Origin of the sequence: Mucilaginibacter myungsuensis (assembly GCF_015222005.1) — a bacterium.
GTDB classification, from domain to species: domain Bacteria; phylum Bacteroidota; class Bacteroidia; order Sphingobacteriales; family Sphingobacteriaceae; genus Mucilaginibacter; species Mucilaginibacter myungsuensis.
In genome coordinates this window covers 1-57,204 of sequence record NZ_JADFFL010000004.1, presented here as the reverse complement: position 1 = coordinate 57,204, position 57,204 = coordinate 1, and the positions used below count along the sequence as shown (strand labels likewise).

At 45.3% G+C, this 57,204-nt stretch carries 59 protein-coding genes (1 of these 59 only partly in view); 23 read left to right on the top strand and 36 right to left on the bottom strand.

Annotated elements, in window-relative coordinates:
* The 3 genes in view from IRJ16_RS11480 to IRJ16_RS11470 are tightly spaced (at most 11 nt apart) and all read left to right on the top strand, a layout consistent with a single transcriptional unit that may run on beyond the window.
* Window positions 1-384, top strand: partial view of an MBL fold metallo-hydrolase gene (locus IRJ16_RS11480; protein ID WP_194111725.1) — the final stretch only. It extends 555 nt beyond the left edge of the window; the window shows 384 of its 939 coding nt (coding positions 556-939); its start codon lies beyond the left edge, outside the window; it ends in the stop codon at window positions 382-384.
* Between the two features lie 2 nt (window positions 385-386).
* A complete protein-coding gene (locus tag IRJ16_RS11475; RefSeq protein WP_194111724.1) occupies window positions 387-554 on the top strand; it encodes a DUF5522 domain-containing protein in 168 nt (55 codons plus the stop codon).
* Between the two features lie 11 nt (window positions 555-565).
* The gene (locus tag IRJ16_RS11470; RefSeq protein ID WP_194111723.1) at window positions 566-1,015 is read left to right on the top strand and encodes a MarR family winged helix-turn-helix transcriptional regulator; all 450 of its coding nucleotides are present in this window, start codon (window positions 566-568) and stop codon (window positions 1,013-1,015) included.
* An 89-nt stretch (window positions 1,016-1,104) separates the two neighbouring features.
* On the opposite strand, the gene IRJ16_RS11465 is transcribed toward IRJ16_RS11470, so the two are convergent.
* Both IRJ16_RS11465 and IRJ16_RS11460 read right to left on the bottom strand, forming a co-directional pair.
* Window positions 1,105-1,827, bottom strand: coding sequence for a ZIP family metal transporter (locus tag IRJ16_RS11465; protein ID WP_194111722.1), 723 nt, complete (start codon window positions 1,825-1,827; stop codon window positions 1,105-1,107).
* The gene (locus IRJ16_RS11460) at window positions 1,828-2,403 is read right to left on the bottom strand and encodes a phosphatase PAP2 family protein (RefSeq protein ID WP_194111721.1); all 576 of its coding nucleotides are present in this window, start codon (window positions 2,401-2,403) and stop codon (window positions 1,828-1,830) included.
* 286 nt (window positions 2,404-2,689) lie between these two features.
* On the opposite strand from IRJ16_RS11460, the gene glmM reads away from it, so the two are divergent.
* Together glmM and IRJ16_RS11450 are read left to right on the top strand one after the other, a co-directional pair.
* On the top strand, window positions 2,690-4,078 hold the full coding sequence (gene glmM, locus IRJ16_RS11455) for a phosphoglucosamine mutase (protein ID WP_194111720.1): 1,389 nt from the start codon (window positions 2,690-2,692) through the stop codon (window positions 4,076-4,078).
* A gap of 217 nt (window positions 4,079-4,295) precedes the next feature.
* Window positions 4,296-5,432: a cysteine desulfurase family protein gene (locus tag IRJ16_RS11450; protein ID WP_194111719.1), complete on the top strand. Its 1,137-nt coding sequence runs from the start codon at window positions 4,296-4,298 to the stop codon at window positions 5,430-5,432.
* 81 nt (window positions 5,433-5,513) lie between these two features.
* Here the strand turns inward: IRJ16_RS11450 and IRJ16_RS11445 are convergent, their stop codons facing one another.
* From IRJ16_RS11445 to IRJ16_RS11415, 7 genes are all read right to left on the bottom strand, one after another.
* A complete protein-coding gene (locus IRJ16_RS11445; protein ID WP_194111718.1) occupies window positions 5,514-6,365 on the bottom strand; it encodes a hydroxymethylglutaryl-CoA lyase in 852 nt (283 codons plus the stop codon).
* A gap of 1 nt (window position 6,366) precedes the next feature.
* A complete protein-coding gene (locus tag IRJ16_RS11440; RefSeq protein WP_194111717.1) occupies window positions 6,367-7,683 on the bottom strand; it encodes an NAD(P)/FAD-dependent oxidoreductase in 1,317 nt (438 codons plus the stop codon).
* 202 nt (window positions 7,684-7,885) lie between these two features.
* A complete protein-coding gene (gene secDF, locus IRJ16_RS11435; RefSeq protein WP_194111716.1) occupies window positions 7,886-10,855 on the bottom strand; it encodes a protein translocase subunit SecDF in 2,970 nt (989 codons plus the stop codon).
* A 115-nt stretch (window positions 10,856-10,970) separates the two neighbouring features.
* On the bottom strand, window positions 10,971-11,456 hold the full coding sequence (locus tag IRJ16_RS11430) for a dihydrofolate reductase (protein ID WP_194111715.1): 486 nt from the start codon (window positions 11,454-11,456) through the stop codon (window positions 10,971-10,973).
* Entirely contained in the window at window positions 11,453-11,830 is a 378-nt protein-coding gene (locus IRJ16_RS11425) for a type II toxin-antitoxin system death-on-curing family toxin (protein WP_194111714.1), read from the bottom strand. The genes IRJ16_RS11430 and IRJ16_RS11425 overlap by 4 nt, the downstream gene beginning before the upstream one ends.
* Window positions 11,827-12,012 carry a hypothetical protein gene (locus tag IRJ16_RS11420; protein ID WP_194111713.1) on the bottom strand — a complete coding sequence of 62 codons (186 nt, stop codon included), beginning with the start codon at window positions 12,010-12,012 and terminating at the stop codon, window positions 11,827-11,829. The genes IRJ16_RS11425 and IRJ16_RS11420 overlap by 4 nt, the downstream gene beginning before the upstream one ends.
* A gap of 47 nt (window positions 12,013-12,059) precedes the next feature.
* A complete protein-coding gene (locus IRJ16_RS11415) occupies window positions 12,060-12,881 on the bottom strand; it encodes a thymidylate synthase (protein ID WP_194111712.1) in 822 nt (273 codons plus the stop codon).
* 178 nt (window positions 12,882-13,059) lie between these two features.
* On the opposite strand from IRJ16_RS11415, the gene ispE reads away from it, so the two are divergent.
* A complete protein-coding gene (gene ispE, locus IRJ16_RS11410; RefSeq protein ID WP_194111711.1) occupies window positions 13,060-13,863 on the top strand; it encodes a 4-(cytidine 5'-diphospho)-2-C-methyl-D-erythritol kinase in 804 nt (267 codons plus the stop codon).
* Between the two features lie 154 nt (window positions 13,864-14,017).
* Here the strand turns inward: ispE and IRJ16_RS11405 are convergent, their stop codons facing one another.
* The 5 genes from IRJ16_RS11405 to efp all read right to left on the bottom strand — a co-directional run bounded on the left by IRJ16_RS11405 (window position 14,018) and on the right by efp (window position 19,302).
* Complete coding sequence (locus tag IRJ16_RS11405) at window positions 14,018-14,329, bottom strand: hypothetical protein (protein WP_194111710.1); 312 nt, start codon at window positions 14,327-14,329, stop codon at window positions 14,018-14,020.
* A 735-nt stretch (window positions 14,330-15,064) separates the two neighbouring features.
* The gene (locus IRJ16_RS11400; protein ID WP_194111709.1) at window positions 15,065-15,967 is read right to left on the bottom strand and encodes a DMT family transporter; all 903 of its coding nucleotides are present in this window, start codon (window positions 15,965-15,967) and stop codon (window positions 15,065-15,067) included.
* Window positions 15,968-17,074 carry an LptF/LptG family permease gene (locus IRJ16_RS11395; protein WP_194111708.1) on the bottom strand — a complete coding sequence of 369 codons (1,107 nt, stop codon included), beginning with the start codon at window positions 17,072-17,074 and terminating at the stop codon, window positions 15,968-15,970. It lies immediately after the preceding gene.
* 1 nt (window position 17,075) lies between these two features.
* The gene (gene tgt / locus IRJ16_RS11390; RefSeq protein WP_194111707.1) at window positions 17,076-18,206 is read right to left on the bottom strand and encodes a tRNA guanosine(34) transglycosylase Tgt; all 1,131 of its coding nucleotides are present in this window, start codon (window positions 18,204-18,206) and stop codon (window positions 17,076-17,078) included.
* A 535-nt stretch (window positions 18,207-18,741) separates the two neighbouring features.
* A complete protein-coding gene (gene efp / locus IRJ16_RS11385) occupies window positions 18,742-19,302 on the bottom strand; it encodes an elongation factor P (protein WP_194111706.1) in 561 nt (186 codons plus the stop codon).
* Window positions 19,303-19,791: 489 nt separating this feature from the next.
* Here efp and IRJ16_RS11380 point away from each other — a divergent pair, with 489 nt between their 5' ends.
* Window positions 19,792-20,367 (top strand): cupin domain-containing protein, encoded by a 576-nt coding sequence (locus IRJ16_RS11380; RefSeq protein ID WP_194111705.1) that lies wholly within the window; start codon window positions 19,792-19,794, stop codon window positions 20,365-20,367.
* Between the two features lie 200 nt (window positions 20,368-20,567).
* Here the strand turns inward: IRJ16_RS11380 and IRJ16_RS11375 are convergent, their stop codons facing one another.
* From IRJ16_RS11375 to IRJ16_RS11355, 4 genes are all read right to left on the bottom strand, one after another.
* Entirely contained in the window at window positions 20,568-20,906 is a 339-nt protein-coding gene (locus IRJ16_RS11375; RefSeq protein ID WP_194111704.1) for a hypothetical protein, read from the bottom strand.
* A 403-nt stretch (window positions 20,907-21,309) separates the two neighbouring features.
* Complete coding sequence (locus tag IRJ16_RS11365) at window positions 21,310-21,504, bottom strand: hypothetical protein (RefSeq protein ID WP_194111702.1); 195 nt, start codon at window positions 21,502-21,504, stop codon at window positions 21,310-21,312.
* 993 nt (window positions 21,505-22,497) lie between these two features.
* Window positions 22,498-23,121, bottom strand: a complete 624-nt coding sequence (locus IRJ16_RS11360) for a response regulator transcription factor (RefSeq protein ID WP_228080065.1) — start codon at window positions 23,119-23,121, stop codon at window positions 22,498-22,500.
* Window positions 23,096-24,364, bottom strand: a complete 1,269-nt coding sequence (locus IRJ16_RS11355; RefSeq protein WP_194111701.1) for a sensor histidine kinase — start codon at window positions 24,362-24,364, stop codon at window positions 23,096-23,098. The genes IRJ16_RS11360 and IRJ16_RS11355 overlap by 26 nt, the downstream gene beginning before the upstream one ends.
* A 118-nt stretch (window positions 24,365-24,482) precedes the next feature.
* Here IRJ16_RS11355 and IRJ16_RS11350 point away from each other — a divergent pair, with 118 nt between their 5' ends.
* Both IRJ16_RS11350 and IRJ16_RS11345 read left to right on the top strand, forming a co-directional pair.
* Entirely contained in the window at window positions 24,483-25,277 is a 795-nt protein-coding gene (locus IRJ16_RS11350) for a peptidase associated/transthyretin-like domain-containing protein (protein ID WP_194111700.1), read from the top strand.
* A gap of 159 nt (window positions 25,278-25,436) precedes the next feature.
* Entirely contained in the window at window positions 25,437-26,051 is a 615-nt protein-coding gene (locus IRJ16_RS11345; RefSeq protein ID WP_194111699.1) for a hypothetical protein, read from the top strand.
* 774 nt (window positions 26,052-26,825) lie between these two features.
* Here the strand turns inward: IRJ16_RS11345 and IRJ16_RS11340 are convergent.
* Window positions 26,826-27,179, bottom strand: coding sequence for a response regulator (locus IRJ16_RS11340; protein WP_194111698.1), 354 nt, complete (start codon window positions 27,177-27,179; stop codon window positions 26,826-26,828).
* A 144-nt stretch (window positions 27,180-27,323) separates the two neighbouring features.
* Here IRJ16_RS11340 and IRJ16_RS11335 point away from each other — a divergent pair, with 144 nt between their 5' ends.
* From IRJ16_RS11335 to IRJ16_RS11305, 7 genes are all read left to right on the top strand, one after another.
* A complete protein-coding gene (locus IRJ16_RS11335) occupies window positions 27,324-28,184 on the top strand; it encodes an STAS domain-containing protein (RefSeq protein WP_194111697.1) in 861 nt (286 codons plus the stop codon).
* Window positions 28,185-28,190: 6 nt separating this feature from the next.
* On the top strand, window positions 28,191-28,601 hold the full coding sequence (locus tag IRJ16_RS11330) for an STAS domain-containing protein (protein ID WP_194111696.1): 411 nt from the start codon (window positions 28,191-28,193) through the stop codon (window positions 28,599-28,601).
* The gene (locus IRJ16_RS11325) at window positions 28,582-28,995 is read left to right on the top strand and encodes an anti-sigma regulatory factor (protein WP_194111695.1); all 414 of its coding nucleotides are present in this window, start codon (window positions 28,582-28,584) and stop codon (window positions 28,993-28,995) included. The genes IRJ16_RS11330 and IRJ16_RS11325 overlap by 20 nt, the downstream gene beginning before the upstream one ends.
* The gene (locus tag IRJ16_RS11320) at window positions 28,988-30,001 is read left to right on the top strand and encodes an ATP-binding protein (RefSeq protein ID WP_194111694.1); all 1,014 of its coding nucleotides are present in this window, start codon (window positions 28,988-28,990) and stop codon (window positions 29,999-30,001) included. Before IRJ16_RS11325 ends, IRJ16_RS11320 begins: the two co-directional genes overlap by 8 nt.
* Window position 30,002: 1 nt before the next feature.
* Window positions 30,003-31,196: a sensor histidine kinase gene (locus tag IRJ16_RS11315; protein ID WP_194111693.1), complete on the top strand. Its 1,194-nt coding sequence runs from the start codon at window positions 30,003-30,005 to the stop codon at window positions 31,194-31,196.
* Between the two features lie 194 nt (window positions 31,197-31,390).
* Window positions 31,391-31,582, top strand: a complete 192-nt coding sequence (locus IRJ16_RS11310) for a cold-shock protein (protein ID WP_194112112.1) — start codon at window positions 31,391-31,393, stop codon at window positions 31,580-31,582.
* Window positions 31,583-31,693: 111 nt separating this feature from the next.
* Window positions 31,694-33,241, top strand: a complete 1,548-nt coding sequence (locus IRJ16_RS11305; protein WP_194111692.1) for a bifunctional GNAT family N-acetyltransferase/carbon-nitrogen hydrolase family protein — start codon at window positions 31,694-31,696, stop codon at window positions 33,239-33,241.
* Window positions 33,242-33,350: 109 nt separating this feature from the next.
* Here the strand turns inward: IRJ16_RS11305 and IRJ16_RS11300 are convergent, their stop codons facing one another.
* The 4 genes from IRJ16_RS11300 to IRJ16_RS11285 form a co-directional block, all read right to left on the bottom strand.
* Window positions 33,351-33,686, bottom strand: a complete 336-nt coding sequence (locus IRJ16_RS11300) for an Hsp20/alpha crystallin family protein (protein WP_317174008.1) — start codon at window positions 33,684-33,686, stop codon at window positions 33,351-33,353.
* A gap of 347 nt (window positions 33,687-34,033) precedes the next feature.
* Window positions 34,034-35,383 (bottom strand): paraquat-inducible protein A, encoded by a 1,350-nt coding sequence (locus IRJ16_RS11295; protein ID WP_194111690.1) that lies wholly within the window; start codon window positions 35,381-35,383, stop codon window positions 34,034-34,036.
* A gap of 32 nt (window positions 35,384-35,415) precedes the next feature.
* On the bottom strand, window positions 35,416-36,741 hold the full coding sequence (locus IRJ16_RS11290) for a paraquat-inducible protein A (protein WP_228080063.1): 1,326 nt from the start codon (window positions 36,739-36,741) through the stop codon (window positions 35,416-35,418).
* Between the two features lie 230 nt (window positions 36,742-36,971).
* Window positions 36,972-37,553, bottom strand: a complete 582-nt coding sequence (locus IRJ16_RS11285) for a Crp/Fnr family transcriptional regulator (protein ID WP_194111688.1) — start codon at window positions 37,551-37,553, stop codon at window positions 36,972-36,974.
* Between the two features lie 167 nt (window positions 37,554-37,720).
* On the opposite strand from IRJ16_RS11285, the gene IRJ16_RS11280 reads away from it, so the two are divergent.
* Window positions 37,721-38,788, top strand: coding sequence for an SDR family oxidoreductase (locus IRJ16_RS11280; protein ID WP_194111687.1), 1,068 nt, complete (start codon window positions 37,721-37,723; stop codon window positions 38,786-38,788).
* Between the two features lie 90 nt (window positions 38,789-38,878).
* On the opposite strand, the gene IRJ16_RS11275 is transcribed toward IRJ16_RS11280, so the two are convergent.
* A complete protein-coding gene (locus IRJ16_RS11275) occupies window positions 38,879-40,528 on the bottom strand; it encodes a DUF4980 domain-containing protein (RefSeq protein ID WP_194111686.1) in 1,650 nt (549 codons plus the stop codon).
* 749 nt (window positions 40,529-41,277) lie between these two features.
* On the opposite strand from IRJ16_RS11275, the gene IRJ16_RS11270 reads away from it, so the two are divergent.
* Genes IRJ16_RS11270 through rsmG form a run of 3 tightly spaced genes read left to right on the top strand, consistent with a single transcriptional unit; the run spans window position 41,278 to window position 43,622 of the window.
* Window positions 41,278-42,396 (top strand): glycosyltransferase, encoded by a 1,119-nt coding sequence (locus tag IRJ16_RS11270; RefSeq protein ID WP_194111685.1) that lies wholly within the window; start codon window positions 41,278-41,280, stop codon window positions 42,394-42,396.
* Window positions 42,387-42,992: an RNA polymerase sigma factor gene (locus IRJ16_RS11265; RefSeq protein WP_194111684.1), complete on the top strand. Its 606-nt coding sequence runs from the start codon at window positions 42,387-42,389 to the stop codon at window positions 42,990-42,992. The genes IRJ16_RS11270 and IRJ16_RS11265 overlap by 10 nt, the downstream gene beginning before the upstream one ends.
* 9 nt (window positions 42,993-43,001) lie before the next feature.
* A complete protein-coding gene (gene rsmG / locus IRJ16_RS11260; protein ID WP_194111683.1) occupies window positions 43,002-43,622 on the top strand; it encodes a 16S rRNA (guanine(527)-N(7))-methyltransferase RsmG in 621 nt (206 codons plus the stop codon).
* A 1-nt stretch (window position 43,623) separates the two neighbouring features.
* On the opposite strand, the gene IRJ16_RS11255 is transcribed toward rsmG, so the two are convergent.
* From IRJ16_RS11255 to IRJ16_RS11225, 7 genes are all read right to left on the bottom strand, one after another.
* Window positions 43,624-44,100, bottom strand: a complete 477-nt coding sequence (locus tag IRJ16_RS11255) for a TonB family protein (RefSeq protein WP_194111682.1) — start codon at window positions 44,098-44,100, stop codon at window positions 43,624-43,626.
* An 11-nt stretch (window positions 44,101-44,111) separates the two neighbouring features.
* Window positions 44,112-44,627 (bottom strand): GtrA family protein, encoded by a 516-nt coding sequence (locus tag IRJ16_RS11250; RefSeq protein ID WP_290246081.1) that lies wholly within the window; start codon window positions 44,625-44,627, stop codon window positions 44,112-44,114.
* Between the two features lie 5 nt (window positions 44,628-44,632).
* Complete coding sequence (gene nhaA, locus IRJ16_RS11245) at window positions 44,633-45,778, bottom strand: Na+/H+ antiporter NhaA (RefSeq protein ID WP_194111681.1); 1,146 nt, start codon at window positions 45,776-45,778, stop codon at window positions 44,633-44,635.
* Between the two features lie 49 nt (window positions 45,779-45,827).
* Complete coding sequence (locus tag IRJ16_RS11240) at window positions 45,828-46,622, bottom strand: hypothetical protein (protein WP_194111680.1); 795 nt, start codon at window positions 46,620-46,622, stop codon at window positions 45,828-45,830.
* A gap of 152 nt (window positions 46,623-46,774) precedes the next feature.
* The gene (locus IRJ16_RS11235) at window positions 46,775-48,838 is read right to left on the bottom strand and encodes a M56 family metallopeptidase (RefSeq protein ID WP_194111679.1); all 2,064 of its coding nucleotides are present in this window, start codon (window positions 48,836-48,838) and stop codon (window positions 46,775-46,777) included.
* Complete coding sequence (locus IRJ16_RS11230) at window positions 48,835-49,215, bottom strand: BlaI/MecI/CopY family transcriptional regulator (RefSeq protein WP_194111678.1); 381 nt, start codon at window positions 49,213-49,215, stop codon at window positions 48,835-48,837. The genes IRJ16_RS11235 and IRJ16_RS11230 overlap by 4 nt, the downstream gene beginning before the upstream one ends.
* A gap of 165 nt (window positions 49,216-49,380) precedes the next feature.
* Window positions 49,381-49,761, bottom strand: a complete 381-nt coding sequence (locus IRJ16_RS11225; protein WP_194111677.1) for a hypothetical protein — start codon at window positions 49,759-49,761, stop codon at window positions 49,381-49,383.
* Between the two features lie 108 nt (window positions 49,762-49,869).
* Between IRJ16_RS11225 and dprA the strand changes: the two genes are divergently transcribed.
* Window positions 49,870-50,970 carry a DNA-processing protein DprA gene (dprA, locus tag IRJ16_RS11220; protein ID WP_194111676.1) on the top strand — a complete coding sequence of 367 codons (1,101 nt, stop codon included), beginning with the start codon at window positions 49,870-49,872 and terminating at the stop codon, window positions 50,968-50,970.
* 126 nt (window positions 50,971-51,096) lie between these two features.
* Here the strand turns inward: dprA and IRJ16_RS11215 are convergent, their stop codons facing one another.
* The 5 genes from IRJ16_RS11215 to IRJ16_RS11195 form a co-directional block, all read right to left on the bottom strand.
* Window positions 51,097-51,573 carry a SixA phosphatase family protein gene (locus IRJ16_RS11215; RefSeq protein WP_194111675.1) on the bottom strand — a complete coding sequence of 159 codons (477 nt, stop codon included), beginning with the start codon at window positions 51,571-51,573 and terminating at the stop codon, window positions 51,097-51,099.
* Window positions 51,574-51,588: 15 nt separating this feature from the next.
* Window positions 51,589-52,227, bottom strand: coding sequence for an outer membrane beta-barrel protein (locus IRJ16_RS11210; RefSeq protein ID WP_194111674.1), 639 nt, complete (start codon window positions 52,225-52,227; stop codon window positions 51,589-51,591).
* Window positions 52,228-52,262: 35 nt separating this feature from the next.
* Window positions 52,263-53,225: a glycosyltransferase family 9 protein gene (locus tag IRJ16_RS11205; protein WP_194111673.1), complete on the bottom strand. Its 963-nt coding sequence runs from the start codon at window positions 53,223-53,225 to the stop codon at window positions 52,263-52,265.
* Window positions 53,226-53,726, bottom strand: coding sequence for a D-glycero-beta-D-manno-heptose 1-phosphate adenylyltransferase (gene rfaE2 / locus IRJ16_RS11200; RefSeq protein ID WP_194111672.1), 501 nt, complete (start codon window positions 53,724-53,726; stop codon window positions 53,226-53,228). It abuts the gene before it with no gap.
* Window positions 53,727-53,864: 138 nt separating this feature from the next.
* The gene (locus IRJ16_RS11195; protein WP_194111671.1) at window positions 53,865-55,538 is read right to left on the bottom strand and encodes a DNA polymerase/3'-5' exonuclease PolX; all 1,674 of its coding nucleotides are present in this window, start codon (window positions 55,536-55,538) and stop codon (window positions 53,865-53,867) included.
* A 15-nt stretch (window positions 55,539-55,553) separates the two neighbouring features.
* Here IRJ16_RS11195 and IRJ16_RS11190 point away from each other — a divergent pair, with 15 nt between their 5' ends.
* Window positions 55,554-56,276, top strand: a complete 723-nt coding sequence (locus IRJ16_RS11190) for a hypothetical protein (RefSeq protein WP_194111670.1) — start codon at window positions 55,554-55,556, stop codon at window positions 56,274-56,276.
* Between the two features lie 46 nt (window positions 56,277-56,322).
* Complete coding sequence (locus IRJ16_RS11185; RefSeq protein ID WP_194111669.1) at window positions 56,323-56,979, top strand: flavodoxin family protein; 657 nt, start codon at window positions 56,323-56,325, stop codon at window positions 56,977-56,979.
* Window positions 56,980-57,204 lie beyond the last annotated feature (225 nt).

Below are 57,204 nucleotides of genomic sequence, written 5' to 3'. Positions count from 1 at the left end.
GTGCCACGCAAAAAGATATTGGTGCATCATAAGGTGATGCCGCTTTGTCAGATCTATGAAAAGAACGGTTTCCCGCTGGGGAAATACGAGTTGTATAACCGTAAATCGATGAAGACGCAGGACGAGTTCGTTTACATCGTCCCGCCGTTCACGTTCGATAGTTATAGCCGCGCCACGGGAGTGAAGCGTTTATTTGCATCCGGCTGGAAGAATTTGCAGGTGAATGATCAGGATACACTGATGATATCAGATCATGTGGACTGGCAAGACATCCTTAACGTTATAGAACAAACCCGACCCCAACAGATCTGGACTCTACACGGCGATGGTAAGCATTTGGCAGCAAACTTTAGTAACACTATTTTTGTTAAAATGCTATCCTAAGGATGCAGGAAAACATCGACTACTACATCAATAAGGATGGAAATTTTGTTTTTACTAAGGAATATCATTTAAAAAGAGGATATTGCTGTAAAAATAAGTGCTTGCATTGCCCATGGGACTACGGCAAACCAAAGCAGGATGACCAAACCAATGATAAACAATTGCGGTAACCGTACGCACAATGGAAATAGATAAAGAGATCAAGATATCAAAGTTTGAGGATAACTATCACAAACTGACCGTCAACCTAACATACACTTCAGGTTGGCTGACCAACATCTCGCGCGAAAAATTTGAAGAATATAACCTGACAGGGCAGCAGTTCAATATCCTGCGTATCCTGCGTGGCCAATACCCGAACGCTTGCACGGTGAACCTGCTTAAAGAGCGTATGCTGGATAAAATGTCCGACGCATCCCGTATCGTCGATCGTCTCATCCAAAAAGGAATGGTATCTCGCTGCACCAACAAAGCCGACCGCCGTGCCGTAGATATCCGAATTAGCGAACACGGTTTGGAAACACTTTCAAAACTGGATAACGCTTTTAAACCTAAAGATTTTTTATCAGCCAATTTGACCGAGGAAGAAGCCGGGCAGTTGAGTGATCTGTTGGATAAGATGAGGGGGTGAAGCCCCGGCCCCCTAAAGGGGGAGCGATGTCGACGAGAGTATTTTATTTAGCCCGCAAAATTCTATTCCCCCTTCAGGGGGGTAGGGGGCTAAAGTTCTAAAAGGAACATGCTCAACGCTATCCCCATCCCCAACAACACCGCCACCATCTTCCGCATATTGAATTTATGATCCGCGCTCGATTCAAAGAGGATCACGGTAGAGATATGTAAAAAGATACCGATCACCACACCCATAATGCGGTTAAAATATTGCTGCAGATTGCCTATGCCGCCGGTACTGATGGCATTGCTGAAATAATAACCGGCAGGTGCCATAATGGCAAACAGGAAAAGAAAAAATATCGTCGAGCTTTTCTTTTGATTGCCTGATAGTAACACGCTACCCAAAGCAAAAGCCGCCGGGATGTGGTGCAAAGCGATACCGAATATCAATTCATTCTGCTGACCTTCGGCCAAGGGCATGCCCTCTAAAAAACCATGCAGACATAAGCTGATCATGATGCCTAAAGGAAATACCACCTTGTTTTCCGGGTGGGCATGGGCGTGGATATGGCCGTGTTCGATGCCGTCAGAAAATTGTTCTAACACGATCTGGAACAGGAAACCGATGAGGATGAACACACCAACCAGGTTATCGTTACCATGATAAGCATCCGGGATAAGGTGAAGCACCGTTATGCCGAACAGGTAAGCGCCGCTAAAGGACAGCACCAGCTTCAATTGTTTATGATTGCCCCCTTTAAATAAGAACACCGATATACCACCGCCAAAAGCGGCCAAGAAAAGAACAAGGATCTTCCAGAATGCCATTTAATACAGATCAGGGATGAATTTTTTTACCAACACCGCGCCAAACAAATACCCAACGATCGTGCCATAGATTGCGCCCGCCAAAATGTCAATAGGATAGTGTACGCCCACATACATTTGGGCCAAACAGACCGACGTGGCCCACAATATCGCCCAAAGCCATATCCAGCGCCAAAGCCGGGCAAAAACACAGATCAAAAATACAGATATGGCAAAGTGGTTGCTGGCGTGCGATGACGGGAAACTGAAGCCTGTGCCGCAATTAACACTTTCGACATGAACGATGGTAGTTGCCAATACCGGGTCATTGCAAGGGCGTACCCGCTTCACCAATGGTTTTATGATACTCGCACTACCAAAATCGGATAAGGCGAAGGTGGCTATCAGTAACAAGATCAAGATGATGCCTCGCTTTTTATATTGAGAAATACAAAAGATCAGGATGAAAGCATACACCGGGATCCAGAACGCAGGCTTCCGCAAATACGGCATCACCAGATCGAAGAACGAATTGGATAGCGTGTGGTTGAAGAAGTAGAAGAGCTCGCGATCGAGGTGTAATAAAAATTCGGGCATGCGATCTTGTAATGCGGCAAAGATACGAAAGTTCGGTTTGCGAAAATATTGGCGATGGTCATTGGTGTGCCATCAAAGTTTGTCGTCTTTCTCTAAATCCCTCCTTGGGGAGGGGCGGGTAAGCTTTGTGTTGAAATGGCAGGGAGGGGTTGGTCAGCTTTGCATCGTGGCTAACCCCTCCCTGCTCCCGCTCATCCCCACCGCACCCTTCCCCAAGGAGGGAATGAAAGATCATCGCCCGACTGAAAAATATTCTCTATTTTTACCGCCCTAAAGCATATATATTTTGACACTCATAAAATCGATATCAGGAATTCGCGGAACGATAGGCGGTGCTGTAGGCGACGGTTTGACGCCGCTGGATATTGTTAAATTCACTTCGGCTTATGGTAGCTGGGCGGTTAAACGTTCAGGTATTAAAAAGATCGTTGTAGGCAGGGATGCGCGTATCTCGGGATCTATGGTGAATAACCTGGTGGTCGGGACGTTGCAGGGCTTGGGTATCGACGTGATCGACCTTGGTCTGTCTACCACGCCAACCGTAGAGGTGGCTGTTCCTTTAGAGCAAGCTGGCGGTGGTATCATCCTTACCGCAAGCCATAATCCAAAACAATGGAATGCCCTAAAATTGCTTAATGCTGATGGCGAATTCATTAGTGATTCCGATGGTAAAGAAGTATTAGATATAGCTGAACGCAGTGATTTTATCTACGCTGATGTGAACGACTTAGGCACCGTTACGCAAGACGACAGCTACCTGCAAAAACACATCGACCAGATATTGGCCCTGCCATTGGTTGATGTGGACGCTATAGCTAAAGCCGATTTTAAGGTGGTGATAGATTGCGTTAACTCTACAGGTGGCATATTCGTTCCGGCTTTGTTGAAGGCATTGGGCGTGAATACCGTGCACGAGTTGTATTGCGAGCCGGATGGCAAGTTTCCGCATAACCCCGAGCCATTGCCTGAGAACTTGGTCGATCTATCGAAAGAGGTACTCAGCAAACGTGCTGATCTGGGCATTGCTGTGGACCCTGACGTAGACCGCCTTTGCTTCGTTTGCGAGGACGGTAACGTATTTGGCGAGGAATATACCTTGGTAGCTGTGGCCGACTATGTGTTGAAGAATATGCCGGGCGACACGGTATCTAACCTGTCATCTACCCGTGCCCTGCGCGACGTGACCGAAAAAGCAGGTGGCGAATATCATGCCGCCGCGGTAGGAGAGGTGAACGTAGTGAACCAGATGAAAGCCGTTAACGCCATCATCGGTGGCGAAGGTAATGGCGGGGTGATCTATCCTGAATTGCATTACGGCCGTGATGCTTTGGCCGGTATCGCCTTATTTTTGACGCATTTGGCTAAATTTGGCAAGTCGATATCCTTATTGAAAAGTACTTATCCTAACTACCATATCTCCAAAAACAAGATCACGCTGACACCTGAAATGGATATAGACGCGTTATTGTTGAAGGTGGAAGAGAAGTACAAAAGTCAGCCTTATACCACTATTGATGGTTTAAAGATAGAATTTGATAAAGAATGGGTACATTTGCGCAGGTCTAATACTGAGCCGATTATCAGAATTTATTCTGAAGCTGACTCGGAGGCCGTTGCAAATAACCTTGCCAATAAGATCATTAACGATATCAAGGAAATTCTAAAGCTCAGTTAAGGCTCGATGGATGATCGGAAATTGTGGCAGGAACTATAAAATTGTCTTAAATAAAAATTAAATATTAACAAGAGTTTTGGATGAGTAGATCGCATCCATTCATCCAAAACTCATTCATTCAAATTTAAAAATTCGGTTAGTCAGAAAGTCCGGACCGCAAATCCGAAGCGAATATGCTTAAGACCTATGGAATGCTAACTACAAACCCTTAGAAACCATGCGCGTTTACTTAGATAACGCTGCCACGACCCCGATGGATCCCGCAGTGTTAAAAGAAATTTACAAAGTGATGGAAAGCCACTTTGGTAATCCATCATCCATCCACGCGCACGGTCGCGAAGCCCGCTCGCTTTTAGAAAAAGCCCGTAAAACCGTAGCCAACTTGCTGCATACCTCGCCTGCCGAGATATTCTTCACCTCGGGCGGTACCGAAGCTGATAACACTGCCATCCGCTGCAGCATTATTGATCTCGGCCTAAAATTCGCTATCACCAGTAAGTTAGAGCACCATGCAGTATTGCATACGCTTGAGGCGATGCAAAAGTCCGGCTTGATCGATCTGAAATTTGTCGACGTTGACGATAAAGGCCGTATCAATCATGATCAGTTGGACGAAATGTTAGCAGGTCAGGGTCGTACTTTGGTATCATTAATGCATGCCAATAACGAATTAGGTACCCTAACCGACATTGAACGTGTAGGCGATATTTGCGAAAAATACGATGCCATCTTCCATTGCGATACCGTGCAGACCATGGGACACTACCCGCACGATCTGAGCAAATTGAAAGTTCATTTTGTAGCCTGTGCAGCCCACAAATTCCACGGACCAAAGGGTGTTGGCTTTTTGTACGTTAACCATAAAGTAAAGATCAAACCGATGATATACGGTGGCGCGCAAGAACGCAACATGCGTGGCGGTACCGAAAATATCTACGGCATTGTAGGCTTGGCTAAAGCTTTAGAGCTTTGCTACACCGAAATGGATATCCATAAAGACCACATCCAGGGCCTTAAATCGTACATGAAAAAGCAACTGGAGGATAGCATCCCCGGCATCCAATTCAACGGCGAGACCGATGAAGATAAAAGCTTATACACTGTACTAAATGTGTCCTTCCCTGAGATGGATATGGGCGATATGCTGCTGTTCAACCTGGATATTGCAGGTATATCAGCCTCAGGCGGTAGCGCTTGCAGCTCGGGCAGTAATATCGGCTCTCACGTGCTGACCGCTATCGGCGCAAGTCCGGATAGACCTTCAGTAAGGTTCTCTTTTTCTAAGTACACTACTAAAGAGGAGATAGATTACGCTGTGGCTAAGGTGAAGGACGTTTGCCTGGTGAACGCTTAGCCCCAGCCCCTAAAGGGGCTACAAAAACAGAAAAGCCATTTCGAGCGGTAGCAAGAAATGGCTTTTCTGTTTTAGGATATTTTACGCAAACACTTCACCAGCATAAGCCATCGCATTCGCGAAACGCTCCATGTCGACCCCTGTATCCAGTTTTCTTTCCTGAAGATATCCTAGGACGTTCTCGGTAGCGATGTTGCCTGTAAGCACATCTTTAGCCATCGGACAACCACCGTATCCTTTAATGGCACTATCAAATGAGCGGCAACCGGCTTGATAAGCGGCATCTATTTTATCATACCAGGTATCGGGAGTGGAGTGGAGATGTGCGCCAAAGGCGACATCATCATTGCTTTTTAGTTTGTTGAACACCTCGCTGATCTGTTGAGACGTAGCGATGCCGACCGTATCAGAAAGATAGATATCTCTTACGCCTGTCGCGCTGATCTTATTGGCCCAATGTTGCAGGATATCAATACTCCAGTCGTCGCCATAAGGGTTACCGAAGCCCATGGACAGGTAAACACGTAGTTTTTTACCCCTTTGCTCGCATAGGTTCTGTATCTTGTCTACGGTGATAAACGAGTCCTCGATGCTTGAGTTTGTATTACGCATTTGGAACGTCTCAGATATCGAGAACGGGAAGCCAAGGTAAGTGATGCCGTTATGCTGCACGGCTTCCTCAGCGCCTCTTAAATTGGCTATAATGGCCAATAGTTTGGATGAGGTAGCCGCGAGGTCAAGTTTGTCCAACACGGATGCCGTGTCTTGCATTTGGGGTATGGCTTTGGGCGATACAAAACTGCCGAAGTCCACCGTATCGAAACCGCATCTCAGGATGCGGTTGATGTATTCGGCCTTTACGTCGGTCGGCACAAAGTTGTGCAAGCCTTGCATGGCGTCTCGGGGGCATTCGGTCAGTCGTATCTTTTTCATTTTAAGATTCTGTATTCGGTAAGTTTTCGGCGTCTTTAGGGACGTCCTCGCGTACAAAGCGCCGTAGTATCAACCGGGTCCCACCGTTGTTGTTCACGTAGCTGCTTATCCAGTTCACAAATACTACAACTTTGTTGCGGAAACCTAATAAAGATATCAAGTGTACGAACATCCACACCAACCATGCAAAAAATCCCTGGAATTTGATCTTGCCCAGATCGGCCACGGCTTTGTTACGGCCGATAGTGGCTAATGAACCCTTATCGTTGTACTTGAATGGCTTTGTTGGCGCGCCGTTCATGATATTGATGATGTTCTTAGCTACCAAATCCCCTTGCTGGATAGCTACTTGCGCTACACCCGGGTGGCCTTTTGGCGTTTCCTCATCGATCACCGCGGCAACGTCCCCAATAGCAAAAACGTTGTCCAATCCAGCTATGCGACTGATATTATCGGTCTTGATCTTATTGCCACGTAATATCTCGGTCTCGGGCACACCCTTAGGCACTACACCCATTACACCGGCCGACCAGATCACGTTGCGGGTAATGATCGTGCGGCCATCCTCAAATTTGATCACCTCGCCATCGTAACTTTCTACCTTAACGTTCAGCAATACATCCACACCCATCTTTACCAAAAAATCTTTGGCTTTGGCAGATGCCTCGTCGGACATTGGTCCTAACACCTTGGGCAGAAAATCAACAAGATAAACCCGCATATCTTCGCGTTTCAATTCCGGATAGTCGCGGGCCAGAACGTGGTTCCTTAACTCGGCCAAAGCACCTGCCAGTTCCACACCGGTAGGGCCGGCGCCTACTAATACAAAGTTCAGATATGGTTCGCGGGCTTCTTTGCTTTTTTCCAGAACAGCCGACTCTAAGTTTTGCAGTATGAGGTAACGCAGATTCAAGGCCTCAGGAATACTTTTCATCGGCATGGCAAATTTCTCGATCTGCTTGTTGCCAAAGAAATTTGTGGTCGACCCGGTGGCAATCACCAAATAATCGTATTTGATATCGCCAATGGTGGTATCCAGAGTTTGGGCTTCGGTATCAACACCTGTAACCTCGGCTATACGGAAGCGGAAGTTTTTTTGATCGGAAAAATTCTTGCGGATAGAGAAGGCGATAGACTCAGCCTCTAAACTTCCTGTTGCTACCTGGTAAAGTAGGGGCTGGAATACGTGGTAATTATGCTTATCCAGCATCAACACGTCTACAGGTTGATCCTCTAAACCTTTGGCAACCCTAAGGCCACCAAAGCCTGCACCAATAATAACTACTAAGGGGAATTTTGTTTGGGTAGATGATTCCATTTTATTTAGCTAAGCTTATTACTAAAGGCATAAAGCCCAAAGCTTTAAAATGTGGTAAATTTTAATAATGCCGACCGTCGGCTTTTCAGCCGGGGGGGCTGCCTTAAGCTATCGGTCATCGACCAAAAGCTCATGCAAATATAGTAACAAAAAAGGCCCCAAATGTTCTTTGGGGCCTTACGATATTCTTAAAAATAAGTGTTTATTTCAGGTTCTTGTTGCCAAATTCCACAATGACCGGTGATGCCACACAAATTGATGAGTAAGTACCGAAGATAACACCGATAAGCAACGCGAACGAGAAGCCGCGCAATACGTCGCCACCGAAGATGAATAACACTACCAGTACAAAGATCACAGTTAATGCAGTAATGATAGTACGGCTTAAAGTGCTATTGATAGCCTGGTTGATAACGATCTTAGGGTCATCGGTCTTAGCATTGTTATGGGTCAGGTACTCGCGGATACGGTCGAATACAACCACGGTATCGTTAATAGAGTAACCGATAACGGTCAGGATAGCCGCGATGAATTTCTGGTCGATATCCAACGAGAACGGCATTACATCCTTAAATAAAGAGAAGAACGATAATACCAGCAATGAATCATGCACAGTAGCGACCATTGCACCTAAGCTGAACTGCCATTTGCGGAAACGGATCAAAATGTAAGCCGAGATCACAATAATGGCGAATAATACTGTCAGGATAGCCGAGGTCTTTAAGTCATTAGCGATAGTTGGACCTACTTTTTGCTGACCAATGATCTCGAACTTAGGGTTAACCTTAGCCAAAGCTTTACGCAGGTCTGCTTCAACTTTAGCGTCGGTAGACTGCGACTGATCTTCGATCAGGTAGTTGGTAGTAACGCGAATCTGGTCGTCGCCACCAAAGGTCTTCACCTCGTTGCCTTCGCCCATGTCTGTATTGATCGCATCACGAACGTCCTGAGTAGATATCGCTTTATCAAAACGCACCTCGTAAGTACGGCCACCCTGAAAATCTACACCATAGTTAAAACCCTGGGTGAACATCGATACCAGACCGGCGCCGATGAAAATAGCAGAGAATGTGTAAAACTTAAAGCGGTTCTTAACGAAACCGAAGTTAGCGTTCTTAAAAGTATGTGAACTCCAAGGGTTAGAGAATTTGATATCCCAACCTTTATCCAGCATATATTCAAATATCAATCTCGAGATCAGCAACGAACAGAATAATGAGGTAGTGATACCGATCATCAACGTAGTTGCGAAACCAAGGATAGGGCCCGAACCGAATGTGAACAAGATCAAACCGGTAAGGAAAGTACTGATGTTAGCATCCAGGATAGATGGTAAGGCGTGTTTGTAACCGTCAGATACAGCAACGCGTAAAGATTTGCCATGAGCCATCTCCTCGCGGACACGCTCATAAACCAATACGTTAGCATCCACCGCAATACCCAAGATCAAAATGATACCTGCTATACCATCGAGCGTTAATACCGCGCCTAAGCTGGTCAAAACACCCATCAGGAAGAATACGTTAACAATTACCGCAACAACGGCAACAGTACCCGCACGGTTGTAGTAAGCGACCATAAAGATCAACACTACAGCCAAACCTGCAATACTTGCAGCCAAACCGTGATTGATAGACTCCTGACCTAATGACGGACCAACCACTTCTTCAGACACGATACGTGCCGGAGCCGGTAAGCGGCCTGCTTTAAGGATGTTGGCTAAGTCTTTGGTCTCTTCCTGAGAGAAGTTACCAGTGATGTTAGAGTTACCGCCTGTGATCGCGTTCTCTACACGTGGTGCAGATACCACGTTATCGTCAAGCACGATCGCGATAGCTTTGTTATCGTTAGGGTCGGCAACGTTACCTGCCGCTTCGGCTGTAACACGGCCCCAGGTCTCGGCACCTTGCGAGTTCATGTTCATGATAACCTCGTAACCGCCGTTTTGCATATTGCTTTCGGCACGTGCATCGGTGATAGCCTCGCCGGTCAATACCGGACCATTACCTGCTCCTGATAATTTCAGGGCGTGTAATTCAAATACTTTGGTTTTACCTTCAGGCTTGTTGCTCCAAACCAATTTAAGGTTTTGTGGCAGGATAGCCTTAACTTCAGGTAAACGGAAGTAAGCAGCAACAGCGGCAGTATCTTTCTCTAGCGAGCGACCGATAGACCCAGGACCCGGATTTAATTGAACCTGACCGTTAGCATCGCGGAAGACCGATAATTGCAATTTAGAGAACAACGGGTTCTCAGTATCGCTTTTTAATTTTCCAGCAGCCGAAGTATCAGCGGCGGCACCTTTTTTAACTTTGCTCAACAACGAAGCTTTAGCAGAGTCGATAGTAGCAGAGTCAACTTTAGTTACCGCTGTTTTAGCAATAGTATCTTTTTTGCTTGCTTTGTCTTTTGCAGCTAACAGGGTATTAACGTTCACCATAAATTGGTAAACTTCTGTAGTGTTGTAAGTAGCGTAGAACTCCAACTTAGCCGAACCTTGTAACAGTTTACGCACACGCTCTTTGTCGGTAACACCAGGTAACTCCACCAGGATACGGTTAGTACCGGTCTGTAATTGGATGTTTGGCTGGGTTACACCGAATTTATCGATACGGGTACGTAGGATCTGAAAGGTTTGTGATACTGCAATGCCCGACTGCTCTTTCAGGAAAGAAGTAACATCGCCATTAGATGCGTTGAACTTGATGTGATCTTGATTTTCTTTAGTAGCGAAGATCGGGGCTAACTTACCGTTAGGGCTGATCTTTTTGTACTCGGCCATAAAGATGTCGACAAAGTTTGCAGGATCTGTTTTAGAGATCTGGCTTGCCGATGATAAAGCCTTGTTAAAATCCGCATCAGGATTTTTGTTAGATAATGCCTTGATCAGATCGGCTACGTCGATCTGCATAGTAACGTTCATACCGCCTTTAAGATCCAGACCTAAGGCCAGCTCTTTGTTTTTGCAGTATTGGTAGCTGTGGCCGAATAACGGATACACCGGCTTATCTGAAACTGAATCCAGGTATGCTTTTTCTTTTGCTTCGTTACCCTTAGCGTAAATTTCGGCGTTCTTCTCTACGTTTTTGGTTACCCACGTAAATGATAGCTGATACAAGCATGAAACAGCCAGCAGAACAGCGAAAAACTTAATAACCCCTTTGCCTTGCATTGTTAATTATAAATGTGTATGTATTAGTTTATAGCGTTTTTTAATAAGACGGCAAATCTAACAAAATTTTGTTAGGCTAAAATTTTAAATTAAAACAAATTAATGACAAAAAATGTTACCGCCGCTGCAGTGTAATGAAGGTGTATGGGATAGCATGTTTCTCGTCCACGCCATGTTCTTCGCGTTCGGTCCCGGTCCACTCGGTCATGTCTAACTCGGGGAAATAGGCATCCGCATCAAAATTTTGATGAACAATGGTCAGATAGATGCGGTCGGTCTTAGGCATGGCCAGTTTATAGATCTCGGCCCCGCCTACGATGAATACCTCGTCTTCGTTGGCACATAAGGCCAATGCTTCATCCACAGAGTTTACCACTTCGCATCCTTCGATCTGAACGCCTTGTTGACGGGTCACTACTATATTCCTCCGTTTAGGCAGAGGTTTACCAACCGAGTCGAATGTTTTGCGGCCCATGATCACCGTATGCCCGCTGGTAATGGTCCTAAAGTGTTTCAGGTCATTTGGCAAATGCCATAAAAGTTGATTGTCCTTGCCGATAGCGTTATTTTCAGCAATGGCTACGATAGCGCAGATGGTCATAATTTAGTTGTGTTCGCTTCGAGCCAGGTTTTGATCTCGTTATAGCGTATCTCGCCCATGCTTGCGGCGATGACGAAAGTATATTGCTCTTCCTCGCTTACCTCTACAGTTAGTTGATAGTCGGCTAATACCAATTGCATCAGACCGTAGGCCGTGCGCTTATTTCCATCTACAAATGGATGGTTGATAATGATGCTTTCAAGTATAGAAGCTGCTTTATCAATGCCGGTGGAGTAAAGCTCTTGTTGGTCGAATGTGGCGTATGGCCTTGCTAAGGCTGCTTCCAAACTTCTGGCATCTCTAATACCAGAGGCCCCTCCGAAACCTTCGATCAAAGTGTTATGAGTCGCTAACGCGATCTTGAGTGTTATCATTGAGCAAGGCGTTGCAATAATCCACTGTTTTTAGCAATTATCTTTTCCAGGTTACGTGCATACCTTGCCTCTTCAGCCTCATCATGGTCTTTTTTCAAAATATCCAAAGCTTCAGTTAATGCATGTTCAGATGCATCGCCCATCAATTTTTGTATTTCTGTTTTTAATTCAGCTGTTGACATAATATCAAAGTTACAAAACCGAAATGTTTAATACAAGTACTTAACCACTACACGGCTACTGCTCCCTTAATGTGCGGATGCGGATCATAGTTCTCCAAAGTAAAATCCTCAAATTTAAAATCGAAGATATCTTTCACGTCCGGGTTGATCTTCATCGTCGGTAGCGGGCGTGGTTCGCGGCTCAGTTGCAGGTTGGTTTGTTCGATGTGGTTATTATACAAATGCGCGTCGCCGAAGGTGTGGATAAAATCTCCGTAGTCCAGATCGCATACCTGGGCCATCATCATGGTCAGGAGTGCGTAGGATGCGATGTTGAACGGAACGCCTAAAAAGATATCCGCGCTACGCTGATAGAGTTGACAAGACAATTTACCGCGTGTCTCACCTTTGGCCGGGTTAGCAGGCTCAACATAAAATTGAAAAAGGCTATGGCAGGGTGGGAGGGCCATGTGCTCCACATCGCCCACGTTCCAGGCTGAAACCATGATGCGGCGCGAGTCGGGATTGGTCTTTAATGTTTTTACCACCTGACTGATCTGATCGATATGTCGGCCATCCGGCGTAGGCCACGACCGCCACTGGTAACCGTAAACCGGACCAAGGTTACCATCGGCATCGGCCCATTCGTCCCATATCTTAACGCCATTGTCTTTAAGATATTTGATATTGGTATCGCCGCTCAAAAACCAGATCAACTCGTGTATGATGGATTTCAAGTGCAGCTTTTTTGTCGTCACCAGCGGGAAGCCTTCTTTTAAGTTAAAGCGCATCTGGTAGCCGAACACGCTGATAGTGCCTGTTCCTGTACGATCGTGTTTTTGCGCGCCGTTCTCCAGTACATGGCGCATCAGGTCTAAATATTGTTTCATGTTTTTGTTAGTTCATAGTTCATGGATAATAGTTCATAGTGTTTTCAGGTCTTTTAAACCATGAACTATGAACCATCAACAATGAACTGCAAGCACCGCTTGCCACCACAAAGAAAAATGATCTATTTTTGGTATCCTACGGTTGTGAGTAAATCTACCGTATGTTGACAGAATTTTTATGATCCTTTTCCCGCACGCCAAGATCAATATCGGTTTAAATATCACCCGCCGCCGTCCCGACGGTTATCATGACCTGGAGACCATTTTTTATCCAATAAAAATTAACGACGCGTTGGAGGTAATACGTGCCGACGCAATGAGTTTCGACGCATCGGGTTTGGGTATCCCGGGTAAGGCCGAAGATAACCTTTGCCTGAAAGGTTACCAGCTTTTGGCTGCCGACTTTGACCTGCCGCCGGTCAGCATCCATCTGCACAAACACATTCCTATAGGGGCCGGTTTGGGTGGTGGGTCAGCTGATGCCGCTTTTTTTATCAAGGCGATAAATACAGAGTTATCTTTAGGATTGACCGCCGAGCAAATGCGAGGTTACGCCCGCCAATTGGGTGCAGATTGTGCCTTCTTCATTGACGGTGAACCAACCTACGCATTTGGTAAAGGAGACGAGTTTGAACCGGTGGAGCTGGACTTGTCGGGGTACCATCTGGTGCTGTTGATGCCGCCTGCTCATGTCTCAACCGCCGAGGCTTATCGGGGTGTGAAACCCAAGCCGTCGGAGGCTTCTTTAAAAGACCTTATTAAACTACCGGTGGGAGAGTGGAAGCATCATATCCGCAACGATTTTGAAGAACACATTTTTATCAGCCATCCTGTGATCCGCGGATTGAAAGCGGCACTCTATGAAGCCGGCGCATTGTATGCTTGCATGAGTGGGAGCGGAGCATCGGTGTTCGGGATATTTGACAGTCGCGCTGATCTGTCGCATCTGGAAAAAGATAACCAGGTTTTTTATGGGGTATGAGGTTAGGTGATTAGTGATCAGTTAATTGGTTAACCAGTGACCAGTAACAGGTCGAGACAAGTTATGAATCATACGGTTTAAGGATCTACGACCTACCGATAACTGATAGATCGATAAACTGATCACCGATAAACCGACCACCGGTCAACCGAGATCAATCCTCACTAATGTAATCCCTGTCTTCGTCGCTTAGTGTATTTCGTCTATCCCTGTATCCGGTATCAGCATCTCCGTTGTTTTTATCGTCGGCATCATAACCCTGCTGGTCGCCGAACTTTTTGATATTGGGTCTTCCCACCAGATAACCGATCACAAATGCTGCAATAGCAACCCACAACATCATCATCAATTTTGATGTGCGGATGGTAAAGAACAAAACTTCAAAATAAACCTGGTCGGCATTTTGCATAATAACTACCGTCAGTAAAATGGTGACAACGATCAGGAAGATGGTTTTTAATCTCATGGCCTTTTTGTGAGTTAAGTTTTTGCCTAATATCGGCAATAGATCTGGCTTATGAAAACGGATAGGAGAGGGGGAGCCTATTGTGTCGAGATGTCGAAATTGATAGCTCGATGAAAGATGTTACTTTTTCGGATGTCGATCCCGCTGTCGAAAAGTGATCAGATTTGGCATTTATAACTGCGGCCGGTTTTTAAAGCGTATTCCCGATCGCTAAAAACGACCAGGACAAAATCGATTTTGGATTTTTCGGGTGTTTGTCGTAGTATTGATACACCGATATCGCGCAATTTCCTCTTCGTGTTATTAAGTTTAAGTTTTAGCTTATATATTCTGTTTAATTATCTGATTATCAGTTTTAAATTTAGAAATATCGGAGCTTAATATTGATTTTGCTAATTTTTGTAGTTTTTTATCACTTTCTATCCGAATTTTATGTGAATTTTAATTTTAGATATTATCTTTAATAGACTGATTTTTAAATTTATATTTTAATTAATTTTATTTAAGTTGGGTAATTACATACGTGTATGACCAGTCGATAATTAGCTTTTAATGATGCTTTGTCCTAGTATTTAGAAAACTCAAATTCGGGACACTAAGGTAGCTGATAAATACGTCGAAAATTCTATGAAAAGGCCGGGCGTAACGGTCATAAAGTTACCGCTCCAACGTCGGCTGGTGCTGTCAAATGGTACAGGTGGATATGTGAAATACTCCCCTACCCCGCCAACCAAATTAGCGCGAACGATACTTTGAGATACGGGTTTGAGCAACCGGGAAAAGAAAAATTGTAGATAGGATAATGCACGCGCCGATCCAAAACCCGGCGGTAAGTTTGTCGCTTTCTCCGAAGAACATGAACGCCATCAGGATGCCATACACCGGCTCGAGGTTGGTGATGAGCGCCACCTTAAAGGCCGATATCTCACGCATTACAGACACCCCGGCAACGTAGGCCAACGATGTGCAGACCGTTCCGAGTATCATTAAATAGGCGATATCTTTGGTGTTCAAGATCATGTTCTGGTCGAATCCTGAGGTCGCCAAAAGGAAGATCGTTATCCAAACCAAGGCTCCTGCCATCTCGTAAAAAGCGATCACAGGAGGAGTGGTATGCTTGACTTCTTTGGAATTGATAATGGAAAATAGACTTGCAAAGGCGGCACTCAAGAGCCCGAAAATGATGCCCATAGTGTATTGGGTCTCGAATTTAAAAATGATCAGGATACCTGATATAATGAGTAATCCGGCAACGATCTCCAGCTTTGATATCTTCTTCTTATTGAACAGTGGTTCGAACACCGCGGCGAACAAAGTCATTGATGAAAGGCACACTAATGTCACCGCTACCGTCGACGATTTGATAGCCTGAAAGAATAATATCCAATGCCCGCCAACTAATGCACCGGTCAGGAAAAGTTTGATAAAAGTCGCCCTGCTCACCTTGATATCTACCCGCCCGATCTTGAAATAAAGGAACAAACTGACCAGTGCGATAAGCACCCGGTACCATACCAATTGCACCGCAGAGATGCTGATGAGGTGGCCCAGGATACTGGTAAAGCCCCAGATAAAAACCGTGAAATGCAGGATCAGGAGGTTTCTATTGAGGCTTGTTTTAATGTTATTTGAGGACATTTATTTAGGAGCTTTTCTGAGCAAATAAAGGCCTAATATGCCAAACAGCGTATTAGACATGAGTACCGTGAGAGCGGGAGGAACACCGCCTTTTATTGAAAAAACAAAGGCGAATTTATCCACTACAATGTAGGCAAAACACAAGAAAATACCGATACCCAACGGCAATCCAATGCCCCCTCGGACCTTTCGAGACGATATCGAAACGCCGATAAGGGTCAATACGAAAGTGGAGAACGGGTACACAAAACGCTTGTAGTATTCATACTTCATATCCAATAGAACGCCCGTTCCGCGCAATTCTTCTTTAATTATATCTTTACGAAGTTGGGTTGTCGATACGGCACTGTAGACGTTATCCCGCTTCACAAAATCGTTCGGTTTCATGTCCAGTAAGGTGTCTTTAATATTGCTGCTGGTAAAGAGTTTTTCTTTTAGTCCGTCCACATAACGTACCTCGTACGGGGGCTGTATCGACCATGTGTTTTTAACCGAATCGTACTTGATCAGTTGGGCTGTCAGCTTCTCTCTCATTTGGGTGCCGCCATCAAACTTTTCGAGGATAAAATCATAGCCCGTATGGGTCACCTCATCGTACCTTTCCATATACACAAAGGTGCGCTTATCCAACTGGATGTGCACTTGGCTTTTGGTTGGGTCATAGTCCTTAAAATAAAGGTTCTCGAAGCCGTTCTTGAGGCGGTTGGTATATGGGATCAGGTACACATTAGCCAGAAATGACACGATGAACACCACCATCGACGACACAAAATATGGCCATAAGAAGCGGTTAAAGCTGGCCTTACCACTTAGGATCGGCACGATCTCGGTCTGATTAGCCATCTTGGCGGTAAAGAAGATCACCGCTAAAAAGTTGATCAGCGGCGATAGCATGTTGAGGTAGAACGGTACAAAACCCGCATAATATTCAAAGATGATATCGTGCAGTGGGGCATTATTCTTCAGGAAATTATCCAGGCGTTCTGATATATCGAACACCACGGTGATCATCGAGAAAATAGCCAGCGTAAAGGCAAATGTGCCCAGGTATTTCTTAATGATATACCTGTCGATCGTCCCGAAATATCTCCGCAATAATGTTTTCATCTTATAATTTTTGGCCTAAGCGGCCTACCATTTGTTTCTTCCACTCGTAAAACTCGCCCGATATGATCTTTTCCCGCGCTGTGTTGACCAGCCACAGGTAAAAATGCAGGTTATGCAAGCTGGCTATCTGTGCGCCTAACATCTCGCCCGATGCGATCAGGTGGCGCAAATAAGCCTTGCTATGCTGCTGATCTACCCATAGGTCGCTCGATGCATCGATAGGAGAAAAGTCGTTCTTCCACTTCTCGTTGCGCATATTCATCACCCCATCCGCGGTGAACAACATGCCATTACGGGCATTACGGGTAGGCATCACACAGTCGAACATATCAATACCTAAAGCAATGTTCTCCAGTATATTTATCGGTGTGCCTACGCCCATCAAATAACGTGGTTTTTGCTCCGGTAATATATCACAGACAATTTCTGTCATCGCGTACATCTCTTCGGCCGGCTCGCCTACTGACAAGCCACCTATGGCATTTCCCTCACGTTCGAAAGAAGCGATCACTTCGGCCGACTTCATCCTAAGGTCCTTATATACCGAACCTTGCACAATAGGGAACAGCGTTTGATCATAGCCATACTTAGGCCCGGTACTATCGAACCTGTCGCAGCAGCGTTTTAGCCAGCGGTGGGTCATGTCCAGCGATCGGCGGGCGTAGTGGTAATCGCAAGGGTAGGGGGTACACTCATCAAAGGCCATAATGATATCCGCGCCAATGATGCGCTGCGTATCCATCACATTCTCAGGTGTGAACAGGTGCTTAGACCCATCAATATGCGAGCGGAAGGTCACACCCTCCTCCTTGATCTTGCGTACATCCGTAAGCGAGTAAACCTGGTAGCCACCGCTATCCGTCAAAATGGGTTTATCCCAACCGTTGAACTTGTGCAGACCGCCGGCCTGCTCAATGGTATTCAGTCCGGGGCGCAGGTATAGGTGGTAGGTATTACCCAAAATGATCTGGGCCTCGATATCCGCCATCAGCTCGCGCTGGTGGACGGCCTTTACCGTACCCGCCGTACCGACAGGCATAAAAATGGGGGTTTGGATAGTACCATGGTCGGTCTCTAAGGTACCGGCACGCGCTTTACTAAGCTTATCCTTTGCTGTAAGAGTAAATTTCATTATTCGGACCGCAAAATTAGCAAATAAGTTGGTATTAGTCATCGGGCTGAAGATCAGCCGGTAAGTAGCTGCAACCCGCTCACAACCGTTCATGTTCACGCGTGAACACGGGGTAGGCGACTAACGTAACTATCTGGCTATCAGTATAGAAAATTTTTCCCGTGAACAAGAATTTCGTGAATTTTCCACGCAGATAAAAACGTATGTGATTGTTATTCAGACTTTTGTGCGCGTTCACGGTTGACATGTGCCGTGAACAAAAACGTGAACGATCATATTGCACCCCTCGCGGGTGTAATTGCGTCGCGATAACCCGGTCGCCATAATTATTAAAATGCAAACCAATAAGCACAAAAAAGCCCCGGGTAAAACCCGAGGCGCTTTGTATGTAGCGAGTATCAAGTATCAAGTATCAAGTATCAAGTAACAAGTATCAAGTATCGAGTATAAAGTAGTGGGTAGTGAATGATGAGTCTTACTTGTGGGACTAAACTCCCTACTTGATACTCAATACTTGCTACTCCCGACTTCAAACTTACTTCACCCGCTCCACGTATTCGCCGGTGCGTGTGTCGACTTTAATTTTATCACCCTGATTAACGAATAGAGGCACTTTCAACTCCAAACCGTTATCGGTAGTAGCGGTCTTTAACGCGCCCGATGACGTGTCGCCTTTAACGGCAGGCTCCGAATAAGTGATCTCCAGCTCCACAAAGTTAGGTGCTTGTGCCATGATCGGCTCTTCACCCTCGAAAGACACCACCACGCTCATGTTCTCTTTCAAAAACTTCACTGCGGGGCCGAATAGCGACTTAGGAATGCTGTGCTGATCATAACTAACCTCATCCATGATCACCATATTATCACCCTCCTCGTACAGGTATTGATAATTATTGGTCTCCACGCGGCAGATCTCAACCTGCTCGTCGGTACCTAAACGGGCTTCTACGATCTTACCCGTCTTAATATTGCGGAACTTATCCAGGTAGAACGCCCCGCCCTTACCCGGCGTACGGTGCAGCACCTCGGTAACGGTCACCAGTTCGCCGTTAAAACGTAATATATTCCCTACTTTAATTTCAGATGCCTTAGCCATTGCGGAAAATGTGTTTTTGTAAATTTTGCAGCCAAAGATAGACTAATTATTCAAACCCCTCGCCCCAAGCGCAAGATCATTTATGGTAGATGGTTCATAGTTCATGGTTCATGGTTCATAGTAGGGTGGTCGATGGACTTTAGACCAAAAGAACCATGCCCTTCGAGTGCTGCCGATGGCCGAATAAACTGTGTGCGAAAAGCGTGATAAAAGCATGTTTTTGATCAAAAATGTGTGCTTTTTTCGCGTTTTGAAATTTTTTGCAACACGCGCAATTAAATGGTTGCATATTGTTTTTTACCCCCGCTTCCGCAAACCTCTTGGCTTGTGGTCCGCAGGACGTTCGGATCTGTAGGTCGGTCACTTTGCAAACTTACCACAAGCCAGGAGGCTTGCGGCAGCATGTTGAGCTACCTACCCGGCAGGAATAAAAGCGGCATCCACTAATAGCCGCCTAAAAAAACCTATCTTGCCATATATCAACTCACTATGAACAGAAGACACCTGCTGCAACTCCTGGCTACCACCATGGCCGGGCCTGCTATCCTTGCTAACACCGCTTTTGCAGCGGCAGATCCGCGACCTGTCCACATACCCGCCGCCGCCGGTAAAAAGGGGAAGATAGGAGAGGGTGATATCCATTTTAAATTGAACAGTCAGCAAACGTCGGGCTTGATGGGTACTACCGAATCGGTACTGCCGCCTGGCTTGTTAGGCGCTCCTCCGCATAGCCATAAGGGGTTTGATGAAATATGCCGCGTATTAGAAGGCACGCTGACCATTATGGTGGGCGACGAAGTATTCAAAGTGAACGCCGGCGACTGGCACCTGCGCCCCCGCGGCATCGTCCATACGTTTTGGAACGACGGTAAAGTACCCGCCAAATTTATAGAGATATGTGCACCCGGCGGGCACGAAGCTTATATGAGCGAACTGTCTGAGCTGTTCGTCAACAACGCCCGCCCCAAACCCGGCGACCTGGATAAACTGGCCACCAAATACGACATCGCTTTCGACTGGCCCAAACTACCCGTAGTGATGCAGAAATATGGGGTGCATTTGTAGGTAGGACAACGTGACGGAATAGTGTCGAATGCTGTTGTTGTTCCAAGTCAGAGACTTAGAATAGTTTGGGTATGCCTGAACCGCTTGACATTCAGCTGCTCGCCCCAATGTTAGTGTAAATATGTCACGAGTACCCCAGCACTCAACCTCCCGCTGCATACTCGCGCCAGTTGGGGGCTTTGACCAACTTAAGAATACTTTCATTTGGCTTCTTTTTTATTATCGCCTTGGCTATCGCCATTATTTCTTGTCGGCTTGGCTTCGTTCAAAGCTGAGTTCATCGGTTTGTTTAGCTCGTCAAAAGTCAATCCCAAATATTTTTTTCTCAATTCACTATCTCGAAATGCCGTTGCGCTATCTTCATGTCCGTAATGACCAATTCCACCAAGAAAGTCAAAAGATGACTTAAGTTTTTCCAGTGACGAGATTGTGCCGGGGAGACCGTACATGTTTTGTAATTCCCCTAAGGTTTTCGGGCTGTTTTGATGATATAGGCCATTTAATCCAGTATTTAAAGATTTTTTCTCTTTGTCATCCACTTTCAATTTTTTGACCTGTTCTTGTAATTCCTCGATTCAGTCTTAAAAAGGTGAATTATTCTTAAACCTATTAAATCGGTCAGTTTTTCAAAGTAATTATCTTTCGTAACAATTACAGGCTCATCCAATAACTTGTACCTGATGATCTTATTGACTACGTGAGTACTATCCTTGATCCTGTATTTAACAGAGTGTACACTCCTAAATTTAAACAATATCCTGACCAAGCTACTACCGATCTCGTCCATGTTAGATATATGGCGCTTGTAGTCCTCCTCGATTGCAAGTAGTTCGTTAATATTTAGTCCAGACTTTTTAAAGTCATCCACTGACACGTCGTATATCGCGCAGAATTTGGTTATTTCCATTGTGATAAGTAAAATTGTTAAGGTTGATTATTTATTTACAGCACCGAGGTAAACCCATACTTCTTAGCCACTTTGTCGACTTCCTCATGGAAGACAAGCAAGTCATTAGGCGCTGCCTGCTCGGCTGGCCAGGTGTATTTTAAAAGCATTACTCGACCTTCAATATCTACGCCGTCTACTTCGTAAATTTTTTGCAATTCGGTTTTGCCTGTTTCTTCTTCGTATTCCATTTATGCCGGTTTTAACTTTTGTATAACTGTTCGTTATGCTCCTCTAATAGGTCTATATATTTAACTTTCCAGTAATCTACTTCTTTCGAGGCCTCCGCTAACGTAAGAGGCTTGAAATTCTCAATAGGGTTCATTTATCATATCAGTGTATCTTGACAGGTCTGGAAACTCATAGATGAAATCATACTTAATAGCCTTTGCATATTTCAATATTATCCTGGATCCAAGTCCTTGTCTTTAAAATGTTGATATAAGGTCGCCCGATCATAGCTCATCTTATCAGCTAAATCAGTCAATTTTTGTGTTTTTCCGCACCACTTGCTCGAGGATGTTTACCATCTTAACCAATAAAGTTAAAGTTCGTCCACTACACATTGCATTTTTTTTCAGACAAATGTTGGATAATCGGATTCATGACACATTTATGACACGAAAGATAGCATATTTGAGAAGAAGTATTATTATCCTCTCCACACACTCCGTCCACTAATTATATGCACTTGTTTTGTAACTATCCATTTCACTCTACTGGCGCGAGTATGCAGCGGCGGGCAAAAAGAGAGAGGTACTCGTGACTTTATAACCAAATCCAGTTCCGTGACGAGTATCCATCACACGGCCTCACGCATCATAATCGCGCCGGTTATGGCAAACTTCAATAATATATAAACCTTCTTTTTACATGATTGACATTTTTCTTTACAAGCCAAATTCCCCGGTCGGAAAAGCACTACCCTAATTTCGTCTCATCAAATTATTTGTGAGATGAAAATAAAAGAATATGTTATTAGCGGCCTGCTGATGCTGTTAGCAGGGCCGATCTGTTTAAAATGCTCCCGTAGATAGAGTCTACGAAGAGCATTTGCGGGTTGTCATCAATATTTATATATACCAAGGCGCGTTCTTTACGCAAATCGTTGCGCCACCCTCAACTGGCGCGAGTATGCAGCGGTGGCTAAAGGGGAAGGGTACTCGTGATCTATCTGACCTCCCTTAGGCCAGCCACCTATTATTCCCAGCAACTTTTATGGCCTCGGCGCGGCTATTTACAGCTAACTTCTGATAGATGTTCTTAATATGCGTGCGTACGGTCTCTTTGCTAATAAAAAGGTCTAACGCGATCTTGGTGTAGCTTTTGCCTTCAGATATACAGCGGAGTACGTCTTGTTCGCGTTGGGATAGGGGCGAGTCCTGGGCACGGGTAAAAGACTGCACTACCATCTTGGCGATATTCAAACTCATTGGCGCGCCGCCTTGAAAAGCTTCGCCAATGCTACGGACGATATCATCGGTGCCGGAATTTTTAACAATGTAGCCACCCGCCCCGGCGCAAAGCGAACGGAAAACCTTGTCGCTGTCTTCCAGTACGGTGATGATCAGGATAATACATTCTGGGTGCAACTTCTTGATGCGGGTCGTCCCCTCTATACCGTCCATGCCGGGCAGGTCAATGTCCATCAGCACCAGGTCGGGCCGTTCGGTAGATAGCTGTTTCAGGGCGTCCTCGCAATTTCCGTATTGTCCGGCTAACAGGTAGTCGGCACTGCCGGCTATAACAGATGCGAAACCGTCCCTGATCACGGTGTTGTCTTCAATGATGCTGATCTTTCTCTTCATGTTTATCATATGCCGGTACCGATATATCTATACGAGTTCCGCTTGTCTGTTTAGTAAGGCGGTACACAAAATCGTTCTTTCTGCAACGGCGTTCCATATTGCTCAGGCCGTAATGTGGCTGGTCGGTATTTGTCTCTTTCCATTGGCCGTTGTCTTGCAAACTAAAGCTGATGTGGCCCGGATGGCAGCGCATCTCAAAAAATACTTCGATAGCACCCGAATGTTTCACCACGTTCACCATCGCCTCTTTAAAGATATAGATCACATTCAGCGCTGCCGATGGGCCGAATTGCACCGGGCCACACTCCTCGGCCGTGGCCGAAAAGGCTACGTCAAATTGGTTATAGAAACGTTGCCCGTAAGCGGTAAGATAGTCGAACAATTCTTGCGGGTCGTCGCTGTCGTGGTTCAGGTGCCATAAAAAGTCCTTGCTGCTGGCGTAAAGCTGATCGCTGTTCTTAATAATACTTTCTACCAGTGGGCGTGCCTTAAGATCGTCCTTTAGTTGTGATCTTAACACGGATGCCTGCCGCGTGATCGCCGAAAGCATATTGCCCGTCTCGTCGTGAAAATCGGTGGCTATACTTTCGCGCATGGTATTTAACTGGTCGGTACGTTTTTTAACGGCCTCGTCTAACTGGTCTATCTTTTGGTCTTGCAGTTTTTTGATCTTTAATCGATCGCGTTCCTGGTCAAATTGCAGGTAAGCCAAAAAACCGCCAAAAAAAGTGGTGATCAGCGCGTTCATGGCAAAGGCGTATGATGCACTGCCCAGGCTTTGGTGCATTTGCATGTTGGTGCCGGTATGCAGCGTTTGATAATAAATAAACCCGAACACAGCCAGATTACTAATGATAGCCCAGCCGCCGTAGCGTTTATCGGCCCAGATAGCGCATAGCAGGTACATGTGCAGCAAAGTAACGTTGGACGAATAGATAAGGCCTGTATCCTTTATCCATCCGTATATAATAAAGTAAGTGATCAGTGCCGTTATGCTGAGTGGTACGCGGTAGTTGCCCAATAGTTTGCTGCAGAATAGGGTTATGATAACCAACACGTTGTTAACGAGGTAGCCTAAAACAGGCTTATTCATAAGATAAAGCGGTATAGGGAAAAGCAGCATTAAAGGCAGACCGATGAGGCAGGTACTTACTACTACACGGAACTCGGCATACTGCGGGTGCGATGTGTTTCCCCGCAAATGAGCGGGCATAAAGTAAGTAACTATCCGGTCGAACTGCATGTGCCGACTAAATTACAGGTTTTACATGGGCGGCCGGAGGCCTATTGTAAAAATCACCCAATTTGCGGTATTGTGCATGCCTGATGCCCGGGCTAATTTTGTGACAAGCAAATACATTATGAAAAAACAGTTACTTGGACTTGTATTTTTAAGCAGCGCTATCGTTGGGTGCAAAAAAGACAGCGGACCAACTCCGTCGCCTACACCCATCGTAACTACCCCAAATACACCTGTTGTGGTGGTAACGGCTAAGGGCAGTCTTTCGGGGACGGTCAGTCCGGCGGGATCAGTGAAAGCGGTATCGGTAAAAGCAAAACAGAGTGGTGCTTTTTATTATGGCAGCATTGACCCTGTTACAGGCGTGTTCAGCATACCCGATGTACCCGAAGGCGATCACGAGCTTAACTTTACTGTAAACGAGTTCCACCAAAGCCTTGCAAGTAAAGATGTAACAGTGGCCGGCGGGAAAAACACCGCGGCCGGTACTTTTAGCCCTATAGAAAGGAGTTTCATGATGTCGTGCTATGTGAACGGACAATACCAGGGCTGGGTGTTTAAAGGATATTATACGTCAGCATTGATGCAACTGGTATCCATGAGCGGTGGCGGCACCGTTAACCAATCGGAAGAACGTTATAACCTGGGTATTTCGTTGGGTAATGTGGCCGGGCCGGGTACTTATGTTTGTAACAGCACCACAGGCAATACTTTACGCTACACGATCAGCCGGAGCTTACCTACAAGTATACAAAGCACCGAAACCGAGGGCAGCAGTGCCATAGTTGAGATAACAGCTATAGACCCGGTAGCGCGTACCATTAAAGGTACGTTCAGCGGAACTTTGGTAGCCCGAAATCCTACCAGCAATGACGCTAAGGTGATCACCAAAGGAATAATCAATGCCACTTATTAACCAATACCACAAACCTTATCGCAATGAGAACATCAGCTAAGATATTTCCCGCCTGCTATTGATGCCCCGCTGCATACTCGCCAGTTGGGAGAATCGATGGGTATTTGGTTAAATGTCTTGTTGCTCCGGGATCATCTTTGTTTTTCTTACTTTTGAAAAATGGAAAATAGATCGATCATCGGGTCGGATTTTAATGCGGAATTGAAATTAAAAGGCTTTAAGGTTTACAAAACCGATAGTAATTCTGCCGGTCATGCATACAGCCGTAAAGATTTCTTTAAGATCAATATAACTTTTGGCGATTTTATTTTCCATTATGCGGAACGAAGTTTTGAGACAGCCCCCATCTTTTTATTCTTTGGCAATCCCCATATCCCTTACTCATGTGAGGCCATTTCTGAACAGCATAGCGGTTACACTTGTCTTTTCTCTGAAGATTTTTTAAAGCCCAACGAGCGTTCCGAAAGCCTATTACAGTCGCCACTATTTAAGATCGGCGGCAACCCGATATTCAATTTGACCGAAGACCAGGCGGATGTTTTTATACCGCTTTTTCAAAAAATGTTACTGGAGCAGGATGCGGATTACGCTTACAAAGACGAAATGATCCGCAATTACATCAGCCTTTTGATACATGAGGCATTAAAGATCCAACCCGCAGGTAATAACTACAAATACAATAACGCTTCTTCTCGCATTACATCGGTATTTTTGGAGTTACTGGAGCGGCAATTTCCAATTGAAAGCGCCGACCAGTCTTTGAACAGAAGTTGAGCAATTCGGCATCAAAACCACTATAGTTAACCCGGGCTTTTTCCGCACCGAGTTACTGACCGAAGGATCAACCCGATATAGTACGAACGAGATCGACGATTACGACGAGGGCAGGAAAGAGCAATTAAAATTTTGGAAGGGTGCCGATGGGCAACAAGGTGGTGATCCGGCTAAACTTGCGCAGGCTTTAATAAAAGTTATTGATCGGTCCGACCCGCCTAAACGATTTTTAGCTGGTGCAGATGCGGTAGGTACTGCTGAACAAGTGATCAAAATACTTACAGAGCAAACAGAGGCTTATCGTGAACTTTCATCAGCATTAGCTTATAACAACAAATGATCTAACTCGCCCCAACAGGCGCGAGTATGTAGCGGTGGGCAAAAGAGTAGGAATACTCATTATTAAGCACATCCAGTACCGTCACGAGTTCCGTCCCCCAATAGGCGCGAGTATGCAGCGGTGGGCTAAAGGGGAGGGGTACTCGTGACTTTAATGATCGTCACGAGGTTCCATCACACGGTCTCGCGCTTCGTGCTTGAGCCAGTTATTAGCCAAGAGTCTAACTATCTGACTAATTAACCCCATGGCTAATCAGTTAATAACAATTTTTTATATTAGCTGAACCTTGCAATGATCACTAAATACAAGTCGGCAACCAAATAAATTGTATTTCCTTAGTTTTTCGGATAGACCTTTTTACCTGCTCTCCGTAAACTCTTTCTGAGATACCACATGCGGGTAGTCAATCAATACCTATATATTAATCGAGTTCTTTACGCAAATCGTTGCGCCACCCTCACTAATTCGTCAATATCAAAAGGTTTGGCTAAAAAGCCATTGGCCCCGCTATCGGATGTCAGTTTATCAAGATCGGTATTGGCGGATACAAGTACTACCTTGATGTTTGTTGTTTTTGGGTCGTCTTTAAGTTTTCTGCAAAAAACACTGCCCGATCCGTCACTTAAACTATTGTCCATTAGGATCAGGTCGGGTTTGATGCTGTCAAGGTTATTTAACGGAAGGCTATCTTCGCTGGGGATCACCTCAAATCCTGCCCCTTCTAATACAAATTGCATCAGGTCAAGGATATCCTCATTGTCTTCGATCACCAGTATTTTTTTGCTCATGATGTTTGGCTAAAACTAACGTAAAAATGGGATAAAAAATATTTCTTATTCTGAAAAGGGTTATCTACCTTTCACCGTTATTTCAACTTTGCCAAGTTTGAACTATATGGCTTAATTAATTTTTTAACCTGTATCTCTTCATCCATGTCTTTAACAACATCCCAATTGCTACAAAAAAAGAAAAAGAACATCCTTGAACTCTGGATGAAAAATCAGCTTGCCGACGAAGGCTTGCGTGAAGACCTGATCAGTAACGAAGATCTACGGATACAGTCTGAAGAGTTAGTTGATTCGTTGGTGGGCAACCTTACCTCCGATAATTTTACTGATCTTGACTCTGACGAGTGGAGCCCGGTGATAGAGATCTTAGGTGGCATTGCCATTACCCGTGCACGCCAGGGCTTTAGTCCGCGCGAGACCGGTGCCTTTGTGTTCTCTTTAAAAGAGGCATTGCTTGCGGTTTTACAGGGCGAGATCATCGATGATCCTAAAAAGCTTTTCGAAGAAAGCCTGAAGATCAACCGCCTGATGGATAACTTAAGTGTGGTTACCTTTGAGACCTTTATTAAAGGCCGCGAAGAGGTGATCCTGCGCCAAACCGACGAGATAGCAGAGATATCTACCCCGGTCATCCGTGTTTGGGACGGCATCCTTGCCTTACCTATTATAGGTACGCTGGATAGTGCCCGCACCCAGATCGTGATGGAAAACCTGTTGCAAGAGATCGTAGAGACAGGTTCGAGCATTGCCATCCTTGATATTTCAGGTGTGCCGGCTGTAGACTCTTTGGTTGCACAGCATTTGATCAAGACCGTTAGCGCCACGCGTTTAATGGGTGCCGAGTGTATCATTAGTGGCATCCGACCGGAGATAGCGCAAACGGTAGTGCATTTGGGTATAGATCTGTCTAACATCGTAACCAAGTCTACCTTGGCCAGCGCTTTACAACATGCCTTTAAAGTGATGCGCCTCGAAGTGAAAAAAGTGATCGTTAAAAATAACTAATGCAGCATGGATAAGATCCCTATTCTACGGATGGGAGCCTTTTTGCTGGTGACCATACAGGTAGATCTTTATGACAGGCTGGCCCTCAATCTGGAGGCCGACCTTGTACAAATGGTTAATAAAACCAGCGCCAAAGGCGTTCTGATAGATATTTCCGCGGTCTCCATCGTGGATTCTTTTATGGGCCGTATCATCGGCAATATTGCCAGTATGTCCAAAATACTGGATGCAGAAACGGTAGTAGTGGGTATGCAGCCCGCTGTTGCTATTACACTGATAGAGCTTGGTCTGCCTTTAAAAGGCGTACACACGGCACTTGATATGGAAAAAGGAATGAATTTACTTAAGTCCATGATCGATACTTCCGGTGACGATGAGGATGATGACCAGTCAGCCTATGATCTTATCACTGAGTAAAGACACCATTAAGGTTAGCCAGGAGCAGGACGTTGTTTTTTTAAAGAACCGCGTTAAGGAGGTTGCTGTGAGGATCAAAATGGGGTTGGTCAACCAAACCCGTCTCTTAACCGCTGCCAGCGAGTTGGTGCGTAATATGATGCGTTACGGCGGCGGCGGTAGTTGTCTGATCGAGGTAGTATCCAGCGGCCGAAACAATGGTGTACGCCTCACGTTTACCGACAAAGGCCCCGGTATCCCAGATATCGCCTCGGCGATGAAGGACGGTTTTTCTACCGGTAAAAGCCTTGGTTTAGGCTTACCGGGCACTAAGAGATTGGTCAACGAGTTTGATATCAAAAGTAAAGTTGGAGAGGGCACCACGGTGACCATAGTGAAATGGGCAAATGGTTGATGCAACACATACCAGTTTTGCGGCAAGCGACCGCAGTTATTTTTCGCTGATCAAAAAAGAGATACATCGCCTGGCTACAGAAGGTGGCATTAACCCTGCAAGGGTTAATGAGCTTGATCTGATCGTTGCCGAAATGACCTCTAACCTGTTCAAGTATAGTGATGACGGGGAGATACTGGTAGGCGTTTTTGCTAACGGAGGTTCGCCTTATATCGAACTGATCAGTATCGACAACGGCCCTGGGATGGTCAATCCTGCCCGAATGATGCAGGATGGCGTCTCAACAACGAAGACACTTGGGCATGGCCTTGGCAGTATGAAACGCCTGTCGGATGTCTTTGAGCTATATTCGCTGATCGGTTGGGGAACTATCGTGTTGAGCCGTGTTTACAGTGATCCTGAAAAAGCGGCTAAAGAAAAATTGGACCTGATCATACGCCCGATCGTGGTTTGCAAACCCGGCGAAAAAGTGAGCGGCGACGGTTTTACTTATAAAAGGACCGACAAATACATTAAATTGATGCTTGCTGATGGTTTAGGCCACGGCCCCGAAGCTAATAAAGCGGTTAATGAGGCCGAACGTGCTTTTAAGATCTTCCCGGATTACAGCCCTACTGAGACCCTGCGTTTTATTCATCAGGATATTAAAAAGACCAGGGGTGCGGTGATCAACATCGTTGGCTATAATTTTCAGGATAAGACCTGGTCATCGACAGGAGTTGGTAATATCTTTTTAAGGATGTTCGGCCCGGCTAATTTAAAAAATCACATGTCTTATAATGGTATAGTAGGGCATAACATCCCTAACACCATGAACGAGCAACTGTATGCTGCGTCAGATTTTAATCAGTTGATCTTATGCTCGGACGGGATCAAAACACGTATAGAGCAAAGTCGTTACCCAATGATGTATAAATATGATCAGACGATCCTTGCTGCTGCGATATACAAAGACCATGCGCGCCGCAACGATGATATGTCTGTAGTGGTGGCAAAAGTAAAATAATATGACCGTAGTTGTAATCATAACACTTGAGAACGAAATGGACCTGGTATTGGCCCACAAACGTTCTATGAAAGTGGCCGAAAAAGTTGGCCTCACTACAGCTACGCAAACTACTTTTGCTACCGCGGTATCTGAGATAGCCCGCACCGTGATCGAACATACCAATGATGGTGTGTTAAATATCGGGCTGGAACAAAATAAGCAACGTTACACGCTTATTGCTTCAGTATCGTACGGCAAAGATATTCGCTTTAACAATGGCGATGCCGGTTATTTTTACGCGCAAAAGCTGGTGCCGGAATTCGTCCAAACCGAAGAGACCGATCATAATAAGATAGATATGAAGTTTGGGATACCACGCTCCCTAAAACTCGATCCATCAAAAATATCTGGTATAAAGCACTTTTTTGGAAAGGAACAACCCATTAATGCTTACGACGAGATCAAACAACGTAATGCCTCGCTTAGCCAACTTGCGGTGCAAAAGGAGGAAGAACTTAGACAGTCCCGCATCATCGACGAAAAAAAAACAGAATTTATATCTATAGCCAGTCACGAGATAAAAACGCCGATCACTATTATCAAGGCCTACACACAAGTAGCTATGGGACTAAGCGAACAGTGCAGTGTTCAGGTTAAAGCTATTTTAGAAAAAGTAGATACACAAACTACTAAACTAATGTCGTTGGTACAGCAACTATTGGATATCTCAAAAATAGAGAACGGTAACTTACAATACATTAAAGAGGAAGTTGAATTGAACGGTTTTGTGGCTGAAATGGCGGACATTATCCGCCATATTTATCCCAATCATGATATCAGCACACGCCTATGCGATGGTTTACCTGTGAATATAGACCGTATACGTATGGAACAGGTTTTTTCAAATCTGATAGGTAACGCCGCTAAATATTCTAAAAAAGGCACCAAGATCGTTATCCGTTGCAGTAAAGATATAGATGGCATGGCTAAAATAACGGTAACAGATCATGGGATAGGTATGTCGCCGGCTACTATGGAATTGATCTTTAATAAATTTTACCGCGACAAGGACGTTATTAAAACCCACTCGGGATTAGGAATGGGTTTGTACGTCGCTTCTAAGATCGTTGCCGACCATGGCGGACGCATATGGGTAGATAGCGAGGATGGAAAAGGTTCGTCTTTTTATTTTACCATTCCTTTAACGTCCTGACTCTCTTGCGGGCATAGGTATCCTGTTGCGTCAGGCACGTTAAGCTCGGCGCAAAAAGGATATGTTAGCGGGGTTTAAGCGCGTGTAAAAAGTTCCGACAAAACTTTTCTTGAAGGTAAATGACGATAAACTCCGAATTAATTAGGATTAACCAAAAGTAAATGGTAGATTTACAGATATTAATAAAATACATAATGCAAGAAGGTACAGTAAAATTTTTCAATGAAACTAAAGGTTTCGGATTTATCACACCAAGTAATGGTGGTAGCGAGATCTTTGTTCATTCAAGTGGTCTTATCGACAACATTCGCGAAAACAATGTTGTTAACTACGACCTTGAAGAGGGCCGTAAAGGACCAAACGCAGTAAACGTAAAAGTAGTTTAACACCTATATATTATTATTGTGCGCCCTCTCCTGCAAAGGAGAGGGCTTTTTTGTGCTTCAAATTCAAACACCCGCCCGTTGTTTTCGCTATGGGCTATTACCAATATTATAATGGAAAAAGATTTAAAGAACGAGGATCTTAAAATAGAACTCCGTACCCTCACCAAAGACGATTACCTTGGTTTAAAGGCATCAATGATAGAGGCGTATGCCGAATGGGAAGGCGCATCATATTGGGGCGAGAGCCACATTAGTCAGCTGATAGAGCTGTTCCCCGAGGGGCAAGTGTGTATATTGGTGAACGGTGCCATTGCGGGCTGCGCGCTATCGCTCATAGTAGATTATGATAAGTTTGGCGATAACCACACTTACGCGCAAATTACGGGCAATTACACATTCTCTACCCACGATGATAAAGGCGATGTGCTTTACGGCATCGACTTTTTTGTACACCCGGATCACCGGGGCATGCGCATTGGCAGGCGCCTGTACGATGCGCGCAAGGAGATTTGCGAACGCCATAACCTGCGCGCGATCATTGCCGGCGGCCGTATCCCTAAATATAAGGACTATGCCGGTAAGCTTACCCCAAAAGCGTATCTGGAAAAGGTAAAAGGAAAAGAGATACACGACCCTACCTTGTCTTTCCAGTTAGCGAACGATTTTCACGTACGTAAGATACTGAAAGGCTACCTGCCCGGCGATACGCAATCTTTAGAATATGCGTCGCTGTTAGAGTGGAACAATATTTATTATAACGAAGAAGCGGCACACATTAATTCTAAAAAGTCGATCATCCGGTTAGGATTGGTTCAATGGCAGATGCGTCCGTTCGAGAATCTGGAATCCTTGTGCGAGCAGATAGAGTTTTTTGTGGACGTGATCAGCGATTATCAGAGTGATTTTGTGCTATTCCCCGAGTTGTTCAACGCACCGTTGATGACCGCTTACAACCATTTGAGCGGAGCGGGTGCCATGCGCGAAATAGCCGATTTTACTATCCCGCTACGTGATAAATTTATTGAATATGCCATGAGTTATAATATCAATATTATAACCGGTAGTATGCCGTACTTGGAAAATGGTGTATTGCAGAACGTAGGTTATTTATGCCGGCGCGATGGATCTTACGAGATGTACAAAAAGATCCACCTCACACCCGCCGAGCAAAGTGCCTGGGGAATGGTAGGCGGAGACCATATCACTACCTATGATACCGACTGCGGCAAGATCGGCATATTGATCTGCTACGATGTGGAATTCCCCGAGTTACCACGTTTACTGGCCGATCAGGGTATGCAGATATTGTTTGTGCCATTTATGACCGATACACAGAACGGTTACACCCGTGTACGCAGCTGTGCCCAGGCCCGCGCCATAGAGAACGAATGCTACGTAGCAATAGCAGGTAGCGTAGGCAACTTACCAAAGGTGCACAATATGGATATCCAGTACGCGCAATCGGCCGTGTTTACACCCTCAGATTTTTCTTTTCCAAGTAACGGCATTAAAGCCGAAGCAACGCCTAATACCGAAACTACCCTGATCGCTGATGTAGATGTAGACCTGCTAAAGGAGTTACACAGCTTTGGCGCGGTAAGGAATTTAAAGGATAGGAGACTGGATCTTTATAAGGTGGTCAATAAAAGTAAAAAGTAGATTTTAGCTACCATTCAGCTATCCGCCTGTCCGGGCTGAAACATGAAAAAGCGGCTGCCGGTAGTACTGGTAGCCGCTTTTGCATGTTAAGTTAGATTTACCGCAGTGTTTATTTGATCTCTATCTGGCGGCGGATGGCCTTGGCCTCTTCACGTTTGGCGATATCTATCATCAGGATACCGTCGTTGTAGGTGGCATCGATCTGTTCTACATTAGCGCTATCCGGCAATGTGAACGAGCGTACCCAAGATCCATAACTGAACTCACGCTTGTTATAGCTCTTTTGCCCCTGCGACTGTTCTTTTTGCTGCTCTACATTAACGCTTAATACGTTACGGTCAAGGCTCAGTTTAAAGTCCTCTTTTTTTAGGCCGGGTGCAGCAAGCTCTATGTGATAGTGCAGATCGCTCTCGCTGATGTTGGCAGCCGGTACGCGTGCTGTCATCCTGTCGTTGAAAAAAGTGTCGTTGAAAATTGAGTCGAAAACGTCATTAAAGCCTGGCATTAATGCTCCATTGTTTCTTTTGTCCGAATTAAATTTAACCAAGTTCATAGGTCGTTCTTTTTTAATTTAAATGATACAACTTATTGTTAATTAAACTGGTAACTGTAATACAAGCGATGTGCCAAACGGGAAAAACGATATTTGGACTGCAAATTTTTCAGCTAAAATGAAAAATTTGCAGTACCCTACTGTCAAAAATTCGGTGGGGGGATCTCAAGGTGCTTTATAAACAGAAAAGCCCATTCTTGCTGTAGCAAAATGGGCTTTTAGTTATCAGATCAAATATGTTACTCATCGCTTTCTTCCTTTATCTCGTTCAAACGGCAGCTTGGCGTAACACCTTTTAAAATATACGATAAGATGAATGCGAATACCACATAAGCCACAAACACATAGTAACCCGGCTGTAACGAGGTATTGTTAACGGTAGTGGTCACAAAGCCGCCGGCGTTGATATTGAGGTTGGATAGCTGACTTTTAAGGATGCCGTTCAATCCAATATAGGTCATGGCAATGCCCACCACCATCACGTCGGCCATGTCCCATTTACCCGAATGGAAGGCCAGGTACTGGATCACTTTGCTATCAGCTATCTTGGCCGAACACGTAAGATATATACTCCGGGCGATCATACGCAACAACGGTAATATCACTACAAACAATAGGAGCAGGGCGCCAACTACAATAGCATCGGGCTTGGCTTGAGAGATCAGGGTAGTAATTACTCCCCATAAACTTTTACTTTGGAAGAATAACACCTGGTTAATAAACCCGACCTTTTCGCCCATGAGCGAAAACTCGAGTGTTTTGATCCGCGCATCCAGATCGATGATAGATGCCGTAGTCCCTACTACCAGCATCACCACCGCAAATAATATCGACATGACAAATAGCGTTGCCTGCAAGTGAACCTGCTTGCGCATCAACAGCCAAAATACCAACGCTGCAGCTACGCATCCCAGCATGGCGTACATGGCATTCATGGTTTCAGTTTTGATGACGTTCAAACGATTATTTATGGCTTTGTTGTAAGCTAAAGGGTCGGATACCTTGTACTTTTTGTACAGATACTTGGTCACCTCGTAACTGGCCACGTTGGTGCTGTCGTAAGTTTGGTCAACCAGTTCGTTTATTTTGCTGCCGGCTATCCGCTTCAGTCGGCGTTCACTGGCCGGGCTGGTTACCTTGTTTACAATAGTACGCGCGAACGATGGCACTTGAGCGTCTATTTCTTCGGGTTTCACCATGGCTTTAAAGCCAATTTTGGTTAGTTTGCCCATAAAAGTTTTTTGCGGCTTGGTAATATCCCGCACCGTTTTGTGCACCATGGTATAAAGCTGAGTTTCCACCTGTTTTTGCATGGCTTTTTTCTGCGCCTTGGTAAAACTGAACCCGCTGACCTGCTTATTCACCAAAGCAGCGATACGCTCGCGCCACTCATCTACCGAGAATATTCCGAAGGTGATATTGTTGGACAAGTTATAATCCTCTTTGATCTGCGTCTGCTCGGCCGATAGTTTATGCAGCTTATAGCCGTACCAGCATTCGCCGAACAGCAATACGCTTAGCCCTAAAATGAGCAGGATATTTGGCAATACAGATCTTTTTGCCGGTTGTGTATGTTGTTGCGTTGTCAATGTAGTAGCGTTTTGATGATGGTCCTTAACCCTTAGTCTGCGTTATGCGGGGTGATGAATTTAAGTATGGTTGATAAACACAGGCCGAATAGCACAAAGGCGATGAATATGATATAGCCCGGTTGCAAGGCAGTATTGTTGGTAGTGATCACCGTTAGCGTAGGGTCTTTGATACCTAAGCCTGCCAGTTGACTTTCTAATAATCCGTTAAGACCAATGTAAACCATAAGGATGGCGATCACGATAACGTCGGCCATGCTCCATTTACCCGACTGGAAAGCAAAGTATTTGATCACCTTATTTTCGGCCAGTTTCTTTTTGGCGAGCAGGTGGATGCCTGTCGAACTCAATTTGATGACCGGGAACAGCACGCTGAATATCAGGATAAGCGCACCCACTAATTTAGAATCGATAGCCGGTTGCATGATCAGTACGTGTACCACATCCATAATACTCTTGCTTTGGAAAAACAGTACCTGGTTCTTAAATACCACATGTTCGCCCAGCAGCACAAAATCAAGGGAGCGTACACGCGCATCAACTTCCACCATGGATGCCGTCAATCCCACAGCAAGCAGGATAAAGGCGAATAACAGCGACATGATGAACAGTGCCCCATGCAAGTTGGTACGCTTGCGGAATATCCACCATAGCGTTAGCACGATCACCACGCAACCTAACATGCCGAAGCAGTAAGTATAGGTCTGCTTACGGATGTTGACCAGTTCGGCCTCCAGTTTTTTATTCAGCTCATCCTGTGATGTTACCTTGTACTTTTTGTACATCACATTGTGGATGGAGTCGGTCACACGGAGGGTGCTGTCCAGGTAGCCGGTCTGCTGGGCTTCGCTAAATTTGCTCAGCGCCATATCGCTTAGTTTATTCTTGTTGTCTTTGTTATCAACCTTAGCGATGATCATTTTGGCGTAGCCGGGCACCTTGGCTTTAATATCGTCGGTCTTCACAAAACTTTTAACAGCGAACTTTTTGATCTTACCACCCAACGACTTTGGCTTTTTATTCAGCAAAGCTTCGGCCTTGTTGATCAGCGCCATAATGATCTGCTCCACTTCGATCTGAAGGTCGCGTTTTTGGGCCTTGTTCAGCTTAAAGTTGCGCACCTGGTGGTTAATAATGCCGGTGATCTTATCCCGCCATTGGTCGATAGAGAACACGCCCAGGGTGATGTTGTTGATATCAGAATAATCGGTCTTGATCTGCTCCTGACGATCGGATAGCTCGTGCAGCCTGAAGCCAAAATAGCTTTGACCGCAAAGCATTACGCTTAAGCCTAAGATGAGCAATAATTTGGTGACGTTGAAAGTTTTAACTGTCCCGCCGGTCTCTGTGGTTGCCAATTGAATAAATATTATGGGGTGAACGGAGGGGTAACATAACCTTTGAGGTAAATGTTTTAACCTGTTCATGTCTTATAGGAGTAGAAGATGGCGAGAAGATCACCTGAGAAATAAACAGATAGTCTTCCGGCTCACACTTGATGGTGACTAAGAAGCCTTATAGCTTACGATGATCAATTGTTCTTGAGGTTTACCAAACTGAACGACGTTTATCTAAGCCTTACGTTTACTTATTTACGTGTAGTCAAATTTTTCTTGATACGGCTTAAAGTTTCGGGCGCGATGCCTAAATAAGAGGCCACCAAATTTTGCGGGATACGTTCTATCATCTTAGGGGTCGATCCGGCTAATTCCAAATACCTTTCCTCTGCACTGTGAGTTATCGAACTCATTAGTCTGCGTTCTTTGGTTACCAGACTATTTTGATAAAGGATCCGGAAGTAACGGTCCATTACGGGTACAGCTATGGTTAAGGCTTCATAATCTGCATGCGATATTAGCATTAACTCCGAATTTTCGATAGCATCGATATTAAACAAGGCAGGCTGTCCGGTCAAAAAGCTATTAAAGTCAGATATCCACCAACCCTCCCATCCAAAAACACTCATGTGCTCGTCGCCCTTATCGTCTACGTTATAGGTCCTAAGCAAGCCCTTAGTTACAAAAGCCAGGTGTTTGCAAACATCACCCGATTGCAAAAGGTACTGGCGTTTCCGTAGTCTTTTGGCGGTGAAGAAGGGTTTTATACCGTGTTTATCCTGATCAGTGAGAGGAACTTTTTGTTGGATATGGTCGAAAAGTATATTGATCATAAATGGACGGGTGGTAACAAATACAATTTAGTAATGTGTAAATTATTGATAAATAGGGGCTTGTTCGGTATGTGCTTGATCTATATCAATTATATTTTATGATGCACGTCAACTGGTAAAAGCTCGGTCAACGGTAAATTTGATGCTGTCTATCAAACAATAATAGTATGAATAAAATAGCATTAATAGTAGGGGCAAGCGGAATTACCGGAAGCAACCTGGCCGAAAGCCTAATATCAAAAGGATGGGACACTTACGGCCTGGCCCGCAAACCAAATACGGATATTAAGGAGTTGAAGCCTGTAGCGGCAGATCTTTTAGATACGGAAAGTTTAAGATCTGCCTTGGCAAATGTAAAGCCCACCCACATTTACATTACCACCTGGATGCGTAATGATACGGAAGCGGAAAATATAAGGGTGAACAGCTTGATGCTACGTAATCTGTTCGCTGTGTTATCCGAGAAAAATTCAGTTGAACATGTGGCCCTGGTGACCGGACTGAAACATTATTTGGGGCCATTTGAGGCTTATGCCAAAGCAGGCTTTTTGCCGGAGACCCCCTTACGCGAGGAGCACCCACGGTTAGATCTGGAGAATTTTTACTACGCTCAGGAGGATGAGGTATATGCTGCCGCCGCGCGCGACGGCTTTACATGGAGCATACACCGACCGCATACGGTAATTGGCAAAGCGATAGGTAACGCCATGAATATGGGATCGACTCTGGCCGTTTACGCTTCTATTTGTAAAGAAACAGGCCGCCCTTTCATATGGCCTGGTTCTGCGGCACAATGGAATGGAATATCTGACGTGACCGATGCCCGGGTTTTGGCCGAGCACCTGATCTGGGCATCTACCACCGATGCCGCCCGTAACGAGGCTTTTAACGTGGTGAACGGTGATGTTTTTAGGTGGAGCCGATTATGGATACGCTTGGCAAGGTACTTTAATGTAGAGCCGGTAGGGTGGCAAGGCACTATACAACCTTTGGTTAATGAAATAGCGAATGATGCCGATATCTGGAGCAACATGGCGACCAAGTACGATCTTAAAGTTAGCGAGTTAGACAGGTTAGCAACCGCCTGGCATACCGATCTTGACTTAGGGAGACCGATAGAGGTGATGACGGATATGTCTAAAAGCCGCAAGTTGGGATTCACGGTCTTTCAGGATACCGAAGAAACGTTTTACGAGCTGTTTGATAGCATGCGAGCGGAACAGTTGATCCCTTAAAACAGATCGTTTGATGATATGCTAAATAGCTCTTCACAATAAAGCCCATTCAGCAAAACTGAATGGTCTTTATGAGTCTGATCAATAATGTTATTCCCAGATCGACTTGGCTTTAAACACCTCCAGGTTCTTCACGTCGATGTTATTGCCGAAAAACCTGAAACCCTCTTTATTATCCCTGTTAGCACGTCGTTGGAAGGCGTAGGAGTAAGCACCGTTATCGATCACCACTTCTACCGATGTACGGTCGATGTAGATATCGGCGGTCAGCTCCATGCTGGTCATATCATCGGGCGAGTAAAACGTGCCGTTGATGGTATTGTTGTTCATGTCATAATCAAAAATATGCTGACCGAACAGGTTCAATCCGGCGCTGGTAGCGTGTGATAGTTTGATGGTTGTACGGATGCGCAAGCCATCAGCATTGTTGTATTCTTTCAACTTGTCGTTAGCCTGACCCTCTTTCAGGTTGCTCCATTGGCCTGCCTTCTCAAACAGTTGCTCGGTCTCTTTAATAGGCTTGCTGAATAAACGCGGACCGTTCTTGGTGTTCTTCAAGGTCAACTCGGTCGGCAATAGCATCATACCGTTAAAAGGCATGCCCGGGTGCGATTGGCGGGCCCAGCCGATCTGGATACGGCGACCGTCGGTATCGGGGATGTTGGTGTAAGTTTGGGCGGCATAAATGGTACCGGTGCTAAAGTAATGCTTCCCAGACTCAGGCGTGAACTTTTTACCATCGAACGAGCCGATCATGTAACTGTTAGATGCGCCGTACATTACCCATTTGGTCTTGTTCTTGTCACCATCGATAGGTAATTCGAATAGATCCGGGCATTCCCAAAAGCCGGTGGTGTGGCTTTGGTAGGTCCAGTTCTTCAGGTCGGGCGAGTTGTAGATCGAGTGGCCGTCGCGTTCGTTCAATACCATTACCCAATGGTTGCCCGGTTTGTACCAGAACACACGCGGATCGCGGGTATCGTTACTTTGCCATTTCTCTTTCGAGTCGATCAGCGGGTTGCCCTTGTATTTGCTGAACGTGCGGCCGTTATCCAGGCTGTAGGCCATGCTTTGCACCTGTTTGTTATGCCCGTCTACAGTATATGTTACCACCATGGCGGGGGTTTTGCCTTTATTAAAACCGGCTGTATTGTTGTAGTCGATCACGGCCGAACCCGAGAACATCGTACCCGAATCATCCGGATCCAGCGCTACGGCTAATTCCTGCCAGTGGATCAGATCTTTACTCACCGCGTGTCCCCACGACATATTTTCCCACTCGCGCTCGAACGGGTTGTGCTGATAGAACAGGTGGTATTCGCCTTCGTAAAAGATCAAACCGTTAGGGTCATTGATCCAGCCACGGCGGGTGGTGAAATGGTATTGCGGGCGGTTCTTCTCTTTGTACATCGAATCCTGACCGGCTATCTTATCATCCTGATAGATCTTTTGCAAGCCTTCGTCGGCGCCATCGTAGCTGATGGTAACGGTCTTTCCTTTAAACTGGGTCATGTCGTAAAATACCCAATACTCAGGCTCGGCATTGGCCAGGCGGATGTTAAAGGCGCGTTCTTTTTTACCGTCGACCGTAAATTTCATCACCTTACGGCTCTGGGCGTGCGAGATAGGGAAGTTCAAATACTTTTTGGTGATCTTGATCGGACGGTCGGTGGCTCCCGCTGTAAGTCCGGTAAAAACCGCTATTGCGCCGCAAATAATCGATTTAGCAAAGGTTTTCATGATTAATGGTGGTATAGATAGTTTTAAAGTTTTTTGTCTTTGGAATGCTCGTTAGCGCTGTTTTGGGCCGACGAATTGGTTAATTGATGGTGGCTAAGATAATGCATTGTCAATATAAAACTATCCCTGCCCGTAGCTAAAAAGTCTTAAATAATAGCAGAATGGCGTTTTTGAGCAGATATTTCGATTTAGCAAATGAGAAATATTTTTCGGGGCGACCATTAACCATAAAGCGCGAAGCCCTTAAAGGCGGCCCCGCGCAACAAATAAGGATATATGTAGAGATCTTGATCACTGTTAGGCCGTTCGGCTATCAATGCATCCCTGCCGGGAGTTGCTCCAATTCATAGCAAGCGTAAAAAATCAAGTTTTTTAATTTAGCAAGGGTAACATCAACGTGGTCTCAGTTCAGTGCCATCTCCGGGAATTAATTGTCAATTCAGTTAAGCCAAGTTACGTTGCCGCCTAACTTTACCCGGTGGGTTCGCAATACAGTAGGTTTGGTGATAAGTTTTTCTTCAACTTCCAATTTTGAAATGTCGGGATAAAAGCTTAACATCCTTTCGTACCTACCTTAAATACCTTTAAAGCAATATTTATACCGCCTAAAAACTGATGCTCATCAGGACGTTTTTGGTGAACACAATATAGGCCGTTGGTGCCTGTATAGGTAAGTGTATGATCAGGCGCATTTTTAATGCCTGATATCCCGCACATTTTTAGCAATTTTGCAGGCTTAAAATTTGGATTTGGAAACCTACATATACGTTGCATTATTCGCTCTTTTTCAACTCTGTCTCATCGTTCAATTATATTTTTTGATCGGTAGGTACAACCGTTTGCGCGTATTTAAGACCAACCTTATCGAGGAGCCGGTAACGCTGCCCGTTTCTGTGATCATCAGCGCCCGTAACGAGGCGCAAAACCTTGCCCAATTTTTACCGTCGATATTAACGCAAGATCATCCGGATTACGAGGTGATCGTGATCAACGATTGCTCGAGCGATGGCTCGGACATTATCCTGATGGACATGAAAGAGCGTTACAGCCACCTGAAGGTGGTGACCATTACCGAGCACGACAGATTTAAGACCGGAAAAAAATTCGCGCTGACCTTGGGCATTAAAGCTGCCGCTCATGAGCATATGTTGTTCACCGATGCCGACTGCACCCCGGCATCCGACCAATGGATACGCCTGATGGTGCGCAATTTTGATGGCAAGGCCGAGATCGTATTGGGCTATTCACCCTACAACCGTACAGGTGGCTTGCTGAATACCTTTGTCCGATTTGAGACCTTAAAGACCGGCATCAACTTCCTTTCATCGGCTTTGGCCGGTGATGCTTACATGGGCGTAGGCAGGAATTTGGCTTATACTAAATCGTTGTTCTTCAGGTCTAAGGGTTTCGCTACGCACATGCACCTGCTATCGGGTGATGACGATCTATTTGTTAATCAAAATGCTGCGGCGGATAATGTCCGTGTGGAGATAGCTGACGAGTCATTCACTTATAGTCCTGCGAAACGGACGTTCCGTGCCTGGTATCGCCAGAAAAAAAGGCATAGTGGGGTAGGGAAATACTACCAAAGCAAGCACCGCCGTATGTTGACTTTGGATGCCATATCGGGGTTCTTATTCTACAACTTATTGATCTTTTCGTTCATATTTAGGTACGAGCCATTGTTGGCATCAGGTTTGCTGCTTTTGCGTATGGCGGTGCAATACTTCATCTATGTGCCCATATTTAAAAAGCTTAAGGCCAGGGATCTTCTGCTTTATCTGCCCTTTTTAGACTTGTTTTACTACTTTTATCTAAATATTTTTGGTTTGATAGGCTCGTTCGCTAAAACTAAACAATGGAAGTAAATAACAACTTTACCGAGAACGCTAAGAACGATTTCCAACTGGTGCAAAAGGCACTGGATGGCGATCAGCGGGCTTATGCCGATCTGATGGCGCGCTACAAGGATGCTATTTATTTTATGGCGCTTAAAATGGTCAATAACAAAGAGGATGCTATGGACCTTACCGTAGAGACCTTTGGTAAGGCTTTCGAGAAGCTGGACCGTTACAAAGCCACCCATGCTTTTAGTACCTGGCTGTTCCGTGTGGCTACCAATAATTGTATCGATTTTATCCGCAAGAAGAAACTGACCACCATGTCACTTAACGGGATGATGGACGACGACGGCGACGATATTACCTTGCAGATCGCATCGGACACGTTGAACCCTGAAGAGAACTGGATAAAAGAACAGCAGACCAAAGAGTTGAAAGGCCTGATAGCCAGCCTGCCGCCACGTTATAATAAGCTGATCACCTTAAGATATTTTGACGAGTTGAGCTACGAGGAGATCGCCGACCAGCTGGATCTGCCCATTGGTACCGTTAAAGGGCAATTATTTAAGGCCCGCTATCTGCTCAGCACTACTACCAGCCATTTTAAAAAGGACGAGTTTTAACCCACACGAATGCTCTCTACCTACTTTCCCGAATTGACCGAACAGCAATTGGCCCAATACGCCCAACTGCCCGAACTATACAAACACTGGAACGATCAGATCAACGTAGTATCCCGCAAGGATATTGACGAATTGCCTGTGCGCCACGTGTTGCACTCCTTAGGCATTGCCAAAGTGATGCAGTTTTTACCCGGCGAACGCGTTATGGACGTTGGCACCGGTGGCGGTTTCCCCGGCATCCCGCTGGCGATCATGTTCCCCGATACGGAATTTCATCTGGTAGACTCTATCGGTAAAAAGATCAAAGTAGTGCAGGAAGTGGGCAAAGCCTTAGGCTTGCAGAATGTTGAGGCCACCCATGCCCGTGCCGAAGATATCCCCGGTAAATTTGATTTTGTGGTATCGCGCGCCGTTACCCAATTGAAAGATTTTTATCCTTGGGTAAAAAATAAGTTCAATAAAGATTCTAAGAACACCCTCGCTAACGGTATCCTTTACCTTAAAGGCGGCGACCTGGTAGAAGAAATAGCCGAGTCGCGATTGGCTGTCACCCGATATTATTTGAAAGAATATTTCGACGGAGAGTTTTTTGATACCAAACAGGTGATATACGTGAAAGCGGCGGTGTAAATTATCTGAAACCTGCGGTACTTATTATCAATTGATATAAACAGTTAGGCCGATTGATGAAAGTTGGGGCAATAGCAGCCGGCGGGTTCTCTGTATCGAAAACGTATGTCACCGGCAGGAAATAAACCCCGGCGGGCAGTTCCTTTTTCTTGTCCTTGAACTTTTTTAACATCTTAGTTGCTTCGTCCCCTAAGCCATTGCCGAGTTGTTTTACTTCGTTCGCATTAACAAATTCGGTATTGGCTATAGTTCCGTCTGCGGTCAATTCAAATTGTATAATTACATTTCCCTGCACTTTATTGTACCGCGCATCCGACGGATAACGTAAACCACGTTCCATGTAAGTTATCAGCGGAAGAAAAGTTTTTTTCAGGTTGACGGTATCTGGTCGAATGTGTCCGTCATGACTGGCTCTGGCTTGCGTCACCATAGGTATTAAAGCGAACACCAGTAGGGCGATCTTGAATAGTTTAGGCATTGCTAAGGAGTTTAATTGCTCGTCAAGATAACACTTTCCTTCTGCTTAAAAAAAACATAGGTCTGCAAGGTATAGCTGATGCCGATGACCAAAATGGTGGTAGCGATCTTGCCAGGGGTAGGGTATAGGCCTAAGCCGTCTACAAATATCTTCATAAAAATGGCGTTCAGGCAGATGCAGATAGCATTAAGTAGAACGAACCTGGATAACTGCGTCCGCTTACGTAATCCCGACTCTTTGAATACAATAAACCTGTTGAGATAAAATCCCGTGCAAAACGATATGCAGAAAGCCGGAAAGATAGATGCGATGTGCCCGCTCAATGTGAATAGCCCTAAATGCACATCCTGCTTTGCAAATACGATGTTGTAAAAGAACGAGTACAACACAATATCGAACGATGTATTAGCCCCGCCGCAAGCCGCATAGCGGAAAGTTTGCAAAGGCATGATCTTGCGGAACAAGGGATAGAACAGATCTATAAAACTAAAAATGGTACGCCTGGCGGCGTGGTGTATCTTTTTCACTGCTTTTATATACGTACGTTTTTGGGTTTTAGTATTTTTTTGAGGTAGATATAGCCGATGGTCCCCGCTGCTGCAGATGCGATCAGGATGGCTAACTTTGCTTGTGCGTTATACAAAGGCTCGTCAAACGACAGGAACGACATGAAGATGGACATGGTGAACCCGATGCCTGCCAACAAGCCGATCCCCGCCAGCATCCGCCAGTTCACACCATGCGGCAAGTGACCTATCTTTGCTTTAACGCACAGCCATGATGCGGCCATAATACCGATCGGTTTGCCGATGATCAACCCGGCGATAATACCAACGCCCAACATGCTCGTAATGCCTGCCGCCATATCGCTGGTGAAATGGATGTTAGTATTTGCGATCGCGAACAGCGGCATAATGACAAAAGCCACCGGTTTCTCTAACAAATGCACCAGGTCTTTCAACGGCGAGCCTTTTTTTGACGCGTAAGGGATAGCCATAGCCGTCAATACCCCCGCAACGGTAGCGTGTATGCCCGAGTGATGGATAAAGTACCACATCACCACACCGGGGACGATGTACCATACGGTTCGTTTAACACCCAATTTATTCATTATTAGTAAGGCAATAAAAATGCCCGACCCAATAAAGAGGTTAATGAGATGTATATCCGTAGCGTAAAAAATAGCGATCACCACAATGGCCAACAGGTCATCAACTACAGCAAGGGTGGACAGGAATGCTTTTAAAGCAGGCGGTACCAGTTTGCCCATAAGAGATAGTACACCCAATGCAAAAGCAATATCGGTGGCCATAGGGATGCCCCAGCCGTTTGTGGTGGCCGTGCCGCGGTTCAGTAAAGTATATATCAGGGCAGGTACTAAAGCTCCGCCAATAGCGGCCAATACGGGTACCGAGGCTTTTTTAAAACTGGATAGATGCCCGCTGATCATCTCTTGTTTGATCTCCATCCCCACAAAAAAGAAGAAGATGGTCATCAAACCGTCGTTTATCCATTCCAGCACAGATGCGTCCAATATCCCGGCATCCACCCGAAAAGCCAGCAACGTGTTGAAAGGACCAGCCAACGGGCTGTTAGCGATCAGTAAGGCGATCAGTACACAAAAGATCAAGATAACGCCGCTCGCAGAGTCGGACTTGAAAAGGGCGGATAGTTTCATTAAAGCCGCGCATTTTAACAGGAAGATGCGCGGCAAATATAGCAGATCTTTACGGCTTAGGGGCTAAAGTGTATTCGCCTTTAAGGTAGGTAGTAGTATTCAGGTCGGCATTCATATCGGTCTGTACCCCGTTCGGATAATGATATACCACAGGCACGCTACCTTTATTCGCTTCCACCTGCCCTACCAGTTTGATCTGATAAGCGAATTTGCTATGGTGACTGGTAGAAAGTCCAAGATATTTTAGCGGTATCAGCATCTCGCAAGTATAGTGGGCATATTTATTAAAGCGTTGCGCTACCTTGATGCCTTCTCCGTTATATACCGATATTGTTTGATCCGGGATACTTTTAAGATTGGTTACTTTGATGGTTTTAGCAGTTGTAGATAATAGGTCATTAGCAACCTTGATCAACGAGTCTGTCCGTTGTTGCGCGGTATCCCGTTGACCGATCTTTTGGTAGGTGGTCTTTAAGCCGGTTTTACCTAATATCAAATTGGCTTCGTTAAAACTAAGGTCGGGAAAATTTAGGCAAGGTTGGTCATCGGCAGCTTTTCCAATTAAGACTGTAAGGGCTATCCCTACATACAGGATCTTATGGATAACCCGGGAGTCAGTAACTTTTACGGTGAGGTATAAATACTGATCATTATTAGCCAAGGTGTACTGTAAGCCCGTGGCCTTATTGTCGGCTTCGAATTTACTGTCAAATTCTTCCGACTTACCGTCTATCTTGACTATATCAGGGATCAATATGCGGTTTTCTTGTACGTTGGGTAGTTTTTGGGCTTGAGCGGTGGCGGTAAAAAGTAATGAGCTAAAAAAGAAAGTAAGGTATTTCATAGGCAGCTTAGGTTAATTAGTATTTGATAGTAACAAGGCAGGCGAATGTTAGCCTTAAGGTATTTGGTATTAAGCGATCAGTCCCGGCAGGTCCTTTTCGTCCAATTCTGAATTACGGAACTGATCGCTTTGTAGGTGATAAGGTTTAGGCATTATTTGCTTTTGCGTACATAACCACGTATAACTGTCTCTGATAAAGAGTAGCTTTTAAAATTGTTGGGCGTGTAAGGCTCGGGCGTTAAAGTGCTGGTGGTTGGTAGCACTACAGGCTGTATATCGTTGCCACTATCGTTCTGCACTGCCAGGTTAAAACTTATAGGTAAGGTAAAATTTAGATCTTTAGGGAAACCTGCCGGCGCGTTCCATGCTTTTAACGCTCTGATCACTTCCTGATCTATCTCGTCGGTTATACCACGTAACAGTTTGTAATTGGTGATCTTGTTGTCATCATTTACGTTAAACACTATAAACACTTTGCCCTGATGGCCGCGTTCGCGGGCCACTGAGGGATATTTGGTGGTCATTTCAATAAACTTATACAGTTTGGGCAACATTTTCTGTAACGAGTCCATGGCTGCGGCGGTGGCCATGGCTTTTTTTGATTGCCCTTTTAAAGTAGTGATCAGTATAACACCATAGCGGCCGGCGTCACCATACATAGATATTGCAGCGGCATCCTTCAATATTTCCATACTTGCTATATCTTCTTGTTTGATCACAGAAAGCGGACTTTCGTTGTTGCCGATAACATTGTACCCGTATGAACTTGAGTTTTCCTTGGTCAATCTAACGCCGTCAACAACATATATCGGCGATGTTGGCGTTAAAAACTTACTTACATCCAAACCTAAAGAACGATATTGCGAATTTACCTGTTCTTGGGCTTCTGTCTCGTCTTTGGCTTTACCTTTTACTGTCGTTATCAATATCACCCCATGTTTACCTCTCTCACCGTATAAGGACATCGCGGTACCATCTTTTAAAATTTCCATGCTGGCAATATTCTCCTGTGGGATGAAACTCAGCGGACTTGCTCCGTTCCCAAATGTCTTTATACCATAAGTAGCCGCGTTTTCTTTAGTAATGGTAACGTTGTCAATAACATAAAGCGGCGAGGTAGGGCCTAAAATGTTTTTTAGCTGATCATCGACCTTTTTGGTGGTAGTTTTCTGAGATGGCTTGCTTTTGGCCTTAGGTAATGTATCGGTCACTGATCGCAGATCTGGATCAAGCTGTTTAAGTTCGATATCCCTTTCTGAAATATTCGTGGTCATCGCGAAAGCCGGTTTTGACTTTAGTAAAGCTTTAGGCGCTATATCAAGCACGTAATGATCCTTGCTAAAACCTAAGGTAGATAAACAAAGCATGCCTGTTGTTAGCGGCACTGCTACCAGGTATTTAAGCGTGGCTAAACTGCCCGAGCGTTTTTGGTGTAACATCATAATTCGATCTTTTAATAGGTTTTTTGTAAAGAAATTATTCGCCGGGGCTATGGCCGGTAGCCCGTAAGCATTGCGGATAAGGAAGTCGGTATAGCGGTCAACATCATCTTTTTCGGCCGCGATGGCGCGGTCGACTATGTATTCGTGCAGTTGTTTAATACTGTGATGGATAAAATATACGGCAGGGTTGAACCAGCAAACGATCTTCAACACCTCGATGTACATAATATCGTAACTATGTTTTTGGCGGATGTGCACCATCTCGTGCCGTATAATAGTGTCCGACGATGCCAAACCTCTACTGATAAAAAGATAGTTGAAGAATGAAAAGGCGTGGTCATCCTCATCCAGGCGGATCAGATCAATGTCGCCCATCTTTTCGGTGCGGCCTTTACGCGCCAGACGTACCAATTGCATTATCCTGAATATCAATCCAAACGCCATAACTGTGCCTACGGCAATGTAGATCCACAAATAATAATTTATCGGCTCTACAGGTTGAGCATTGGCCAGATCATCACGGATGATGATGGGATAAGCCGGCATCCCTGTAGTGAGATCTGAAGCTGTAGTGATCGCGGGCTCAATGATCTCCACCGCAGGTTTCAGCATCCCTAACTCTAAAAAAGGGATAGCAAAAGCCAGCAGCGTGGTACCAAGCAGATACGCCCTGCTTAACTGATAGTGGGTATCCTTACGCATCAGCAAATAGTAGGCTGCAAAAAATAGGGCCAGGTACAAATTGGCCTCTAACAGGTATTTTATCCAGCTCATGGCTTCCGGTTTTTAAGGTCCTCGGCCAATTGGGTCAACTCTTGCAGCTCCTCAAGGCTTAAGTTTTTCTCCTTCACTAAAAAGGATACCAGGCTTTGGTACGAGTTGCCAAAATAACTGTTCATCATTTTATCGAAGGTGAACTTTTTATAATCAGCCTCGGGCACGGTGGCAAAGTAAACATGCGAGTTACCGTACGACTTATGATCGATGAATCCTTTACCCTCCAGCACCCGCACCACGGTAGACACGGTGTTGTATGCGGGCTTTGGCTCAGGCATCAGATCTATAATATCCTTAACCATGGCATTGCCTAACTGCCATAAATGCTGCATCACTTGTTCTTCGGCTTTGGTCAATTCTCTCAGGTCTTTCATAACTGGCGAACTATTTTTGTAGTTTGGTTAAAATAAAGGTCGAAACTATTTAGGTAGTTTGCAAACTATTTTTGTAGTTTTTTAACCGTCTGTTAAACAGTTAAAAGCAAAAAGCCCGTTCCGGATATCAGAACAGGCTTTTCGTCTCGAAAAAAAATATTTTATTTAATTGCTACCCGGAGGGGTAGGTGGTGTTGGCGGCGTGGCCGGTTTCTTTTTGAACAAGTTCAGCGGGTTTGGCGGGGTAGGTGGCGCACCCGGGGCGGCTGGTGCTGCCGAAGGCGTTCTGCTTTTGTCCGCTTCTACCTCTTTAACACGTCTGTTATGTTCGTCTTCCACATTTTTTTTAGCTTTTTTAAAGAATGGATTTATTTTATTCAATACCTCTTTAGGAGATGGTGGCGTAGGGGGGGCACCCGGAGGGCTTGCCGGTTTTGGCGGTTCTTGCGCAAACAGGGCCGGTACACTTAAGCATAACGCGGTGGCCAAAGTAGCCATAAAAACGCGTTTGCGCACCGGGGTAGTGTTTTTGATGTGATCTTTCATAGTGTTGTGTTATTTATACTATAACTTAAAATTAGGCGATAAATTATTGAAAAACAAACTTCCTAAATATTTTAGCATTTGATCTGTGGTGATTATCTTTAGCCCGATATGTCCTTATTGCACCAGTTAGCGCTCACATTTATCAAAGGTATTGGCCCCGCCTACGCCCGTAACTTAATTGCTTATGCAGGCGATGCCGAAGCTGTTTTTAGGCTCCCGCCGTCTCGTTTAAAGAATGTATCCGGCATTGCTGATAAGCGCGCAGGGATGTTGGCCGACCTTAAAACGCCCTTGCTAAGGGCCGAGGAAGAATTGAAGTTTATGGAGCGCAATAAGGTAGAAGCCATTTACTGGACCGATCCCGCGTTCCCCAAACGGTTGAAAACTTGTGATGATGCGCCGTTACTCTTATTCCACAAGGGAACTGCTGATCTAAATATGCACAAGGTGATCAGTATAGTAGGTACGCGCAAGGCTACCGACTACGGCCGCATGCTTTGTGAGCAACTGATAGACGAAATGCAGCAGTACGATGTGCTGGTAGTAAGCGGGTTGGCTTTAGGTATAGATACCTTCGCTCATAAAGAGAGTCTGAAAAATAATGTACCGACCGTAGGCGTGTTGGGGCATGGTTTCGACAGGATGTACCCTGCACCCAACCGTGGTTTGGCTGATAAGATGCTGGCAAAGGGTGGGTTGCTAACAGAATATCCGTCGGGCACGGTCCCCGGTCCGGAGAATTTCCCTGCCCGTAACCGAATTGTAGCAGGCATGGCCGACGCGACCATTGTGGTAGAGGCCAGCATTAAAGGTGGCGCGCTCATCACGGCCGAAATAGCCAATAGTTATAACCGGGATGTGTTCGCTTTTCCTGGACGGATCAACGATGAGATGTCGGAGGGGTGCAACTTCCTCATCAGGAATAACAAGGCAGGCTTACTTAGTTGTATGGCCGACCTTGCCTTTATTATGGGTTGGGAAAAAGCAAATGCCGGGCATCCTAAAGAGCAACTGATGCTGCCGATAGACCTATCCGCCGCCGAGCAGCAGATCTTTGCCGCCATCCGCCAAAATATGAACCCGATAGCTATTGACGACCTTGCCATCCGTATCAATATGCCAACAAGTCAGTTGGCTATGAATTTATTGAATATGGAAATGCAGGGATTTATCCGCTCGTTACCGGGGAAGACTTATGCGATCAATTAGTGTGCTTGCGGAGAGTTTTAACCACAAAGTACATAAAGAGAGAAGCCACAAAGGATTTGCATATCGTCTATAAAGCTATGTGCCCTTTGTGAAAAACCTTTGTAGTTAACCGGTCATTAAAGGTAATTATCTTCCTTTCGGCGAACCATACCAGGCCAACTTGCCGGTATCCGAGTGCACCATCTCCCATTCGTCAAAGTCGAATCCGATCAGCGCTATATCGCCGGGCGACATATCGCGCGGCTCGCCGCTTAGCTCGTACAGGATCTGGCTGATGCCGGGGTTGTGGCCTACGAGGGCTACAAAGCTATTATCGTCTGATAGTTTATTAATGACACGTAATAGGGCGTGGGTGTTAGCTTCGTAAATGGTTTTATCTTCGGTAAAACGGGTCACCTCTAATATGCCGGCAATTATTTGGGCTGTGGTTTTGGTCCGTAAGGACGGACTGATCACAAAAAGCTCGGGTAGCAACTGGGCTTGTTTTAGCGCGTCGCCCATGTAAGCGGCATCTTCTTTTCCGCTTTCGGTAAGCGGACGGTCAAAGTCATTAATATCGTGGCTACCCGCTTTGGCATGCCTGATCAGCATTAGTTTTTTCATGGAATAGTATAAGGTTTAAAATACCAGGCCTAAGGTCATGGTAAACTGCCTGTTGTAAACGCTTGTGTAGCCCGCATCCTTTAACGTTTGCGACGCGATATTATACAGACCCAGATCGTAACCCAAATTGAAGGTCAGTCTGTTGTTCAATTCAAGCCCACTCACAAAGCGTAAGCCGCCATCGTAAAGCTGAAAATCGGCATCGTTGCCAAAAGTCACCTTGTTGAAATTATCGCTGCTTGGCGTTTCGTAATGAATAGACCCCGAAAGTCCCTGAGCCAGATAGCCTCCTGCACCCAAAACCACATCGCCCAACGTTTGTACATGGAATTTACGGATCAGGGCAACTGGTAACTCAATATAACGTAGCTTATTAGTGGTGGTGAGCGCGTCTTCCTCAAAAATGGTCCCTTTGTTTTGAAAGCCGACACCCGTACGGATGAAATATTGTTTCAGTACAGGTATGTACACCAATGCCTCGGCATTAAAAGTACGGATCGCGGTGTTACCGGTTACACTGGGGTTATTGATGCTTTGGATACCTAACCCACCGCCGGCATTTATACCGTAGTGCAGTTTGCGGTCCAGTTGCGCATAACTGTTGGTAGCGCCGGCAAAACAAAATATCAGGATGTAAAACAGTAGCTTATTCATCTGTCGGCTAATGTGGCAAATTTTAGCAATAACCACTAATTATTTACAAAATTTACGATGCTTTGCTCATCAATATCGTACATACACTTAAAATGCCCTTGGGGGCATTTAGCCAACCCGAATTTAGAGCATGGCCTGCAAGATAGCTCCACCCCGGCTACCAGGCTTTTATCGATCTTATAAGGCTGTACGCCCAATAACTCGGGGACGGTGCTTCCCCATATCGATGCGATCGGTTTGTTAAACGCCTCGGCGATATGTGTAAGGCCAGTATCGAAACCAATGATACTTTCTGCGTGGGACACTAAAAAGACAGATTCATCTAAACTGGTCACACCACAGGCATCATAAGCTTTTGGTCCTAACGCTTTGGCGATCTCTTCGGCATTGGCTTTAACGTCTTTGCCGCCTAATAGTACTACAGGCAGATCCAGTTGTTGGCAGATGCTGATCACTTTTTCATTCGGCATGCGCTTGGTAAAATGCGTAGCACCTATAATAAACGCCACAAATTTTTGGTGCGATGCGGGCAGCAGATCGCTTAGGTTATGCTGTTGTTTAACGTAATAGTCGATAGGCAAACCATCGTTAACCACGCCTAATGGCGCGGCTGCTTTCAAATACCGGTCAACCAAATGTATCGGCTCAATGGTTTTGAGTTTGAATTTTAAACTCAGCCATTTTTTAAAGCGTTGTTTATTGTATGTGGTCGACTTGACGCCGGTTCTCAGCTTGATGATAGACGTGCGCAGATTACTATGCAGGTCGACGATATGATCGTATTTTTCGGCCTTGATATCGGCAATGGTCTCGGATAGCGAGCCTTTCAGCAACAGGAGTTTATCCAAATAGGGGTTGTTGTCATAGATGTATTTAAAGATAGGTTTGGTCAGAAAATGCACCTCGGCGTTGCGCACCTGCTTTTTAATGCAGCGCACCACGGGCGTGGTATAAATAATATCGCCCATAGAGCTAAAGCGGATGACCAGTATCTTCATCTATTTTACGTCCCTTATTTTACGGATAATGGCTGTAGACGAAAAGCCATCTACAAAACTGATCACCTCCACATCGCCACCATTGGCCATTACTTCTTCAGCACCTACAATGGTCTCGACGGTATAGTCTCCACCTTTTGCCAATACATCGGGCATCAAAGTAGTGATCAAGTTTAATGGGGTATCCTCCTCAAATATCACTACGGCATCAATAAACAACATGGTAGCTAACAACAAAGCACGACTATCCTGATCATTAACCGGGCGCTCCGGGCCTTTCAATCGTTTTACCGATGTGTCCGAATTTAAGCCGATGATCAACTTAGTTCCCAAAGACGCCGCATCTACCATATAAGTGATATGCCCGATATGCAGCAGATCAAAAACGCCATTAGTAAACACCACCTTTTCGCCGGCAGCTTTCCATTCTTCTACCCGGGTTTTGAGTTTAGGCAGGGTAGTTATTTTGTTTTTGATCGTGTCCTTGATAGCGGTGTTCATGGGGTAAATATCGGATATATTATTCTTTCGCGTGTCATTGCGAGGAACGAAGCGATCTCTACACACAAAGGTCAGTTATTTAGATCCGCTCTGCTAACGTAGAGATGCTTCATTCCTCGCAATGGCGTGTTTTTTAACTTACTTCTTCTTACTCTTAAAAAACGCATCGATCTCACCGACCGACATCGTATTCAAGCATTTATCCTTGATCAAACCTCCTTTACGGCCCACCAATACACCATATTTCATATCGTGGAAACCACTGGTACGGTGAGCATCGGGATTGATAGATAGCATCACACCTTTATTTAAAGCGTACTGATGCCAACGCCAATCAAGATCCAAACGGAGCGGATTGGCATTGATCTCGATGACCACGCCATTGGCTGCGCAGGCGTCGATCACTTTTTGATGGTCGATCGGGTATCCTTCGCGACTTAATAGTAAACGTCCGGTCGGGTGACCAAGGATGGTGGTGTAAGGATTTTCGACCGCTTTAATGATACGGGCTGTTGCTTTATCCTCACTCATTTTTAAATTGGAGTGCACCGACGCGACGATAAAGTCGAAGCGCTGTAATATCTCATCAGGATAATCTAACGAGCCATCGCCCAAGATATCCGATTCGATACTTTTAAAAATATGGAAGCCTTCCAATTTTTTATTCAGATGGTCAATTTCTTCGTGCTGTTGTAGTACGCGTTCAATGCTTAAGCCTTTGGCATAAACAGCGCTCTTGCTGTGGTCGCAAATGCCCAGATATTCCAACTTTAAGTTATCACGACAATAAAGCGCCATTTCTTCCAGCGTGTTCACACCGTCGCTCCAAGTGCTGTGGTTGTGGAGTGAACCTTTCAGGTCGAATTGATTGATCAGTGTTGGCAGTTTTTTATCACGGGCAAGGTCTATGTAACGGTCGTCCTCGCGCAGCTCGGCAGGTATATACTCCAGCCCTGCTTTATGGTAGATCAGTTCTTCGCTTTCGGGGATATCCAGCGGTACGGCGATCCGCGAAAGGACAGTCTCAATGTGTTTATCCGTCCCCGTTTGCATAAATAAGGTCTGGTAAAAATCCATTTTGGTTACGCAAACCAGGTCAACCAGTAAGCCGCTTTCTAATTCGCCATTCAAATGGTCGCCGTTGTGGACCACATTATTTAATATGCCCGAATTATTAAGTGTATTGATCAATAATTCCTGATCGCGACTACCAACAACCAGCACCAGTTCGGTAATGATCTCGCAACTACGACGGTATTCGCCTGCAAAGCAGATCAGGGCGCTCGGAAGGGTATCTTTTAGTAAGGTGATCAGTTTTTCGGCTTCCGGCTCTACTTGCGCATACAAGAATTTGCCATTGCTCGCCATCCGGTATTCGATCACCTTGCGGATCTCTTCCTGCGTTTTAAGACCGAAGCCTTTAGCCTCGATCAAGCGGTTCTCGTTACAGGCATAGTATAACTCGCCAATGGTCTCTATACCCAGATCATGCCAAATAATGGCGATCTTTTTAGGGCCAATGCCTTTGATACCCAGCATCTCTACAATGCCCTCTGGTGTTTGGGCTAATAGCTCCTGCATCTCGGCTATTACGCCTGTCTCTAATAGTTCGACTACTTTAGAGGCGATGCTTTTGCCCACGCCATCTATCTTCTCCAGTTCGGCCAAGGTTTTACCCGCCAAGGCGAACGGTAGCTTATCCAACTTAAAGGCCGCGTTGGCGATGGACTTGATCTTAAAGGGGTTAACCTCGTGCAGCTCCATCAGTTGCGACATCAGGCGGAAAGTACGGGCAATAGGTTTGTTTTCCATGTTATAATTGATGGCGTGAAAATACTAATTGACGTTTATAACAGGGTAGGTGTGGGGAAGTTTTTAGTTGAATTGCTACCTTTATATATGCTACCTGAAATTGACCAGACCATATTCAACCAAAACCTTTTGCTGACCCAAGCTTACTGCGAGTTGCAATTGCAGAAGCACTTCGAAAGCAATGCAAAGGTATTAAGAAGCATCAACCCGATATTCGATGGTCGCGAGTTATTTGCTTTTAACGATGACGGGCCACAACTATATACAGCCACAAAATGGAATACTGATCTTTCGGGTAAATATCTTTCGGGTAATTTTACCAAGGTGTTTGAAAACCAAATGGCCTTTAAAAGTGAGAAAGTAAAAGAGGTTGATAAAAATAAAATATATAAAGGAAAGATCTTGCTGACTGAAATTGAAAGGGTGTTGCCTGATGGTGCTTCTGAATATTGGACAGAAGGTTTTATTGACGAGATAGATTGGCCGCCTATAGATACCTGGTTTTATAAGGCGTATAACAGGGAAGGTCTTGTTGTTTTGTCGTGGATACCAGAAGCGTTCGTTGATATCACCGAGGAAGGTATAGCTGTAAATGCTTTAGATGTGCTGTATTGGTACAATGGCGAACGACTGTTGGAACATCAACCCCAATACGGTAAAATATCGTCTATTTCGGCCGGTACGGGCCAGTTCTCTCAAAGTATCGTTAAAAGCTTTTTTAACTTTTTTAGATCTTAGTATCTTTTATGCTGAACAAAGCAAGACAACCTCATGTTGTTCAAACATGAAAGCACTCATCATCAACTGCACGCTGAAACCATCCCCCGAGTTCTCTAACACCGACGCGCTGATACAAAAAGCGGTAACGCAATTTAGAGATCTGGGTGTTGATACGGAAGTAATCCGCCTATTGGATTATGACGTTAAATTCGGCACCGAAAAAGATATGGGTAACGGTGATCAGTGGCCGCTCATCCTGCAAAAGATCAAAGATTGCAATATCTTCATTATCGCCACACCGATCTGGATGGGACACATCGCTTCGACCGCGCAACAAGTGATCGAGCGTTTGGACGCCATCTTTCATGACGAGGACCTGTCTGATCCCGATGATGGTCAGTTCTTTCCTTATAGTAAGGTAGCTGGTTGCCTGATCACCGGTAACGAAGATGGCGCGCATGCTTGTGCGGCACATATTTTATGGGCCATGCAGGAGAGCGGATTTACTATTCCGCCTAACGTTAACGCCTATTGGACGGGCTTGGCAGGTGCCGGTAAAGATTATGTAGAAGCGGGAGGGGAGAAATGGTGGTTCACTAATTATACGTTGAGGTATATGACCAGTAATTTAGCCTGGTTCGCTAAGTTGTTGCAGGATAACCCGATACCGACGGATCTGAAGGCGTTAAAGGAATTGGCGAAAGCGGAAAGCCCGAGGTAGTCGACGTTCCATTATACACATCGCGTTATTGCGAGGAACGAAGCGATCTCTACACTTGAAGGTCGCTTTGCATAGCCACTCTGCTGTCGTAGAAATCGCTTCGTTCCTCGCAATTGTAAAGGTTAACTAATTCGGTAACAGAATTAGCTTAAAAAGAGTTAAGCTAAAACGTTATGCGGAACATTAATAATGACCTTACCCTAAAGCGGAACTATCTAAGTAAGT

What these genes read in the sequence shown, in the direction of transcription:
- IRJ16_RS11195 (WP_194111671.1), bottom strand. Translation starts at nt 55,538, where the DNA reads ATGGAAAACAAACCTATTGCCCGTACTTTCCGCCTGATGTCGCAACTG.
- IRJ16_RS11460 (WP_194111721.1), bottom strand. Translation starts at nt 2,403, where the DNA reads ATGCCCGAATTTTTATTACACCTCGATCGCGAGCTCTTCTACTTCTTC.
- rsmG (WP_194111683.1), top strand. Translation starts at nt 43,002, where the DNA reads ATGCTCTCTACCTACTTTCCCGAATTGACCGAACAGCAATTGGCCCAA.
- IRJ16_RS11300 (WP_317174008.1), bottom strand. Translation starts at nt 33,686, where the DNA reads ATGACAGCACGCGTACCGGCTGCCAACATCAGCGAGAGCGATCTGCAC.
- IRJ16_RS11350 (WP_194111700.1), top strand. Translation starts at nt 24,483, where the DNA reads ATGAAAAAACAGTTACTTGGACTTGTATTTTTAAGCAGCGCTATCGTT.
- IRJ16_RS11400 (WP_194111709.1), bottom strand. Translation starts at nt 15,967, where the DNA reads ATGTCCTCAAATAACATTAAAACAAGCCTCAATAGAAACCTCCTGATC.
- IRJ16_RS11325 (WP_194111695.1), top strand. Translation starts at nt 28,582, where the DNA reads ATGATCTTATCACTGAGTAAAGACACCATTAAGGTTAGCCAGGAGCAG.
- IRJ16_RS11465 (WP_194111722.1), bottom strand. Translation starts at nt 1,827, where the DNA reads ATGGCATTCTGGAAGATCCTTGTTCTTTTCTTGGCCGCTTTTGGCGGT.
- IRJ16_RS11425 (WP_194111714.1), bottom strand. Translation starts at nt 11,830, where the DNA reads ATGATAACACTCAAGATCGCGTTAGCGACTCATAACACTTTGATCGAA.
- IRJ16_RS11340 (WP_194111698.1), bottom strand. Translation starts at nt 27,179, where the DNA reads ATGAGCAAAAAAATACTGGTGATCGAAGACAATGAGGATATCCTTGAC.
- IRJ16_RS11255 (WP_194111682.1), bottom strand. Translation starts at nt 44,100, where the DNA reads ATGCCTAAACTATTCAAGATCGCCCTACTGGTGTTCGCTTTAATACCT.
- IRJ16_RS11230 (WP_194111678.1), bottom strand. Translation starts at nt 49,215, where the DNA reads ATGAAAGACCTGAGAGAATTGACCAAAGCCGAAGAACAAGTGATGCAG.
- IRJ16_RS11445 (WP_194111718.1), bottom strand. Translation starts at nt 6,365, where the DNA reads ATGAAAAAGATACGACTGACCGAATGCCCCCGAGACGCCATGCAAGGC.
- IRJ16_RS11205 (WP_194111673.1), bottom strand. Translation starts at nt 53,225, where the DNA reads ATGAAGATACTGGTCATCCGCTTTAGCTCTATGGGCGATATTATTTAT.
- IRJ16_RS11440 (WP_194111717.1), bottom strand. Translation starts at nt 7,683, where the DNA reads ATGGAATCATCTACCCAAACAAAATTCCCCTTAGTAGTTATTATTGGT.
- IRJ16_RS11225 (WP_194111677.1), bottom strand. Translation starts at nt 49,761, where the DNA reads ATGAAAGATCACATCAAAAACACTACCCCGGTGCGCAAACGCGTTTTT.
- IRJ16_RS11405 (WP_194111710.1), bottom strand. Translation starts at nt 14,329, where the DNA reads ATGAGATTAAAAACCATCTTCCTGATCGTTGTCACCATTTTACTGACG.
- IRJ16_RS11415 (WP_194111712.1), bottom strand. Translation starts at nt 12,881, where the DNA reads ATGAAACAATATTTAGACCTGATGCGCCATGTACTGGAGAACGGCGCG.
- IRJ16_RS11285 (WP_194111688.1), bottom strand. Translation starts at nt 37,553, where the DNA reads ATGATCAATATACTTTTCGACCATATCCAACAAAAAGTTCCTCTCACT.
- efp (WP_194111706.1), bottom strand. Translation starts at nt 19,302, where the DNA reads ATGGCTAAGGCATCTGAAATTAAAGTAGGGAATATATTACGTTTTAAC.
- tgt (WP_194111707.1), bottom strand. Translation starts at nt 18,206, where the DNA reads ATGAAATTTACTCTTACAGCAAAGGATAAGCTTAGTAAAGCGCGTGCC.
- IRJ16_RS11360 (WP_228080065.1), bottom strand. Translation starts at nt 23,121, where the DNA reads ATGAAGAGAAAGATCAGCATCATTGAAGACAACACCGTGATCAGGGAC.
- IRJ16_RS11185 (WP_194111669.1), top strand. Translation starts at nt 56,323, where the DNA reads ATGAAAGCACTCATCATCAACTGCACGCTGAAACCATCCCCCGAGTTC.
- nhaA (WP_194111681.1), bottom strand. Translation starts at nt 45,778, where the DNA reads ATGAAACTATCCGCCCTTTTCAAGTCCGACTCTGCGAGCGGCGTTATC.
- IRJ16_RS11240 (WP_194111680.1), bottom strand. Translation starts at nt 46,622, where the DNA reads ATGAAATACCTTACTTTCTTTTTTAGCTCATTACTTTTTACCGCCACC.
- ispE (WP_194111711.1), top strand. Translation starts at nt 13,060, where the DNA reads ATGATCCTTTTCCCGCACGCCAAGATCAATATCGGTTTAAATATCACC.
- IRJ16_RS11420 (WP_194111713.1), bottom strand. Translation starts at nt 12,012, where the DNA reads ATGTCAACAGCTGAATTAAAAACAGAAATACAAAAATTGATGGGCGAT.
- IRJ16_RS11315 (WP_194111693.1), top strand. Translation starts at nt 30,003, where the DNA reads ATGACCGTAGTTGTAATCATAACACTTGAGAACGAAATGGACCTGGTA.
- IRJ16_RS11380 (WP_194111705.1), top strand. Translation starts at nt 19,792, where the DNA reads ATGAACAGAAGACACCTGCTGCAACTCCTGGCTACCACCATGGCCGGG.
- IRJ16_RS11470 (WP_194111723.1), top strand. Translation starts at nt 566, where the DNA reads ATGGAAATAGATAAAGAGATCAAGATATCAAAGTTTGAGGATAACTAT.
- IRJ16_RS11395 (WP_194111708.1), bottom strand. Translation starts at nt 17,074, where the DNA reads ATGAAAACATTATTGCGGAGATATTTCGGGACGATCGACAGGTATATC.
- IRJ16_RS11475 (WP_194111724.1), top strand. Translation starts at nt 387, where the DNA reads ATGCAGGAAAACATCGACTACTACATCAATAAGGATGGAAATTTTGTT.
- IRJ16_RS11330 (WP_194111696.1), top strand. Translation starts at nt 28,191, where the DNA reads ATGGATAAGATCCCTATTCTACGGATGGGAGCCTTTTTGCTGGTGACC.
- IRJ16_RS11305 (WP_194111692.1), top strand. Translation starts at nt 31,694, where the DNA reads ATGGAAAAAGATTTAAAGAACGAGGATCTTAAAATAGAACTCCGTACC.
- IRJ16_RS11430 (WP_194111715.1), bottom strand. Translation starts at nt 11,456, where the DNA reads ATGACCATCTGCGCTATCGTAGCCATTGCTGAAAATAACGCTATCGGC.
- IRJ16_RS11280 (WP_194111687.1), top strand. Translation starts at nt 37,721, where the DNA reads ATGAATAAAATAGCATTAATAGTAGGGGCAAGCGGAATTACCGGAAGC.
- IRJ16_RS11345 (WP_194111699.1), top strand. Translation starts at nt 25,437, where the DNA reads ATGGAAAATAGATCGATCATCGGGTCGGATTTTAATGCGGAATTGAAA.
- IRJ16_RS11365 (WP_194111702.1), bottom strand. Translation starts at nt 21,504, where the DNA reads ATGGAATACGAAGAAGAAACAGGCAAAACCGAATTGCAAAAAATTTAC.
- IRJ16_RS11335 (WP_194111697.1), top strand. Translation starts at nt 27,324, where the DNA reads ATGTCTTTAACAACATCCCAATTGCTACAAAAAAAGAAAAAGAACATC.
- dprA (WP_194111676.1), top strand. Translation starts at nt 49,870, where the DNA reads ATGTCCTTATTGCACCAGTTAGCGCTCACATTTATCAAAGGTATTGGC.
- IRJ16_RS11210 (WP_194111674.1), bottom strand. Translation starts at nt 52,227, where the DNA reads ATGAATAAGCTACTGTTTTACATCCTGATATTTTGTTTTGCCGGCGCT.
- IRJ16_RS11235 (WP_194111679.1), bottom strand. Translation starts at nt 48,838, where the DNA reads ATGAGCTGGATAAAATACCTGTTAGAGGCCAATTTGTACCTGGCCCTA.
- secDF (WP_194111716.1), bottom strand. Translation starts at nt 10,855, where the DNA reads ATGCAAGGCAAAGGGGTTATTAAGTTTTTCGCTGTTCTGCTGGCTGTT.
- IRJ16_RS11275 (WP_194111686.1), bottom strand. Translation starts at nt 40,528, where the DNA reads ATGAAAACCTTTGCTAAATCGATTATTTGCGGCGCAATAGCGGTTTTT.
- IRJ16_RS11450 (WP_194111719.1), top strand. Translation starts at nt 4,296, where the DNA reads ATGCGCGTTTACTTAGATAACGCTGCCACGACCCCGATGGATCCCGCA.
- rfaE2 (WP_194111672.1), bottom strand. Translation starts at nt 53,726, where the DNA reads ATGAACACCGCTATCAAGGACACGATCAAAAACAAAATAACTACCCTG.
- IRJ16_RS11355 (WP_194111701.1), bottom strand. Translation starts at nt 24,364, where the DNA reads ATGCAGTTCGACCGGATAGTTACTTACTTTATGCCCGCTCATTTGCGG.
- IRJ16_RS11310 (WP_194112112.1), top strand. Translation starts at nt 31,391, where the DNA reads ATGCAAGAAGGTACAGTAAAATTTTTCAATGAAACTAAAGGTTTCGGA.
- IRJ16_RS11320 (WP_194111694.1), top strand. Translation starts at nt 28,988, where the DNA reads ATGGTTGATGCAACACATACCAGTTTTGCGGCAAGCGACCGCAGTTAT.
- IRJ16_RS11215 (WP_194111675.1), bottom strand. Translation starts at nt 51,573, where the DNA reads ATGAAAAAACTAATGCTGATCAGGCATGCCAAAGCGGGTAGCCACGAT.
- IRJ16_RS11265 (WP_194111684.1), top strand. Translation starts at nt 42,387, where the DNA reads ATGGAAGTAAATAACAACTTTACCGAGAACGCTAAGAACGATTTCCAA.